At 64.7% G+C, this 57,254-nt stretch carries 50 protein-coding genes and 1 tRNA gene (1 of these 51 running past the window's edge); 18 read left to right on the top strand and 33 right to left on the bottom strand.

Annotated features, from left to right (window positions below; translation table 11 throughout):
* A protein-coding gene (locus IEY43_RS10595; protein WP_188948571.1) for an FtsK/SpoIIIE domain-containing protein crosses the window boundary here: on the top strand, positions 1–1,037 show its 3' portion. 2,689 nt of this gene lie to the left of the window's left edge; 1,037 of the gene's 3,726 nt are visible here — the last part of the coding sequence; the start codon falls outside the window, past its left edge; it ends in the stop codon at positions 1,035–1,037.
* Here the strand turns inward: IEY43_RS10595 and IEY43_RS10590 are convergent, their stop codons facing one another.
* Positions 1,038–1,451, bottom strand: coding sequence for a hypothetical protein (locus tag IEY43_RS10590; protein WP_188948570.1), 414 nt, complete (start codon positions 1,449–1,451; stop codon positions 1,038–1,040). It lies immediately after the preceding gene.
* A 349-nt stretch (positions 1,452–1,800) separates the two neighbouring features.
* Between IEY43_RS10590 and IEY43_RS10585 the strand changes: the two genes are divergently transcribed.
* The gene (locus IEY43_RS10585; protein ID WP_047118688.1) at positions 1,801–2,049 is read left to right on the top strand and encodes a WhiB family transcriptional regulator; all 249 of its coding nucleotides are present in this window, start codon (positions 1,801–1,803) and stop codon (positions 2,047–2,049) included.
* Positions 2,050–2,251: 202 nt separating this feature from the next.
* The gene (locus IEY43_RS10580) at positions 2,252–4,471 is read left to right on the top strand and encodes a Stk1 family PASTA domain-containing Ser/Thr kinase (RefSeq protein ID WP_188948569.1); all 2,220 of its coding nucleotides are present in this window, start codon (positions 2,252–2,254) and stop codon (positions 4,469–4,471) included.
* A 91-nt stretch (positions 4,472–4,562) separates the two neighbouring features.
* Here the strand turns inward: IEY43_RS10580 and IEY43_RS10575 are convergent, their stop codons facing one another.
* Both IEY43_RS10575 and IEY43_RS10570 read right to left on the bottom strand, forming a co-directional pair.
* The gene (locus IEY43_RS10575; RefSeq protein WP_188948568.1) at positions 4,563–5,954 is read right to left on the bottom strand and encodes a class II 3-deoxy-7-phosphoheptulonate synthase; all 1,392 of its coding nucleotides are present in this window, start codon (positions 5,952–5,954) and stop codon (positions 4,563–4,565) included.
* Between the two features lie 105 nt (positions 5,955–6,059).
* Positions 6,060–6,734: a lysophospholipid acyltransferase family protein gene (locus tag IEY43_RS10570; protein ID WP_188948567.1), complete on the bottom strand. Its 675-nt coding sequence runs from the start codon at positions 6,732–6,734 to the stop codon at positions 6,060–6,062.
* Between the two features lie 145 nt (positions 6,735–6,879).
* Between IEY43_RS10570 and IEY43_RS10565 the strand changes: the two genes are divergently transcribed.
* The 3 genes from IEY43_RS10565 to IEY43_RS10555 all read left to right on the top strand — a co-directional run bounded on the left by IEY43_RS10565 (position 6,880) and on the right by IEY43_RS10555 (position 10,005).
* Entirely contained in the window at positions 6,880–7,653 is a 774-nt protein-coding gene (locus IEY43_RS10565; protein WP_188948566.1) for an alpha/beta hydrolase, read from the top strand.
* Positions 7,650–8,084 (top strand): hypothetical protein, encoded by a 435-nt coding sequence (locus IEY43_RS10560; RefSeq protein WP_188948565.1) that lies wholly within the window; start codon positions 7,650–7,652, stop codon positions 8,082–8,084. Before IEY43_RS10565 ends, IEY43_RS10560 begins: the two co-directional genes overlap by 4 nt.
* A 109-nt stretch (positions 8,085–8,193) precedes the next feature.
* On the top strand, positions 8,194–10,005 hold the full coding sequence (locus IEY43_RS10555) for an AMP-dependent synthetase/ligase (RefSeq protein WP_188948564.1): 1,812 nt from the start codon (positions 8,194–8,196) through the stop codon (positions 10,003–10,005).
* On the opposite strand, the gene IEY43_RS10550 is transcribed toward IEY43_RS10555, so the two are convergent.
* Both IEY43_RS10550 and IEY43_RS10545 read right to left on the bottom strand, forming a co-directional pair.
* Positions 9,978–10,520 carry a hypothetical protein gene (locus tag IEY43_RS10550; protein ID WP_188948563.1) on the bottom strand — a complete coding sequence of 181 codons (543 nt, stop codon included), beginning with the start codon at positions 10,518–10,520 and terminating at the stop codon, positions 9,978–9,980. The genes IEY43_RS10555 and IEY43_RS10550 overlap by 28 nt on opposite strands.
* Before the next feature lie 134 nt (positions 10,521–10,654).
* A complete protein-coding gene (locus IEY43_RS10545; RefSeq protein ID WP_188948562.1) occupies positions 10,655–14,107 on the bottom strand; it encodes a pyruvate carboxylase in 3,453 nt (1,150 codons plus the stop codon).
* 362 nt (positions 14,108–14,469) lie between these two features.
* Here IEY43_RS10545 and IEY43_RS10540 point away from each other — a divergent pair, with 362 nt between their 5' ends.
* Positions 14,470–15,285 (top strand): ParA family protein, encoded by an 816-nt coding sequence (locus tag IEY43_RS10540; protein WP_188948561.1) that lies wholly within the window; start codon positions 14,470–14,472, stop codon positions 15,283–15,285.
* 104 nt (positions 15,286–15,389) lie between these two features.
* Here the strand turns inward: IEY43_RS10540 and IEY43_RS10535 are convergent, their stop codons facing one another.
* From IEY43_RS10535 to IEY43_RS10520, 4 genes are all read right to left on the bottom strand, one after another.
* Positions 15,390–15,980, bottom strand: a complete 591-nt coding sequence (locus IEY43_RS10535; protein ID WP_188948560.1) for a MerR family transcriptional regulator — start codon at positions 15,978–15,980, stop codon at positions 15,390–15,392.
* Positions 15,981–16,226: 246 nt separating this feature from the next.
* The gene (locus tag IEY43_RS10530; protein ID WP_188948559.1) at positions 16,227–16,709 is read right to left on the bottom strand and encodes a bifunctional nuclease family protein; all 483 of its coding nucleotides are present in this window, start codon (positions 16,707–16,709) and stop codon (positions 16,227–16,229) included.
* A 41-nt stretch (positions 16,710–16,750) separates the two neighbouring features.
* Positions 16,751–17,518, bottom strand: coding sequence for a transcriptional regulator FtsR (gene ftsR / locus IEY43_RS10525; protein WP_229777358.1), 768 nt, complete (start codon positions 17,516–17,518; stop codon positions 16,751–16,753).
* Between the two features lie 63 nt (positions 17,519–17,581).
* Positions 17,582–18,034 carry an FHA domain-containing protein gene (locus IEY43_RS10520; protein WP_188948558.1) on the bottom strand — a complete coding sequence of 151 codons (453 nt, stop codon included), beginning with the start codon at positions 18,032–18,034 and terminating at the stop codon, positions 17,582–17,584.
* Between the two features lie 240 nt (positions 18,035–18,274).
* Here IEY43_RS10520 and IEY43_RS10515 point away from each other — a divergent pair, with 240 nt between their 5' ends.
* Complete coding sequence (locus IEY43_RS10515; RefSeq protein WP_188948557.1) at positions 18,275–18,634, top strand: DUF488 domain-containing protein; 360 nt, start codon at positions 18,275–18,277, stop codon at positions 18,632–18,634.
* A gap of 193 nt (positions 18,635–18,827) precedes the next feature.
* Here IEY43_RS10515 and IEY43_RS10510 read toward each other — a convergent pair whose 3' ends face one another.
* Both IEY43_RS10510 and IEY43_RS10505 read right to left on the bottom strand, forming a co-directional pair.
* Positions 18,828–20,717 carry an FAD-binding monooxygenase gene (locus IEY43_RS10510; protein ID WP_188948556.1) on the bottom strand — a complete coding sequence of 630 codons (1,890 nt, stop codon included), beginning with the start codon at positions 20,715–20,717 and terminating at the stop codon, positions 18,828–18,830.
* 152 nt (positions 20,718–20,869) lie between these two features.
* Positions 20,870–22,582 (bottom strand): ABC-F family ATP-binding cassette domain-containing protein, encoded by a 1,713-nt coding sequence (locus tag IEY43_RS10505; RefSeq protein WP_188948555.1) that lies wholly within the window; start codon positions 22,580–22,582, stop codon positions 20,870–20,872.
* 233 nt (positions 22,583–22,815) lie between these two features.
* Here IEY43_RS10505 and IEY43_RS10500 point away from each other — a divergent pair, with 233 nt between their 5' ends.
* Positions 22,816–23,271 (top strand): hypothetical protein, encoded by a 456-nt coding sequence (locus IEY43_RS10500; RefSeq protein ID WP_188948554.1) that lies wholly within the window; start codon positions 22,816–22,818, stop codon positions 23,269–23,271.
* A 26-nt stretch (positions 23,272–23,297) separates the two neighbouring features.
* Here the strand turns inward: IEY43_RS10500 and IEY43_RS10495 are convergent, their stop codons facing one another.
* From IEY43_RS10495 to IEY43_RS10445, 11 genes are all read right to left on the bottom strand, one after another.
* Entirely contained in the window at positions 23,298–24,128 is an 831-nt protein-coding gene (locus tag IEY43_RS10495) for a PhzF family phenazine biosynthesis protein (RefSeq protein WP_188948553.1), read from the bottom strand.
* 74 nt (positions 24,129–24,202) lie between these two features.
* A tRNA-Pro gene (locus IEY43_RS10490) sits at positions 24,203–24,279 on the bottom strand.
* A 102-nt stretch (positions 24,280–24,381) separates the two neighbouring features.
* On the bottom strand, positions 24,382–25,914 hold the full coding sequence (gene der / locus IEY43_RS10485; RefSeq protein ID WP_188948552.1) for a ribosome biogenesis GTPase Der: 1,533 nt from the start codon (positions 25,912–25,914) through the stop codon (positions 24,382–24,384).
* A 66-nt stretch (positions 25,915–25,980) separates the two neighbouring features.
* The gene (gene cmk, locus IEY43_RS10480; protein ID WP_229777357.1) at positions 25,981–26,676 is read right to left on the bottom strand and encodes a (d)CMP kinase; all 696 of its coding nucleotides are present in this window, start codon (positions 26,674–26,676) and stop codon (positions 25,981–25,983) included.
* Positions 26,673–27,773, bottom strand: coding sequence for a prephenate dehydrogenase (locus IEY43_RS10475; protein ID WP_188948550.1), 1,101 nt, complete (start codon positions 27,771–27,773; stop codon positions 26,673–26,675). The genes cmk and IEY43_RS10475 overlap by 4 nt, the downstream gene beginning before the upstream one ends.
* Before the next feature lie 3 nt (positions 27,774–27,776).
* Positions 27,777–28,901, bottom strand: a complete 1,125-nt coding sequence (locus IEY43_RS10470) for a pseudouridine synthase (RefSeq protein WP_188948549.1) — start codon at positions 28,899–28,901, stop codon at positions 27,777–27,779.
* A 99-nt stretch (positions 28,902–29,000) separates the two neighbouring features.
* Positions 29,001–29,591 carry an SMC-Scp complex subunit ScpB gene (gene scpB, locus IEY43_RS10465; RefSeq protein WP_188948548.1) on the bottom strand — a complete coding sequence of 197 codons (591 nt, stop codon included), beginning with the start codon at positions 29,589–29,591 and terminating at the stop codon, positions 29,001–29,003.
* Positions 29,584–30,501, bottom strand: coding sequence for a segregation and condensation protein A (locus IEY43_RS10460; RefSeq protein ID WP_188948547.1), 918 nt, complete (start codon positions 30,499–30,501; stop codon positions 29,584–29,586). The genes scpB and IEY43_RS10460 overlap by 8 nt, the downstream gene beginning before the upstream one ends.
* Complete coding sequence (locus tag IEY43_RS10455; RefSeq protein WP_229777363.1) at positions 30,501–31,358, bottom strand: ParA family protein; 858 nt, start codon at positions 31,356–31,358, stop codon at positions 30,501–30,503. The genes IEY43_RS10460 and IEY43_RS10455 overlap by 1 nt, the downstream gene beginning before the upstream one ends.
* 548 nt (positions 31,359–31,906) lie before the next feature.
* The gene (locus tag IEY43_RS10450; RefSeq protein ID WP_188948545.1) at positions 31,907–32,710 is read right to left on the bottom strand and encodes a hypothetical protein; all 804 of its coding nucleotides are present in this window, start codon (positions 32,708–32,710) and stop codon (positions 31,907–31,909) included.
* Between the two features lie 278 nt (positions 32,711–32,988).
* Positions 32,989–34,290, bottom strand: a complete 1,302-nt coding sequence (locus tag IEY43_RS10445; protein WP_188948544.1) for a cation:dicarboxylate symporter family transporter — start codon at positions 34,288–34,290, stop codon at positions 32,989–32,991.
* A 188-nt stretch (positions 34,291–34,478) separates the two neighbouring features.
* Between IEY43_RS10445 and IEY43_RS10440 the strand changes: the two genes are divergently transcribed.
* The 3 genes from IEY43_RS10440 (at position 34,479) to IEY43_RS10430 (ending at position 37,774) form a co-directional block, all read left to right on the top strand.
* Positions 34,479–36,170 carry a sensor histidine kinase gene (locus tag IEY43_RS10440; protein WP_188948543.1) on the top strand — a complete coding sequence of 564 codons (1,692 nt, stop codon included), beginning with the start codon at positions 34,479–34,481 and terminating at the stop codon, positions 36,168–36,170.
* Between the two features lie 46 nt (positions 36,171–36,216).
* Positions 36,217–36,966 (top strand): response regulator, encoded by a 750-nt coding sequence (locus IEY43_RS10435; RefSeq protein ID WP_188948675.1) that lies wholly within the window; start codon positions 36,217–36,219, stop codon positions 36,964–36,966.
* Positions 36,967–37,033: 67 nt separating this feature from the next.
* Complete coding sequence (locus tag IEY43_RS10430; protein ID WP_188948542.1) at positions 37,034–37,774, top strand: VIT1/CCC1 transporter family protein; 741 nt, start codon at positions 37,034–37,036, stop codon at positions 37,772–37,774.
* A gap of 80 nt (positions 37,775–37,854) precedes the next feature.
* Here the strand turns inward: IEY43_RS10430 and IEY43_RS10425 are convergent, their stop codons facing one another.
* Positions 37,855–39,771 carry an AMP-binding protein gene (locus IEY43_RS10425; protein ID WP_188948541.1) on the bottom strand — a complete coding sequence of 639 codons (1,917 nt, stop codon included), beginning with the start codon at positions 39,769–39,771 and terminating at the stop codon, positions 37,855–37,857.
* Positions 39,772–39,958: 187 nt separating this feature from the next.
* On the opposite strand from IEY43_RS10425, the gene IEY43_RS10420 reads away from it, so the two are divergent.
* The 6 genes from IEY43_RS10420 (at position 39,959) to IEY43_RS10395 (ending at position 45,236) form a co-directional block, all read left to right on the top strand.
* A complete protein-coding gene (locus IEY43_RS10420; RefSeq protein ID WP_188948540.1) occupies positions 39,959–40,603 on the top strand; it encodes a GntR family transcriptional regulator in 645 nt (214 codons plus the stop codon).
* Positions 40,604–40,610: 7 nt separating this feature from the next.
* Complete coding sequence (locus IEY43_RS10415; protein ID WP_188948539.1) at positions 40,611–42,128, top strand: MmgE/PrpD family protein; 1,518 nt, start codon at positions 40,611–40,613, stop codon at positions 42,126–42,128.
* A 2-nt stretch (positions 42,129–42,130) separates the two neighbouring features.
* Positions 42,131–43,060, top strand: coding sequence for a methylisocitrate lyase (gene prpB / locus IEY43_RS10410; protein ID WP_053797750.1), 930 nt, complete (start codon positions 42,131–42,133; stop codon positions 43,058–43,060).
* A 113-nt stretch (positions 43,061–43,173) separates the two neighbouring features.
* On the top strand, positions 43,174–44,316 hold the full coding sequence (locus IEY43_RS10405) for a bifunctional 2-methylcitrate synthase/citrate synthase (protein ID WP_188948538.1): 1,143 nt from the start codon (positions 43,174–43,176) through the stop codon (positions 44,314–44,316).
* A 168-nt stretch (positions 44,317–44,484) separates the two neighbouring features.
* The gene (locus tag IEY43_RS10400) at positions 44,485–44,982 is read left to right on the top strand and encodes a DUF2975 domain-containing protein (protein ID WP_188948537.1); all 498 of its coding nucleotides are present in this window, start codon (positions 44,485–44,487) and stop codon (positions 44,980–44,982) included.
* Positions 44,982–45,236: a helix-turn-helix domain-containing protein gene (locus tag IEY43_RS10395; RefSeq protein WP_188948536.1), complete on the top strand. Its 255-nt coding sequence runs from the start codon at positions 44,982–44,984 to the stop codon at positions 45,234–45,236. Before IEY43_RS10400 ends, IEY43_RS10395 begins: the two co-directional genes overlap by 1 nt.
* Here IEY43_RS10395 and IEY43_RS10390 read toward each other — a convergent pair.
* The 10 genes from IEY43_RS10390 to IEY43_RS18550 form a co-directional block, all read right to left on the bottom strand.
* Positions 45,223–45,720 (bottom strand): 8-oxo-dGTP diphosphatase, encoded by a 498-nt coding sequence (locus IEY43_RS10390; protein WP_229777356.1) that lies wholly within the window; start codon positions 45,718–45,720, stop codon positions 45,223–45,225. The two genes, IEY43_RS10395 and IEY43_RS10390, sit on opposite strands and share 14 nt — an antisense overlap.
* Before the next feature lie 26 nt (positions 45,721–45,746).
* Positions 45,747–46,733, bottom strand: coding sequence for a site-specific tyrosine recombinase XerD (xerD, locus tag IEY43_RS10385; RefSeq protein WP_188948535.1), 987 nt, complete (start codon positions 46,731–46,733; stop codon positions 45,747–45,749).
* A complete protein-coding gene (locus IEY43_RS10380; protein WP_188948534.1) occupies positions 46,687–47,349 on the bottom strand; it encodes an NUDIX domain-containing protein in 663 nt (220 codons plus the stop codon). The genes xerD and IEY43_RS10380 overlap by 47 nt, the downstream gene beginning before the upstream one ends.
* Positions 47,350–47,505: 156 nt before the next feature.
* Positions 47,506–49,188: a CTP synthase gene (gene pyrG, locus IEY43_RS10375; protein ID WP_188948533.1), complete on the bottom strand. Its 1,683-nt coding sequence runs from the start codon at positions 49,186–49,188 to the stop codon at positions 47,506–47,508.
* 107 nt (positions 49,189–49,295) lie between these two features.
* Entirely contained in the window at positions 49,296–51,050 is a 1,755-nt protein-coding gene (gene recN / locus IEY43_RS10370) for a DNA repair protein RecN (RefSeq protein ID WP_188948532.1), read from the bottom strand.
* A gap of 125 nt (positions 51,051–51,175) precedes the next feature.
* Positions 51,176–52,204: an NAD kinase gene (locus tag IEY43_RS10365; protein ID WP_188948531.1), complete on the bottom strand. Its 1,029-nt coding sequence runs from the start codon at positions 52,202–52,204 to the stop codon at positions 51,176–51,178.
* A gap of 90 nt (positions 52,205–52,294) precedes the next feature.
* Positions 52,295–53,086 (bottom strand): TlyA family RNA methyltransferase, encoded by a 792-nt coding sequence (locus tag IEY43_RS10360; RefSeq protein ID WP_188948530.1) that lies wholly within the window; start codon positions 53,084–53,086, stop codon positions 52,295–52,297.
* A complete protein-coding gene (locus tag IEY43_RS10355) occupies positions 53,083–53,286 on the bottom strand; it encodes a hypothetical protein (protein ID WP_188948529.1) in 204 nt (67 codons plus the stop codon). The genes IEY43_RS10360 and IEY43_RS10355 overlap by 4 nt, the downstream gene beginning before the upstream one ends.
* A complete protein-coding gene (locus tag IEY43_RS10350) occupies positions 53,283–54,299 on the bottom strand; it encodes an HAD-IIA family hydrolase (RefSeq protein ID WP_188948528.1) in 1,017 nt (338 codons plus the stop codon). Before IEY43_RS10350 ends, IEY43_RS10355 begins: the two co-directional genes overlap by 4 nt.
* 46 nt (positions 54,300–54,345) lie before the next feature.
* Entirely contained in the window at positions 54,346–56,721 is a 2,376-nt protein-coding gene (locus IEY43_RS18550) for a hypothetical protein (protein ID WP_508614598.1), read from the bottom strand.
* Between the last annotated feature and the right edge of the window lie 533 nt (positions 56,722–57,254).

Raw genomic sequence — 57,254 nt, 5'->3', positions numbered from 1 at the left:
TCCCGGACTCCGTCCCGCTGCCGGGGACGCTCACCGTGAACGGGGAAGACCGGTATCTATTCCTGGAAGCGCTCGACGACCTGGAGTCGCTGCCCCGCGATCGCCTCACGCTGGTGCTCGTGCACGGCATCGCCCGATTGCAGTCGCAACTGGATCCCGCAGCCTTCCAACGGTTCGACCAGGTGCTCACGGAGCTTCTGCGGCAAGGTGTATCGGCCTCGGCGCAACTGGTCATGATGGCCGATCGCGACGTGAATCTGCTCAAGGCCACCGGGCTGTGCGCCGAACAATGGTATTTCCCGCTCAACGCCGCCGATTCCCTGCGCATGTCCTGGCCCAAGCTTCCGCCGACCAGCCAGCTGCCCGGGCGCGGGATCCGGTTCAGTCCCGTCGAAGCACCGATGACGATCCAGTTGACAGCCGCGGCCGCCAAGCCGGAGACAGGAGGCGCGGCGGGCGCTGTTTGCCCAACGAGGCAGCCCTGCCGGAACGACGACGCCTCGCAGGCCCTGGCGGTGGGGCGCACTGCGTTCACCCGGCAGGAGTTCGGCTTCGACCAGGCTCCGGCGCCGCTGGTCATATGTCCCGGTCGGCGTGACCGGGAAGAGCTCGCGGCGCTCTTGTCCGAACGTTGGAAAGCATCCCTGGTGGATGGCGCCGCGTCGTGGCTGCGCTGGGTTGAAGCCTGCGAGGCGCACGGAGCGGAAGCCGCCGCGTCTACGATCTGCGTGGTGCTGCACGACACCTCCGACCCCCAGCTGGCCGCGCTGCGCCAGCGAACGGCCGCATTGGGAACGCGGGCCGTGCTGTTCGTGCCGCCTTCGGCCCGGCTCCCCTACGACCTGGGGCTGCCGGGGCTGATGGTTGATGACCGGCAAGCGATTGCGGTGGAGGCCCGTCATCCGCAGGACCTGCTGCCGCTTGCCTGGCGACCGTTGCCCCATACACCTGGGGGCTACGGCGCGGGCGGGACAAGGCAATGGCGCGCGATCGCCGGGATCGCCGGGCAACCACGCGCCATCATCATCGAGCGTTGACTACTGTGCTGGGCGGTCCCCCAGGAATTCGGTGGTCTTCGGCGCGAAAAGCAGCACCACTGTCGCACCGGCGACGATGATCGACACGACCGCTGCGGAGATGACGATCGGCATATCCGACTGGAAAAAGGACACCGACAGGATCAACTGGAACAATTGCCAGACGATGATCGGCGCTCGGGTGTAGGCCCTGCCCCGGAAGAAGTTGATCGCCACCGACCCCTGCCAGCTGGCCAGGAAGAGGCACAGCGCAAGCATGAAAATCCGCCCGCCCATGTTCACCACACCGTCCGAAGTGAGGTGGATGCCGTAGTTGACGGCGTAGGCCAGGACCGCCAGCGCCTCGAACATCACCAGTGCAGCGACGGCAATAACACTGGTCGGACGCGGGATCTTAATCTCTTCGTTGCTCACCCCAACTATTTTCGTTGAGGTGCTTCAGGAACTCAAACGACGGCCCCGGATCAGGCTTGTCGCCCCGGCCACATCCGCGTCAGCTAGCCTAAGCCCATGCTGATTTCCATGTGAGAAAGCACTCAGGCAATACGACATATTTCGCATCATTGACCCTTGTTTACTTTCTCGTAACATGAAAACCTTATGTGGTTGGCAAAACGATGACCCCGTCGTTCATATCCGACGATGCGAAAAGCACTACGGCATTTACACCGTCCCCCGCTGACCTTTTCAAGGCGGGGCGTTTGCGTGTTCAGATCATGAGCCTTTCGTCCCCCCTCAAAAATTTCAAGGAGCATCAATAAGCATGGATTGGCGTAGCCGCGCGGCGTGTCTGGATAAGGACCCGGAACTTTTCTTCCCGGTGGGTAACACCGGTCCGGCCCTCTTGCAGATCGAAGAGGCCAAAAGCGTCTGCCGTCGGTGCGAAGTGACCGAAACCTGCTTACAGTGGGCCATCGAGTCCGGTCAGGACGCTGGCGTGTGGGGTGGAATGAGCGAAGACGAACGTCGCGCTCTGAAGCGCCGCGCTGCACGTGCCCGCCGCGCATCCTAAGAGACCGCTCCCGCGGTAGATCTCGCAACCCGGGAAGCTGCACGAAATCCGCCAGAGGTAGACACCACTGGCGGATTTCGGCTTTAAACCGGAAATTCTCAGGTCGGCTAGGTACATTAAAAGATAGTAATCATGTTCGAAAGGAGCAGTGGGTGAATCACGCCTTTGCGGCGCGCAATCCCAAGTCAGGAGTGCGTGCACCATGAGCCCTGCTCTTGCCGACCCCAACCTGGGTACGACCCTTGACGACCGCTACCGTATCGACCATTTGCTGGCGTTGGGCGGCATGTCTCGGATCTACCGCGCCATGGACAAGCGTCTGCACCGCGCGGTGGTCGTGAAGATCCTGAACGACAACTTCGCCAGCGAATCCACGGTCCGTGAGCGCTTCGAATCCGAGGCGGTCATCGCCGCGAACATCACCCACCCGAATGTGGTCTCGATCCGAGACCACAACGTCACGGACAACATCGTCTATCTGGTGATGGAGTACGTCCGCGGGCGCAACCTGGAGCAGGTGATCTCCGAACGCGGACGGTTCACGCCGCGCCAGATGCTCAGCGTCCTGGAGCAGGTCTGCCACGGGCTGGGCGCCGCCCACTCCGAAGGCATCATCCACCGCGACATGAAGCCCGCGAACGTGCTGCTGGCGGATACCGGCGAAATCAAGGTGACCGACTTCGGGCTGGCCCGCGCCGCCAGCGCCCACACGCAGTCAGCGACCCTGGTGGCCACCCTCTCGCACGTCTCCCCCGAGCTGGTCTCCGGTGCCCCGGCCGATTCGCGCAGCGATATCTACGCTGTCGGCATCATGGTCTACCAGATGCTCACCGGGCGCCTGCCGTATTCGGAAGCCAACGCGGCCGCACTGATGAAGCACCATCTGGACTCCCCCATGCCGCTGCCCTCGGATATCGTGCCAGGACTTGCCAGCGACCTGGACGAACTGGTGCAGTGGTGCACCGAAAAGGATCCTGAGAAGCGGCCGCAGAACGCCGAGCTGTTGCTTGACGAGGTCATCCAGATCCGTTCGACGCTCAGCGACGAACAGCTGGACTTCGACGCGGAAACCCTGGGCGGTGTCGAGGACCTGACTCCGGGTTCCATCTCGCACATGCCCACCACCGTGCAGCAGCGCCTGGACGACTGGCAGCGCGAGCGCGAGGAAGCCCGCGAACGCCGTTGGCAGCTGCAGGGCACCGATACTGCGGGCGGGGCCTATTCGCTGGACGCGCAGCTTGATGCCGAAGCCACCACCGTCATCGCCACCTCGGATGCCACCGAGGTGCTGGATCTGCGAGATGCGCAGGCCACCGTGGTCCATGACCCGGCAGCCGGGGCGGGTTCTCCCGGCGCGGAGGCCACCGCCGCCTATTCGCGCTCCGATATTGAATCCTTCGGTGCGGATGCCGCCATCGAAGGGGATCCAGAACCGGCGGCCCTCTCACCGCGCGGCCAGAAGCGCGCGAACAAGGCGGCGCAGAAGCAGTGGCGCAAGGAGGCCCAGCTGCCGACGCATCGACTGCGCAAGCCCAGGAGCGCGGCGCAGAAAACCGGCGTCGCCGTGGCGTGGGTGCTGATCGTGGCACTGGTGGCGGCCGCCGGCTGGTTCTTCGGCCGCGGCCCGGGAACGGTGATCCGCATTCCGTCGTTGAACGGCCTGCTGCAGGAGCAGGCGGTGTCGCAGATGTCCGAACAGGGCATCCCGGTCCGGCTCGGCTCCGCCTTCGACGACGACATCGCCATCGGGCGCGTTGTGGACTCGCATCCGTCCACCGGCGAGAACATCATGAAGTTCCAGGGCGTCGAGCTGATCGTCTCGCAGGGCCCCGAGCGTTTCGAGATCCCGGATGTGGCCGGCAAGAGCCTCCAGACGGCCACCGAGCTGCTGGCCCAGCGGGAGCTGGCCAAGGTCAAGGAGGTCCGCGAGTACTCCTCCGAGGTGGAGAAGGGCAAGGTCATCTCCTCCTCACCGGCTGCGGGCAAGACCGCCGCGCGCAAGGACACCATCACCTTGGCGGTGTCCAAGGGGCCGGCCCCGGTGCAGGTTCCTGCGCTGCAGGGGCTGAGCCAGGACGCTGCCGCCGCGGCCCTTGAATCCGCGGGCCTGCGCCTGCAGGTGGGCGATCCGGTGCATTCCGGCACCGTGCCATCCGGCATGGTCGCCGCGCAGTCGCCTCAGAACGGCACCGCCGAGGTGGGAAGCACCGTCACGGTCAACCTGTCCCAGGGCCCGGAATTCGTCCGGATCCCCTCGGTGATCGGCTTGGACGTCGCGGAGGCGACCCGGGTGCTCGAAGAGGCGGGGCTCACCGTCAAGGCGCACCACGTGCTCGGCGAATTGTCGCAGACCGTGCGCATGCAGTCGCCGCTGAACCGGAGCGTCGAGCGCGGCAGCGAAATCAGCATCTACGCGTTCTAGCCGGCAAGGCCTGCGCCACGGCAAAAAAGACCTGGCCCACCACCCCTCGAAGGGGTGGTGGGCCAGGTCTTTTCCTTGGGCCGGCTGGCGCCTAGCGGCGTGCGCGGCTCTGCAGTGCCGAGGAGACCAGGAAGGCCATCTCCAGGGACTGGCGGTGGTTCAGGCGTGGGTCGCAGACGGACTCGTAGAGTTCATCGAAGTCCTCTTCGCGAATCGGATCGGCGCCGCCCAGGCACTCGGCCACGTCGTCGCCGGTCATCTCCACGTGCAGGCCGCCCGGGTTGGTACCCAGCGAGTCGTGCACCTCGAAGAATCCGCGGACTTCGTCCATGACGTCGTCGAAGTTGCGGGTCTTGTATCCGTTCTTGCTGGTGACGGTGTTGCCGTGCATCGGGTCGGTGACCCACAGGACCTGCGCGCCGGTGGCGGTGACCTTCTCCACCAGGTTCGGCAGCTTCTCGCGGATGTTCTGAGCTCCCATGCGGGTGATGAACGTCAGGCGGCCAGGCTCGCGGTTCGGATCCAGCTTCTCGATCAGCGCCAGGGTGTCCTCGACCGAGGTGTTCGGGCCGAGCTTCACGCCGATCGGGTTGCGCACGCGGGACAGGAAGTCCACGTGGGCGTGGTCCAGCTGGCGGGTACGCTCGCCGATCCACAGGAAGTGGCCGCTGGTGTCGTACGGCAGGCCGGTGCGCGAGTCGGTGCGCGTCAGCGCACGCTCGTAGTCCAGCAGCAGCGCCTCGTGGGAGGCGAAGAACTCGGTGCGGGTCAGGCCTTCGAAGCCGGCGCCGCAGGCATCCATGAAGCGGATGGCCGAATCGATTTCGCCGGCCAGCTGCTCGTAGGCGGAGTGCGCCGGGTTGGCCATGAAGCCGCGGTTCCAGGAGTGCACGCTGCGCAGGTCGGCGAAGCCGCCCTGGGTGAACGCGCGGATCAGGTTCAGCGTGGCAGAGGAGGTGTTGTAGGCCTGGACCATGCGCTTCGGGTCGTGGGCGCGGGACTCCGGGGTGAAGTCGTAGCCGTTGACGATGTCGCCGCGGAAGGCCGGCAGGGTGACGCCGTCGCGGGTCTCGTCGTTCGAGGAACGCGGCTTGGCGAACTGCCCCGCCATGCGGCCCATCTTGATGACCGGCATCGAGGCGCCGTAGGTCAGCACGACGGCCATCTGCAAGATGGTGCGCACGCGGGCGGAAATCTTGTCCGCGGTGGCGTCGGCGAAGGTCTCGGCGCAGTCCCCGCCCTGAAGCAGGAAGGCCTTGCCCTGGGCCGCCTCGGCCAGGCGTTCGCGCAACACGTCGACCTCGCCGGCAAAGACCAGTGGCGGACGCGAACCCAGTTCAGCAATGGAAGCGCTATAGTCCGGGTGCTCACTCCAGGTGGGCTGTTGGGCAATAGGCAGATCACGCCACAGATCAAGTTGCGGGTCGGTGGCGGGGCCGGCTACGGAGGAGCCTGGCAATGGGGTTCGGTTTACTTCGCTCACCTTGACAAGTCTACGTGTCTTGCGCGCAAAGCACCGCGTGCAATGTAACAACCGGACGTAACACAGGGCATGCGCCCGGCCGCTGGCCCCCGCTTCAGGCCGCGGCTACTTCTTTTTGGCCTTGGCCGGCGCGTAGACGTCCACGTAGCTCTGCCCGGAAAGCACGTTGATGGCCCTGCGGATGTCGTCGGCTACCTGGCGCAGCACTGCGGGGTCCGAGGCCTTCCCGGCGAGGTGGGAGAAGTCCAGCGGCCTGCCGATCTTGATGCCGATGCGGCCCGGGTGCGGCAGGCGCTGCCCGATGGGCTGCACCTTGTCAGTGTTGATCATGGCGATCGGAATCACCGGCACCCCGGATTCCAGGGCGAGCTTGGCGACGCCGAGCTTCGCACGGTAGAGCCGCCCATCGGGAGAGCGGGTGCCTTCGGGATAGATGCCCAGCAGCTTGCCCTCGGCCAGGGCGGTGTTGGCGCTGGCCAGCGAGGCGGCCGATCCGCGTCCGCCCGAGCGGTCCATCGGCAGCTGGTTGATGTTGCGGAAGAACCATGCGACCAGGCGCCCCTTGGGGCCCTTGCCGTTGAAATAGTCGTCCTTGGCCAGGAACACGACCGGCCGTTCGATCATCGCCGGCAGGAACACCGAATCGCTGACCGACAGGTGGTTGGAAGCGAGGATGGCGCCGCCCTCGGCGGGAATATTATTGATGCCCTGGATGTCAATCTTGAAGAAGATACGCAGCAGCGGCTTGACCGCGAAGCGTTTCAGAAAGTCGTACAGCACGATGGGGCGGTTCCTTCTTCTCGTCATCAGGCATTGCGGGCGGACACGCCCGTCGACGTGTTGACTGGCGCGGGTCCGCACCCTTCAATTGTGCACTACGCTCGAATAAGAATGCAGTACAACGTAGCACCTCGAGGGGGACGCGATGAATCACGAAGCACATCCGGGGGCGGCCGGCCAGCCGGAGCGGAAGCCTGCAGTACTGCTGATCCACGGCTTCACCGGGTCCAGAACCGCCATGCTGCCATGGGCCCGGGCGCTCGAGTCCGCCGGGTTCGACACCCTGTGCCCGGTGCTGCCAGGGCATGAAACCTCCTGGCAGGACATGGTCGGCCGGCCCTTCTCCGAATGGATCCAGGCCACCGAACAAGCTTTTGACGAATTGGCCGAATCCCATGACCAGGTGTTCGCCGCCGGCCTGTCGATGGGCGGAGCGCTGGCATTGCACCTGGCCACCCGGCGCAACGTCGCCGGCGTCAGCCTGGTGAATCCGGGGCTGGTCGTGGACAGCCCGCTGGCTCCCTATACGAAGTGGTTGCGGCGTGTGGTGCGTTCGGTCGCTCCGATCAGCAACGACATCGCCAAGCGCGGAGCCGACGAAAAGGCCTACGACCGCACCCCGGTGGCGGCGGTGCACCAGCTCTACCAGCTGTTCGCACAGACCCGCAGACGGCTGGGCCTGGTCACCGCGCCGGTCCAGCTGTTCCGCTCGACCGTGGACAACGTGGTGTCCGATGCTTCGGTGCACGCGCTGACCGACGGGCTGACCCCCGGCACCCTGGTCGAGCACCACCAGCTGCTGCATTCAAAGCACGTGGCCACCCTCGACTACGACGCCGCGCAGATCTTCGAGGAATCGGCTCGATTCTTCCACCATGTGGCCGCGCAGGCCGCGCACTCCCCGAAGGGCAGGTCATGAACCCCGCAGAGAACAAGCCGTCCGGCGCCGACGATCCGCGTTGGGACGAGCTCGTTGAGAATTTCCGGACCCTTGACCAGGGCACTCCCCGCGAGCCGAGCGCCGCCGAGCGCCAGGCGGAACTGCGCCAGCTGTTCTCCACCGGCCCCGGCGCGGTTGCCGGACCACGCGACTACGAGGTCGAGGAGGGCGAGGAGCAGTTCGTCCCCGAGGAACCGGCCGCGCTGGGCTCGGGAAACCCGATGGTTAACCTCGCCTGGACGATGGCCGCGGGCGGACCCATCGGACTGCTGTTATGCGTGATCTTCTTTCGCTCGGCCCCGGCCTTCGTCTACATCGGCATGGTCGCACTCTCCATCATCGGCGTGATTTACCTACTCAGAAGGCTACCGACCGAACGCGATCCGGGAGATGATGGAGCAAGGGTCTGATCGACTTTGAGCCCGAGGAACGCTAGGTTACTGTAGAGTAATAACAATGTGATGCGGATTACCCCGCATTGCCCACCGGGTCACACCGAGTTCAGGAGAAGAGACACAGATGCGCGAATACAGCACGCCGCTACGCATCCACTCGCCGGCAGAGTCGAACATCACCGACCTGCTGCTGCGCCACGCGAATTCAGCTGCTAATCCGGCCCTCTTCTCCAAACCTTCTCCCGGCGGCGCCTGGCAGGATGTCACCGCTTCGCAGTTCGCCGCCGAAGCCGCGGCCATCGCCAAGGGCTTCATTGCCAATGGCATCAACGCCGGTGACCGCATCGCCCTGATGGCCCGGACCCGCTACGAATGGACCCTGGTCGACTTCGCGATCTGGTACGCAGGCTGCGTGACCGTCCCGATCTACGAGACCTCCTCCCCCAGCCAGGTCGCCTGGATCGCCGCGGATTCCGAAACCGTGGCCGTCGTGGTGGAAAGCCCAGCGCACGAAGCCGTGGTCCGCGAGGCGGCGCACCAGGAGCAGCTCGATTGCCTGGACCATGTCTGGCAGTTCGGCGAGGGCCTGGAGCAACTTGCCAAGGACGGCAAGGACGTCAGCGACGAAGAACTGGAGACGCGCCGCAGCTCGGCGACCCTCAAGGACACCGCGACCATCATCTACACCTCGGGGACCACCGGGCGGCCCAAGGGCTGCGAACTGACGCACTCGAACTTCGTGGAGCTGGCGGAGAACGCGGTGGCCGAGCTGCCGGCAGCCGTCTACCCGGGCGCCTCCACCATCATGTTCCTGCCGCTGGCCCACGTCTTCGCGCGCTTCATCTCGGTGGTCAACGTGGCCGCCGGCTGCCGCACCGGCCACACCCCGGACGTGAAGCACCTGCTCGAAGACCTGCAGTCTTTCAAACCGAACTTCATCCTTGCCGTGCCGCGCGTGTTCGAGAAGGTCTACAACTCGGCCATGCTCAAGGCCGAAGACGGCGGCAAATCCAAGATCTTCCATGCAGGCGTGGACGTGGCGGTGAAGTACTCGCGGGCCGAGCAGGACGGCAAGATCCCGCTGGGGCTCAACCTGAAGCACAAGCTCTTCGACGCGCTGCTGTACAAGAAGCTGCGCAATGCCATGGGCGGCAATATCCGCCACGCGGTTTCCGGCGGCGGACCGCTGGGCGAACGCCTGGGCCATTTCTTCAACGGCATCGGCGTGACGGTGCTCGAAGGCTACGGCCTGACCGAGACGACTGCGCCGGTCACCGTGAACACCCTGGACCGCATCAAGATCGGCACCGTGGGCAAGCCGCTGCCGGGCAATGCGGTGCGCATCGCGGACGACGGCGAGATCCTGGCCAAAGGCGTGTGCGTCATGCGCGGCTACCGCAACCGGCCCGATCTGGAAGCCGAAACCTTCACCGACGGCTGGCTGCACACCGGGGACATCGGCGAGCTGGACGCCGACGGCTTCTTGAAAATCACCGGCCGCAAGAAGGAGATCATCGTCACCGCCAGCGGCAAGAACGTCATTCCGGCGATGCTTGAGGACCAGATCCGCGCCGATGCGCTGGTCTCCCAGTGCGTCGTCGTCGGCGAGGGGCGTCCATTCATCTCGGCCCTGGTCACGCTGGATCCCGAGGCGGTGCCCGGCTGGCTGGAGCGCCACCACCTGGACAAGAACCTGTCCATGGACGAGCTGTCCACGCACCCCGAGGTGCTGCTGACCATCCAGAAGATCATCGACAAGGCGAACACCTCGGTCAGCCGGGCGGAATCCATCCGCGCGTTCCGCGTCGTCCCCGAAGATTTCACCGAATCCTCGGGGCACCTGACCCCGTCGATGAAGATCAAGCGCGCCGTGGTGCTCAGCGACTATGACGCGATGATCGAGGACATCTACTCGGCGCCCAAGCCCGTGGCATAGTCCAGCACGGCTCCGGCGAGCTCCCATGAGGAATGGGAGGAAGCGGCCCAGGGAAACCTGAGGCCGCTTTTCCGTGCCTCGGCGGCGAAATTCCGCTCCAGCACCACGCGGGCGAAGGCAGGAACCGGGCGGTGCTTGGGCGGCTGGCCCAGCTGGGCGAAAATGAGGTTTTCAGCCAGGGCCCCACGCCCGTTGGCCAACAGCCATTCGACCAGTTCCATGAGCCGGTCTTCGGTGTCGGCGCCCGCGTCCCCGAGCACTACGAGTACGTCGATTCCGGTGAAGCTGCCGTCCATGACCGCCGCAACCCGCTGCGGCCCGGCGGTGGCCACGCGGGAGGGCAGCTGCAGTTCCGCGAACTGCTCGGCCAGCTGCTGGGCAAGCTCCGCCTGCGGCAGGGCCGGATCCAAGGTGAACAGCAGCACGCCCAGTTCGCTGCGTGCTGCGGCGACCTCTCTGGCCTGCTGCTGGCGCGCGGCAGGCACGCCGCCGGGAGTGTTCCTGCCAGCCTTCATATTCCCTCCTGGGTCGTAACATGCCGGCGCCGGGTGCGGCGCCGTCCCAATGATCGTGCCATAAATACATCGTGGCCCACGACATGCGTCGTGGGCCACGATGTAGGTGCAGCGGATTTACCGTGCCGAAGCGGCTACTTCGATTCGATGACCACCAGCAGGTCCCCGCCCTGAACCTGGCTGGTGCCGTTCAGGGTGATCTGGGTGACGACGCCGGAGGAGTTCGCAGTGATGCCGGCCTCCATCTTCATCGCTTCGATGGTAGCCACCGACTGGCCGGCCTCGATCAGGTCGCCGACCTGGACGTTGACGGTCACGGCACCGGCGAACGGGGCGGCCACGTGGCCGGCGTTGTTCGGATCGGCCTTCGGAGCGGTCTTGACGGTGGACTCCACCGACTCGTCGCGCACCCTGATCTGGCGGGACTGGCCGTTGAGGGTGACCACGACGTTGCGCATGCCCTTCTCATCGGCTTCCGAGACGGAGACCAGCTTGACCAGCAGGCGAACGCCGGTGCCCAGCGAGATCACATGCTCGTGGCCGCGGACCAAGCCGAAGAGGTAGTCGCGGGTATGCAGCACGGACAGGTCGCCGTAGTTCTCCACCGAGGCCGCGAAGTCGCGGGTCGGACCGGCGAACAGCAGGCGGTTGAGCGTTGCGCGGATGGTGTCCGAGTCGCCGGTCAGCGCCGCGGCGTCCTCTGCGCTCAGGTCCTCGATGTGGGCCTTCACGCTGCGGCCCTGCAGCGCCTTGGTGCGGAACGGCTCAGGCCAGCCACCTGGAGGGTTGCCCAGTTCGCCCGAGAGGAACTGGATGACCGAATCCGGGATGTCGTAGTTCTGCGGGTTGGCTTCGAAGTCCGCGGCACGAACGCCGGAGCCGACCAGCTGCAGCGCCAGGTCGCCGACCACCTTGGAGGACGGGGTCACCTTGACCACGTTGCCCAGCATGTCGTTGACCGAAGCGTACATCGACTCAATGGCCTCGAAGCGCTCGCCAAGGCCCAGGGCGATGGCCTGCTGGCGCAGGTTCGAAAGCTGTCCACCGGGGATTTCGTGCTGGTACACGCGTCCGGTCGGCGCCGGAAGCCCGGACTCGAACGGCTTGTACATGGAGCGCACGGCTTCCCAGTACGGTTCCAGCGCGGCGACGGCGTCCAGGGACAGGCCCGGGTCGCGCTCGGTGAACTCCAGCGCGGCCACCAGTGCGGAGGCCGACGGCTGGGAGGTGGTTCCGGCCATGGCGGCGCTGGCCACGTCCACGGCGTCCACGCCGGCGTTGATGGCTGCCATCAGGGTCGCCATCTGCCCGCCGGAGGTGTCGTGGGTGTGCAGGTGCACCGGCAGGTCGAAGCGCTCGCGCAGCGCGGTGACCAGCTTGGCCGCCGCGGCCGGGCGCAGCAGGCCCGCCATGTCCTTGATCGCGATGATGTGCGCGCCGGCGTCGACGATCTGCTGTGCCAGGTCCAGGTAGTAGTCCAGGGTGTACAGCTTCTCGTTGGCATCCAGCAGGTTGCCGGTGTAGCACAGGGCCACCTCGGCCACGGCGGTGCCGGTCTCACGCACTGCCTTGATGGCCGGGGCCATCTGGGACACGTCGTTCAGCGCGTCGAAGATGCGGAAGATGTCGATGCCCGCGGCGGCGGCTTCCTTCACGAAGGCGTCGGTCACCTCGGTCGGGTACGGGGTGTAGCCCACGGTGTTGCGGCCGCGCAACAGCATCTGCAGCGGGATGTTCGGCAGCTCGGCGCGCAGCAGCTCCAGTCGCTTCCACGGATCTTCGCCCAGGAAGCGCAGCGACACGTCGTAGGTCGCACCGCCCCAGACCTCCATGGAGAACAGCTGCGGCACGGTGTGCGCGTAGGCCGGCGCGGCGGCCAGCAGGTCGCGGGTGCGAACGCGGGTGGCCAGCAGCGACTGGTGCGCGTCGCGGAAGGTGGTGTCGGTGATGCCCACGGCGGTGCAATCGCGCAGCGCCTTGGCGAAGCCCTCCGGGCCCAGCTCCAGCAGCTTCTGGCGCCAGCCGTCGGCCGGATGCGCCGTCCGCGACGGCCCGTCGAACGGCGAACGCTCAGGCTCGTCCGACTTGTCGCCCGGGAAGGAAGGCAGCTTCTTGCGCGGGTCGATGCCCTCGATGCGCTCCCCGTTGGGCTGGTTCACGGTCACGTGTGCCAGGTAGTTCAGGGCCTTGGTGCCGCGGTCCTGCGACTCGTTGCCAGTCAGCAGGTCAGGACGCGAGTCGATGAAGTCCGTGGCAACGTCGCCGGCAATGAACTGCGGATCATTGAGCACGTTCTGGATGAACGGGATGTTGGTTGCGACGCCGCGGATGCGGAACTCGGCCAGGGCGCGGCGGGCGCGTGATACTGCGGTGGCGTAGTCGCGGCCGCGGCAGGTCAGCTTCACCAGCATCGAGTCGAAGTGCGGGGAGACCTCGGCGCCGGCGTAGATGGTGCCGCCGTCCAGGCGCACGCCCGAACCGCCTGCGGAGCGGTACACGGTGATAGTTCCGACGTCGGGGCGGAAGCCGTTGGCCGGGTCCTCGGTGGTGATGCGGGACTGCAGCGCCCAGCCGCGCACCTGGATGGTGTCCTGGGTGATGCCCAGGTCGGCCAGCGATTCGCCCGAGGCGATGCGCATCTGCGCCTGCACCAGGTCGATGTCGGTGACTTCCTCGGTCACGGTGTGCTCCACCTGGATGCGCGGGTTCATCTCGATGAACACGTGCTGTCCAGCGCGCTCGCCCACGGTGTCAACCAGGAACTCGACGGTGCCGGCGTTCTGGTAGCCCAGGGCCTCGGCGAACTTCACGGCGTCGCGGAACAGCGCCTGGCGGATGTTCTCGTCCAGGTTCGGGGCCGGGGCGATCTCCACAACCTTCTGGTGGCGGCGCTGCAGCGAGCAGTCACGTTCGTGCAGGTGGACGATGTTGCCGTGCTCGTCAGCGAGGATCTGCACCTCGATGTGGCGAGGGCGGAGCACCGCCTGCTCCAGGAAGACGGTCGAGTCGCCGAAGGCGGTACCGGCTTCGCGCATGGCGGCGCCCAGTGCCTCGGGCAGGTCTTCGCGCTTGTCGACGCGGCGCATGCCGCGTCCGCCGCCGCCTGCAACGGCCTTGACGAAGATCGGGAATCCGATCTTGTCTGCTTCGGCAATGAGCAGCTCAGCATCGTCACTGGGCTCGGAGGAGGCGAGCACTGGAATGCCGGCAGCCTTGGCGGCCTTCAGTGCTGCAACCTTGTTGCCTGCAAGTTCAAGAATTTCGGCCTTCGGGCCAATGAACTTAATGCCGTTCTCGGCAGCGGCGCGGGCCAGGTCGGGGTTTTCCGACATGAAACCGTAGCCCGGGTAAATTGCATCTGCGCCGGCTTCCTTGGCGACGCGGATGATTTCGTCAATGTTCAGGTAGGCGCGGACCGGATGGCCCTCTTCGCCGATCTGGTAGGCCTCATTGGCCTTCTGGCGGTGAACGGAGTTGCGGTCTTCGTGCGGGTAGACTGCAACGGTTTTTGCGCCTAGTTCATAGCCGGCACGGAAAGCGCGGATTGCGATTTCCCCGCGGTTGGCGACCAAGATTTTTTCAAACATAGTGTCCCTACATCGAATCAGCACACATGGATTCAGGCCGGATTTCGGAAGGCAACTCCCGGAACTCCAATGGCCCGAGACCGGTGTGTCGGGTCTCTCAAAAATGCTCGTTCGAGCACGTTCTCCAATCACCCTACACGGACGAGGTCTAGATCACCCAAACATTTCGCAGTGTGGTCAGACCATAGGAAATATGCGCCGGCGCTGAAGTTTTAATCACTTTTAATCACTAAGTTAGGTCAAACCTCGAAAACCGCCGTTGCAAAGTCGGGGAATCGGCACCGGGCACACTATGATGAGGAGAGACTTAAATATTCGGCGGGACGTTCAAGAATCGAACAGCGAAAGGCGTGGTCTGGTCCGTGCACGTAGTGAGCATCAGCAGCCTCAAGGGTGGTGTGGGAAAAACCTCCGTAACACTCGGTCTGGCTTCAGCAGCACTGGCCGCAGGGATTCCGACCCTCGTCATCGACCTCGACCCACATGCCGACGCAAGCACCGGCCTTGGAGTGCGCGCCAATGGCAAGCAGCCCATCGGGCAAATGCTGAAAAACGCCCGGCGCGTGCGTCTGCAGGACAACGTGGTCGCTTCCGCCTGGCAGTCAAAGGCCGCTGAAAAGAAGTCCCGCACCCGGATCCCGGTTCTTGACGTGGCGGTGGGCGATGCCTTCACCGGCATCTACGACCGCCCCGACCTGCGCACCAGGGATCTTCGCCGCCTCACCCAGCTGCTCAGCCGTACCAGCGGCTACCAGCTGGTCCTCATCGACTGCCCGCCATCGCTCAATGGCCTGACCCGCATGGCATGGAGCGCCTCGGATCAGCTGGTCCTCGTGGCCGAGCCGAGCCTGTTCTCCGTGGCCGGCACCGAACGCACCCAGCGTGCCCTGGAGCTGTTCCGCCGAGAGTTCGCCCCGTCGCTGGGCCCGGTCAGCGTTGTCGCCAACCGCGTGCGCAAGGACTCCGCAGAGCACGCCTTCCGCCTGTCCGAAATGCGACAGATGTTCGGTGATTCCATGGTGAAGCCTGAAATCCCCGAGCACCCAGAATGGCAGCAGATCCAGGGAGCCGCGTACTCGGTACACCAGTGGCCCTCCAAGAGCACCGCGCCGATGCTCACCCAGTTCGATGCCCTGCTCAAGGACGTCATGGACAAGGCCGCCCTGCCGAACTCCTAGAAGTCGCTTCGCGGCGCAAGGCTTCAAACACAAAAGGTATGGTCCGAACTTCCCTGAGGAAGTTCGGACCATACCTTTTAATATCTGTTGGGCTGTTGAACCCGTTAGCCGACTTGACGGGCGGCCTTGGCCGCGCGACGTGCTGCCAGCTCATCCCCCGGCTCCTGCCGTTCTGAGTTCTCCGAAGGAAGTTGGGCCAGGGAACCTTCAACCTCGCGCCAGACGCGGCCCACGGCGATGCCGAAGACTCCCTGGCCCTTCTGGACAAGATCGATGACCTCGTCGGCGCTGGTGCACTCGTAGACCGAGGCGCCGTCGCTCATCAGGGTGATTTGCGCGAGATCTTCGACCCCGCGTTCGCGCAGGTGCAGGACCGCGGTACGGATCTGCTGCAGCGATACCCCGGTGTCGAGCAGGCGCTTGACGACCTTGAGGACCAGGATGTCGCGGAAGGAATACAGCCGGTGGCTGCCTGAACCCTTGGCGCCTCGTACCGCTGGCTCGACCAGACCGGTGCGGGCCCAGTAGTCGAGCTGGCGGTAGGTTATTCCCGCGGCTTTGCAGACGATGGGCCCGCGGTACCCCGCGTGCTCGTCCAGCTGCGGCAGGTCATCGGTGAAGAGGAGGCCCTGGGCATTGGATCGCTGAACGCCGCCGTGAGCCCCGTAATGTGGGCCTGTCTGGCTTGTCTCCATCCAATTGCTCCTTGCGTGTAAGCACGTGCCGTTTGCGAGAGTCAGGATATTCGCCGTCCGGCAGGGTGCGAGTGATGAATGAGCACGAGACCGGGTGGGCGGAAAATATCCCTATGCAACGACGGTACGGCCATAATCAACCGGGGTCAAAGACCTTCAAGTTTAACTTTAAGGCGTGTCGGAATTATCCGAATGCCGACCGCAGAAAAGTGGCGCCATGACCGGCAGGAGACGCGTCCTTGCGAGCTAGGAGGAGAAGTCCTCGGGATCGATGGTGTCGAGGAATTCACGGAACTCCCGCATCTGTTCTTCGGGGGCCTCCTCGCTATCGGCGGCCCCTTCGATGATGACCCCGGCTTCCTGCATGACCTCTTCGGTGCACTTGATAGGGCACTGCACACGCACCGCCAGAGCCACTGCATCCGAAGAGCGGGAGTCCACGCGCTTGCCGTTGGAGAGCACGAGCTCGGCGGCGAAGACCGCGTTCTGGACCGATACGATTTCCACCCGGTCCAAGGTGATGCCCAGCGCCTCGAAGACATTGATCATCAGATCGTGGGTCATGGGCCGCGGAGGGGTCAGTCCCTGCTCCGACATTGCGATGGCGGATGCTTCAGGGGCACCGATCCAGAGCGGCAGATAAAGTTCTTTTTCGTGCTGCTTGAGCAGCAGCAGCGGTTGATTCGCCGGCAGTTGAATGCGGATTCCCGCAAACTCCAGATCCAGCATGATAGCCCCCTGAGGGTTGAAAACTCGTCGCTGACTTCAGCTTAGCGATCGATCTGGGAAATAGCACGCTGTACCAGAGCTTCATGCAGCTCCAGGCACTGGCGTGAAATTTCCTGGGCTTCTTCCGCGGCCCGCGCCCTGGCAGAAACCTCGGGCTTGCGCAGCTCGTTGCCCACGATCGATTCGATCAGCGAAAATTCGCGCTCGGCGGCGGTTCTGAACTGGCGCAGGTGTCGTGGTTCAATGCCGTGGTTGGAAAGTTGGACGGCGGACTTGGTGATGCGGATGCCGTTGGAATCGAACAAACCGCCCTGTGGCTCGATCAAGCCGAACTTGATCAGGTCATGGACGAGCGCCTCGCTGGCGCCGGTGATGCCCTGCAGTTCCGCCATGGACACAAACCGGGAGTGGTTTTCCACCGCTTCGGTCAGGTCCTTGCCGACGACAACGGGAGCCACCGGGGCGCCACCCGGCAGTGCTGCCGGTGATTCGCCGCGGTCCACGGCGTCCAGATGGTCCTTGATGACCTTCAAAGGAAGATACTGGTCGCGCTGCACGGAGAGGATGAAACGCAGGCGGCTGACATCGGTCGCGCTGTACTTGCGATAGCCCGCTGAGGTGCGCTGCGGGATGATCAGGCCCTTGTCTTCAAGGAACCGGATCTTCGATGCGGTGACTCGTGGAAATTCGTCCTTGAGCTCCGCCAGCACTTCGCCGATGTTAAGCGCAGCCTGCCGCACGCCTTCGTGACGGATCGCCTCGAGTCGTGGGCTGCTGGCTACGTTGAACATCGGCAAAAGAACTAACACCTCGGTAATTACGTGGTTGCCGGCGCGATCGGCGCCGGCAACGAAACCTCTAACTGGACTAGTTTAAAGGTTAGGCACGCTCTGGTAGAAATTGAGTCGGAACTTTCCGATCTGCACCTGGACGCCGTTGGTCAAGGTAATGGAGTCGATGCGGTCGCCATTAATGTAGGTACCGTTCAACGAACCGATGTCGGTCAGCGTGAAGCCCTTGTCGGTTCGCGCGAACTTGGCATGGCGGCGCGAGACCGTGACATCGTCAAGGAAGATGTCCGCGTTCGGGTGACGGCCGGCGATGCTTTCGTCGGTGTCCAGCAGGAAGCGTGCGCCCTTGTTCGGTCCGGTATGGGCCACGAGCAATGCGGATCCGGCTGGCAACGCGGCTACTGCTCGCTTCTCGTCCTCGCTCAGCGCGTAGATGACGGCGGGTTCGGATGAGCTCTGGAACGAGGGAAGCGAAATATTGGTCGTCTCGGACGCAGACTCGTTGTGCGGGGTTACCGGCCCATTTTCCGACATTTGTGGTCCTCCAGAAAGTTCTGCGTTAAGTTCGTGCAAGACGACCTTGTATTCAACAATAGTTCGATACGCTCTACCAAACTATTTCCAGATTAGCCTACTCAAGAGGTGCGCGATAACAGAAAAGCCGATATTTCCAGCTCCGTCCCTGTTCATTCATGGGATCATGCAAGTATCGGAGACAGTTCGGGGTCCAAAATATCCTCGGGCCCCTTGGCAGGTAGTGAAAGGGTGAGCGTCATGACCGAGATTCTCCTGAAGCGTGCCTATGCGGATCCTTCGGATTCGGACGGCTACAGGATTCTGGTGGATCGGCTCTGGCCTCGTGGTTTGACCAAGCAGCAACTGGAAATCGAGAAGTGGGCCAAGTCGGTGACGCCAAGCTCGGAGCTTCGCAAGGCCTGGCATCACGACCCGGATCGGTTCTCGGAGTTCGCTGAACACTATCGTGAGGAACTGAACCAGAACCCCGCGGTCGACGAATTCCTGGAGTTGCTGGCGCAGCATCCTACGGTGACGTTTGTTTACGGAGCTAAAAGCGAAGAGGTCAATCACGCGGTGGTGCTGCGGGATTATCTTCTTCCGCAACTTCAGTCGTAGCGGCGGGCACGAAGCACACGCCGTCCACGCAGGCCATGTCCGATTCGACGACGTTCTGCAGGTTGAACGAAAATTCTTGGCTCATGTTTCCCCTCGATGGTTGGCCTTCATCAATGGTCAACCTTCGGCGCGGGGTGAAAATTCCTGGACGAGCCGTCGGACGTCGTTTGCCATCCAACGGCCCGCCCATCACCTAGCGTTGCTCGCGCATGACCGGGGTGAAGAAGTCGCGCAGCGCGTCGGTTGCCTGCAACGGCAAGACGTTGGCCACGTACATGTCCGGGCGCACGATGACGATCGCTCCCTCTTCGGAGATGCCGCGCTGGGCGAAGATGTCGTTGCCCTCCAGCGCCGTGTAGACCTTCTGGTAGTCCATCAGGCCGAACTCGCCGCAGGCCGGGCGGAAGACCGCCGGCGCGTCGTTGAGGTTGATGGTGGTGTAGTCCTGGCGGTAGACGACCTTGACGTCGAAAATTGAATCGATGTCGGCACCGGCCGGCGTGAAGCGCAGCAGCGGGGAGTCTTCGGAGCCCAGCAGCCAGTCGGACAGCTGCGCCACTGGCGATGCCGCTCCGGCCGGGGCCTGGTCGGCGAAGACGTAGATCCGGTAGCGGCCGTCGGCGCGGTGGTGGTGACCCAGGTGCACCGGGTTGCTGTCTCCCAAGCGCATGACCTCGGCCGATTTGAAGCGCTTGCCCACCGGATAACCGGTTGCCAGGTGCTGGAATTCGTTCGCCGCGGTCAGTTCCGAGGGCTGGTATTCGGTCATGAAGCCGGCCGGGAATTCCGCGGTGCGCACGTAGAATTCGGCGACGCCCTCCTGGCCTTCGAGCTCTTCGGGGGTCGCAGCCATGAGCGAGGACCACTTCTTGTCGAAGTCGATCAGGTCCTTGGCGATGACCTTGCGTTCGGCGGAATAGGTAGCCAGCAGGCTCTGCGGCGAGCGGCCGGTCAGCACGTAGCCCAGCTTCCAGGCCAGGTTGAACCCGTCCTGCATGGACACGTTCATGCCCTGGCCAGCCTTGGCCGAGTGCGTGTGGCAGGCGTCGCCGGTGATGAAGACCCGGGGATCGCGGGAGCCGATCTCCTCCAGCGGCACGTCGTCAAAGCGGTCGGTGAGGCGGTGGCCCACCTCGTAGACGCTGTGCCAGGCGACGTTTTTCACATCCAGCGTGTACGGCTGCAGGATCGCCTGCGCGCGCTGGATGATCTCTTCCAGCGAGGTCTGGCGCACCTTGCCGTTGTCGTCCTCCGCGACCTCGCCCAGGTCCACGTAGAGGCGGAACAGCTGGCCGCCCTCGCGCGGGATCAGCAGAATGGAGCCGTTGCTTGAATGGATGGCCGACTTGATCCGCACGTCGGGGAAGTCGGTCAGGGCCAGGGTGTCCATGACGCCCCACGCGTGGTTCGCCTTGTCGCCCGACAGGGTGGCGCCGATGGAACGGCGGACCTGGCTGCGGGCGCCGTCCGCGCCGACCACGTACTTGGCGCGCACAACCCGGGTTTGCCCCTGGTTGCCCTCTCCGGTCCCCGCCAGGGTGACCTTGACCGGGTACTCCCCCTCGTCGTCGACGACCAGGGTCTCGAAGTCCCAGCCGTAGTCCGGTTCAATGCGGGCGGACGAGTTCCGGGCGAAGTCGGCGAAATAGTCGATGACGCGGGCCTGGTTCACCACCAGGTGCGGGAATTCGCTCACGCCGGTCGGGTCATCCGGGGTGCGGTCGGTACGGATGATACGCTCCGGGTTCTGCGGGTCCGGGTTCCAGAAGGTGGTTTCGGTGATGCGGTAGGCCTCGGCGGCGATGCTCTCAGCGAAGCCGAAGGCCTGGAAGGTCTCTACCGTGCGCGACTGGATGCCGTCGGCCTGGCCGATCTGCAGGCGATGCGGACGGCGGTCGATGATACGGGTATGCACCTGCGGGAATTGGGAGAGCTGGGCCGCGGTGATGATGCCGGCCGGTCCGGCACCCACAATGAGCACGTCCATGGTGTCTGGCAGGTCGACGGGTCGGTCGATTCCGGTGCCCGCGGCGGGTTTGATGCGCGGGTCTTCCGAGACGTATCCATTGTGATGAAACTGCACTGTTTCTCCCCATTCAGCTGAGTCAAGCAAATTAGTTGTTCAATAATCGAACGATGAGTTCTTTTATCGCACTATAACTGTATCCGAGTGGTGAACCAGCGCACAAGAATGCACTTCACAAAAAGTCGGAGAGCATCGCTCGGGCTCCTGGCTCATCGCTCGAAACGCACCGTACCGTGCACGATGTCGAGCAGCCGGACCCCGCGCTGCCCTGCCTGCTTTTCCCTCCAGCGCCGGTCGTGGGTCACGGTGACAACGGCTCCCGGATACTCCGCCACGGCAGCTTCCAACTGCTCGACGAGATCCGGCGACAGGTGGTTGGTCGGTTCGTCCAGCAACAGCAGGTCGGCCTCCCGGCTCACCGCGATCGCCAGTTCCAGCCGGCGTTGCTGGCCGGCCGACAGCGCACGAGGATGCATGAATAGGTCGCGCGGCGCGAAGAGGCCGAGCTTGACGATTCGCGATACCGCCTCGTCCTGGTAGATCCCCAGCGCAGCGGCGAACGCCTCGATCACGGTGTCCCCGGGCGGCTCGCCCAGTTCCTGCCGCAGCCATCCGACACGCAGACCTTCACGACGGTGGAGCATGCCGCGCTGCACGGGAAGTTCGCCTGCCAGCACCTTCAGCAGCGTGGTTTTGCCCGCGCCGTTGGGCCCTCCAACCAGCCACCGCTCCCCCGCCGCCAGGGTCATCTCGCCGAGCAACAGCCTCGGAGCACCGGGCCGCGCAGCGCCGGCGGAATGCAGCAGTGGCCGCTGCCCGTCCGGAGCGCCGCCGCCGTGCGGCATCCTGAATTCGAGCGGGTCCGCCGGCCTGGGTGCGGGGTGGGATTCGAGTTCTTCGATCCGCGATTTCGCCTGCCGGATCTTGCTGGTCGATCCATGGTTCCTGCTGCGGAGCCTGAAGGCGCCGTGGCCGAAGGCGGCTTTTTCCTGTTTTCGCGGAATGTCCGCCACGCGTGCGGCATTCTTGGAGACCAGGGTCTCGGAGCGTTCCAGATCCTCGCGCCAGCGTTCGAATGCAGCGATGGCGGCAGCGCGCTCGGTTTCCTTGGCCCGCAAGAACCCCCGGTACCCGTCGCCGTAGGCCTTCAGCTTCCGGCCTTCCACCAGAATGATGCGCCGGGCGAAGCGCTCCAGGAAAACGCGGTCGTGGCTGACGAGCACCAGCGCGCCGCGATGCCGTTGGACCGCGGCTTCCAGCCAATGCAGCGCGTCGTCATCGAGGTCGTTGGTCGGCTCGTCGAGCAGCAGCAGCTGCGCACCGGAACTGAGCACGCAGGCCAGGGCCAACCTCGAGCGCTGGCCCCCGGACAGCGAGTTGACCGGGGTGTCGCGGGAAACCAGCCCGAGTCCCAGCTGCTGCAGCGCGCTGTCCAGCCGCGGTCCCACGGAGTATCCGTCGGCCGCCTCGTACAAGTCGGTCACCTGCTCCAGCTGGGCCAGCAGCCGCTGGGCCTTTGCATCGCCAGCCGTTGCAAGCCGCGCCCCGATGGCTTCGATCAGCTGCTCCAGCCGCCGCAACCGGTGGTGATAGGAATCGATGACCTCGGCAATGCTGGCTGTGCCGGGGAACTGCGGATTCTGCGCGGCGTAGGCGATGGCCCCGGGCACGGTGGCAAGCCGCTCGCCGCGATCCGGCGCAAGCGTCCCGGCCAGGACCCGTAGGAGCGTAGATTTTCCCGAACCGTTGTCGCCGAGCACCGCGATCCGGTCGGCGGGCCCGACCACCAGCTCGATGTTGTCCAGGACATCGCGGTCGCCGAAGCTGACGCTCAAATCGACAAGCCGGCAGGTGAATTCCGCGGAGTGAACCGCGTCCTGCTCGGCGGCAGGGGTATTCGAGGGGTCGTGTTTTCGGGTCATGGCCATCCGTTATCTGCTGGCGGTCCGCACTGCAGGCGCAACCGGTACGTTGAAGGGCCCCGCCGCGCTTGAGGCGCGGCGGTGCGGAACTGTCCGTCGCGGAGCTCGGCTCAACGCGGCGGACGTCTTAAAGATGCAACGTACCCATGGATTCAGCCTACTCGCGGCCGCGGGCGCGGGCAATGACGTCGTGCGCCAACTAGAATCATGAGTGCAGCAATCCAGGAGGTCCCATGCGCAAGCTTGCAGTGCCCAGCGCCCTGTTGCTCGCCTGCGCCCTGGTCGGCTGCGCGCCGCTGGAGTTCGAGCAAAGCCCGCCCACGGCCCCGGCGGTGTCCCCGAGCCAACAACCAGAACTGGACAGGAAACGCAGCGAGGCCGTTGAAGGCCAGCATTGGGCGGACGAGTTGATGGAGGCCTATTGGCTGCGCGATGATTCCGCGGCGCAGCTGTGGATGTCGGGAACCGCCGAACGCCGGATCATCAGCTGGGGCGCCTCGAAGCCCGGCAAGCTGCAGCTGAGCGTCAACGGCTCGGAGCCCACCACGGATCGGGACCTGAAGTATTTTGCGTTGCGGCTGCTCGAAGAATTCGATGATCCGTCGCTGAAGTCCGTGTCGGTGTCCGTGCTGGGCAGCAAGGTCAGCGTGGTGGCGCGCGCCGAGGAGCTGGACACCAGCCAGACCTGATGCCTGCAGGGTTCCCACCGCGGTGCTCAGAGATCGATATGGCCGTCGATCAACACGTGGGTTGCGCCGCCGGTCCACAAGACCCCGTGATCCTGCTGGAATTCAACCCGCCCACGACGTCCCAGCACGGTGCCCTGGCGGTTGCAGAACGGGGCTTCGGCCAGCTGGCGCGCGAGAAGCCATTCGGCCGCGGCGGCGTTCAGGCTTCCGGTGACAGGGTCTTCGCGCAGGACGCCGTCCGCGAAGTTCAGCGCCCGGACTTCGAAGCCGCCCGAAGCCAGCGGCCCCAGCACCCCGATCTTCCACACGCCGTGATGCAGCGACGCATCCGGCGCCAGCGCCAGTACCGCGTCGGCACTGTCCAGCAGCACCGCGCGCCACCCCGGGCCGTTGTCGGCCCAGAAGGCGGCGGCGATCGCCGCGGAGTCGATGCCCAAAAGCTCGCTGATCTGCCGGACCTGGGCAGCGTCGAGCGCCTCGGAGCGCAGCAGCGCGGGGCTTTGGAAAGACAGCAGGTCCCCCTGCACCCGCACGGGAACCAGGCCCGCCTGGCATTCGGCGAGCACCTCGGCAGGGTTCTGCGGGCTCCCGCCGGATGCCAGCCAGGCTCTGACGGTGCCCAGGATGGGGTGGCCGGCGAAGGGGAATTCCTGCTGACCGGCGAAGATCCTGAAGCGGAAATCCGCGCGCCCGTCGCTCGGCGGCAGCACGAAGGTGACCTCGGAGAGGTTTGACCAGCTGGAGTAGTCCCGCATCTGCGCGGCGTCCAGCCCGTCGCCGTCCAGCACGACCCCCAGCGGGTTGCCCTTGTACGGGTCCTGGCTGAACACGTCGACCTGCATGAACCTGCGGCGCATCGTTCTCCCCTCGGTTGGCTGCCGGTTTCCGGGTGCGAAAAACCCCGGCGAGATGCTCGCCGGGGTTGATCTTGTGGTCGGGCTAGCGGGATTCGAACCCACGGCCTCCTGACCCCCAGTCAGGCGCGCTACCAAGCTGCGCCATAGCCCGATGCCTTCGCAGCCGTTATCCCCAAGTCGTGAGAACCAAGGGTGCCGTCTGCGAAAAGCTCCTAGATAAGCCTACACCAAGTCGGGTGGACTTTTCGAACCGTTACCGGTTGCGGCCGCGGCGTTCGCGGATTCGCATCGACACTTCAATCGGGCTGCCGTCGAAACCGAAGGTCTCGCGCAGCCGGCGGGTGATGAAGCGGCGGTAGCCCGGGTCCAGGAATCCGGTGGTGAACAGCACGAACTTCGGCGGGCGGGCCGAGGCCTGGGTGCCGAACAGGATGCGGGGCTGCTTGCCGCCGCGCACCGGGTGCGGGTGGGCCGCGACGAGCTCGCCCAGGAAGGCGTTGAGCTTGCCGGTCGGGATGCGCTTGTCCCAGGATTCCAGCGCGGTGTGCAGCGCCGGGACCATCTTGTCCTTGTGCCAGCCGGTCAAGGCCGACATGTTCACGCGCGGCGCCCAGTCGATGTGGGCCAGGTCACGTTCGATTTCCTGCTCCAGGTAGTAGCGGCGGTCCTCGTCCACCTCGTCCCACTTGTTGAAGACCACAACCAGCGCGCGGCCGGCTTCGATGGTCAGCTGAATGATGCGCACGTCCTGTTCGGACACGGTTTCGTTCGCGGCCAGCAGCACCACGGCGACCTCGGCCTTTTCCAGGGCCGACTGGGTGCGCAGCGAGGCGTAGTAGTCCGAGCCGACGGCCATGTGCTGGCGGCGGCGGATGCCTGCGGTGTCCACGAAGCGCCAGACTTCCCCGCCCAGCTCGACCAGTTCATCAACCGGGTCGCGGGTGGTGCCGGCGTAGTCGTCGACGACCACGCGTTCGGAGCCTGCCAGCTTGTTCAGCAGCGAGCTCTTGCCCACGTTCGGGCGGCCGATCAGCGCAATGCGGCGCGGGCCGCCGGAGGGGATGACTCCCCCGTGGGCCGAGTGGGTCGGCAGCTTCTCCATGACAGCGTCCAGCAGGTCGGCGGTGCCGCGGCCGTGCAGCGCGGACACCGGCCAGGGCTGGCCGAAGCCCAGGCCCCAGAGCACGGCGGCTTCGGCTTCCTGGTTGAAATCGTCGACCTTGTTGGCCACGAGGAAGACCGGCTTGCCCTTGCGGCGCAGCATCTTCACCACTGCCTCGTCGGTGGCGGTGGCTCCCACGTGGGAGTCGACCACAAACAGGATGGCATCCGCGACGTCGGCGGCGATCTCCGCCTGCTCGGCCACGGAGGCGTGGATGCCCTTGGCATCGTGCTCCCAGCCGCCGGTGTCAACGATGGTGAACGGGCGGCCCAACCATTGCGCGGAGTAGGACACGCGGTCGCGGGTCACCCCCGGGGTGTCCTCGACGACCGCCTCGCGGCGGCCGATGATGCGGTTGACCAGGGTGGACTTGCCCACGTTGGGGCGTCCGATGACGGCGAGCACCGGCGGGATGACAACGTCCTTGTCATCCTCGTCGTACTCGTCCAGGCCCGCGAGCAGCGCGGCGTCCTCGTCGTCCAGGTCGTAGTCGTCCAGGCCCGACAGCAGGGCCTTGGTGCGAATCGCGGCGTCTTCTTCGCTCAGTTCGGCAAGGCGCTCGGCGATATCGTCGTCTCCAACGGGAACGTATTCCTCGTCGTGGGTGGAGTTGTTCTCGCTCATGATTTTCCCTTCACAGCGATCGGTAATCTTCATCGGCTCTCGCCGAGGATGGGCACCAGCTCGTGGCTAGTTGGTGGTGGCCGTGTCGACGGCGTCGAGCACGGCGGCAATGGTCTGTTCGAAATCCAGGTCCGAGGAATCCACGGTCATCACGCCGTCCGCGGCCTGGGTGAAGTTCACTACGGTTGAATCCTTGGCGTCGCGCGCCAGCACCTGGGTAGCCAGCTGCGCGTCGTTCTGGGTGCCGCCCAGCTGCAGTCCGCGGCGGCGCAGGCGGGCCTCCTCGGAGGCGGTGAGCAGGATGCGCGCGTCGGCATCCGGGGCCACCACGGTGGTGATGTCGCGGCCCTCGGCCACGATGCGGGTGTTGGCAGCGATGATCTCCTGCTGGCGGCGCACCAGTTCGGCGCGCGCGTCCAGGTTGGTGGCCACGGCGGAAACCTGCTCGGAGATGCGCGGTTCGCGGATGGCCTCGGTCACGTCGGTCTCCCCGATGACCACCAGTTCGGCGTCCGGGTCCACCGAGATGCTCAGTTTCGCGTCGCGCACTGCCTGGGCCACCGCGGCGGCGTCATCCAGGTCGGTGCCGTCGGCGAGCACCGAATAGGTGATCGCGCGGTACATGGCACCGGTATCCAGGTAGGCGGCGCCGAGCTTGCGGGCCACGGCCTTGGACACCGAGGACTTGCCCGAACCGCTGGGGCCGTCGATGGCGATGACAAGCCTTGCGTCCGCTCGGCCCTGGTTGTTCTCGATGCTCACTGGGCAACCTTCCATCCGTTGAAAATCAATGCGTTGATCAGTTCGTCGCGGCGCCCCGGCAGCACCGAGACGTCTACCAGGCCCACCTGGTGGCCCGCGGAGTGTTCCATGCGCAGGTCCTCGATATTGATCCCGGCTTCGCCGATCTGCGCCAGCAGCGCGGCGATCTGCCCGGGCTTGTCATCCACTACCACGGTGACCAGGGCAAAGGCCTGCGGCGGGGCACCGTGCTTGCCCGGGATGCGGGCGCGGCCGGCGTTGCCTTCGGTCATCAGCTGGGACAGGTCCAGCAGCGACCCGGGCTCATCCGGATGCTGCAGGGTGTTGATCAGCCGGTCCAGGTCTTCCTTCATGCCGGTCAGGATCGGAATCAGCGCCGTGGCGTTGTGGGCGAAGATCTGGATCCACAGCTTCTCGTCGCTGGCCGCGATGCGCGTGGTGTCGCGCAGCCCGTTGCCGGCCAGGGCCAGCTGGTGGCCCTGTGCGTTCAGCAGCCGGGAGGCGATCATGGAGCTGGCGGCCTGCGGGAAGTGGCTGATCAGCGCCACCGACTCGTCGTGCTCGGTCACCGACATGCGGTGCATGGTGGCACCCAGGTCGATGGCCAGCGATTCGGCAACCATGACGCGGTCCGGCTGGGCGTTCTCATGCGCGCAGATGACCCACGGCATGGCGGTGAACAGCTCGCCGCGCGCGGCGGCCGGGCCGGACTTCTCGCGTCCGGCCATCGGGTGGGTGCCCACGTAGCGCGAGGTTTCCGCTTCGCCCAGGCGGCCGTCGGCCAGCACCGCGTCGAGGATCGAGCCCTTGACGCTGGCGATGTCAACCACGGTGGCGTTCGGGTAGGCCAGCAGGGCGTCGCCGACCAGGTGGGCGGTGACGTCTGGCGGGGCGCCGATGACCACGAGCTCCGGGGCGATCTTCTCCCCGTGCAGCACCACGCCGGCGCCGATGTCCTGGGCAACGCCCTGGGCGGTCGGCGAAATGTCCTGCAGGTAGACGCTCACGCCCTTGGCGCGCAGCCCCAGGCCCACGGAAGTGCCCAGCAGTCCGGTGCCGACGACCAGCACCGGCCCGGCGAGGTGAGAGGTGGCCATGGACTACATCCCTACCATTTTCATCAGGTGGCCCACTTCCTGGTTGCCCAGGGAACGGATGATGCCCTGCTTCTGGTCGCCGAGCTGGATCGGGCCGATGGCGACGCGCACCAGGCGCTCGACCGGGTGGCCCACGGCGTCGAACATGCGGCGCACGATGCGGTTGCGGCCCGAATGCAGGGTCACTTCCACCATGACGTGCTTCGGGGACTGGTCGATCAGCTTGAAGTCGTCGACCTTGATCCAGCCGTCATCCAGCTTGATGCCTTCGCGCAGCTGCTTACCAACGGAGCGCGGCAGCGGGCCGGGGACCTGCACCAGATAGGACTTGGGGACCTCGTACTTCGGGTGCTGCAGGCGGTTGGCCAGCTCCCCGTCGTTGGTCAGGATCAGCAGGCCCTCGGTCTTGTAGTCGAGGCGGCCGACGTGGAACAGGCGCTGTGAGTGGTGCTCGTTCTTGAAGTAGTCCGCGATGGTGCGGCGGCCCTCGGGGTCGTCCATGGTGCACATGACGTGCTTGGGCTTGTTGAAGACGTAGTAGCGGGCCGCCTTGTTCAGCTGGATGCGCATGCCGTCCACGTGGATGGAGTCCTTCGCAGGATCCACGCGGGTGCCCAGTTCGACGACCAGGCTGCCGTTGACCTCCACGCGGCCTTCGAGGATCATCTCCTCGCAGACGCGGCGCGAAGCGACCCCGGCATTGGCCATGGCCTTCTGCAGGCGGATGCCGTCCTGCAGCTCACCGTGTTCCATGCGGGCTGCCTGGTTCTCGGCGCGGGCCTGGGCGCGGGCGCGCTGGGTCGGGCGGGCGTAGTTGCTCGGCACCGAATTGCCGAAGCGCTCCTTGGAGAAGGCGCGCTCTGAGTTCTTGCGCGCCGCCGAGGTGTTGCGCTTGGCCGAGCCGCCTGCTGGCTTGGCTCCGCCGGATTTGGCTCCCGCGGACTTGCCGTAGGGCTTGGAGTCGGCCGGTTTGCCGTAGGGCTTGGCCGAGCCGGAGCCCGGGCGCCCGCCGGTTTTGCCGCCGGTGCCGGGCTTGCCGCCCTGGCCCGAACGGGAGCCTGAAGGCTTGCCGCCGAAGTTCGAATTGTTGCCGCGTGGATTGCGGCCGGAGGAGGATCCCCTGCTCATGCTAAGACTTGTCCCTTGCTATTACGTATTCGCGCGCATGCGGCCGGTGGGCCCCATGCGTCGTTGGTCCTGTCGGGCAATGCTGCACAGCTGCATTGCCTAGTCGTCGTAGGTTGCCGAATCGAGCGATTCGAGATCGGCCACCCCGGGCAGATACGGGGACAGCGCAGGCAGCTCTTCAAGCGAGCCCAGTCCCAGTCGTTCCAGGAAGTATTCGGTCGTTTGGTAGAGCGTCGCTCCACCGTCGCCCATCTCCGGATACTCCGTGATCAATCCGCGGGTGAGCAGCGTGCGCACCACCGAATCGACGTTGACACCTCGAATCGCCGAAATACGTCCACGCGAGACCGGCTGTCGGTAAGCGATGACAGCCAGGGTTTCTAGGGCGGCCTGTGACAGGCGTGCTGTTTGCCCGTCGAGCACATAACTGGAGACGAAATCGGCGTAATCGGCCCGCGAATAGAAGCGCCACCCGGAGGCGACGCGACGGAGTTCAAATCCGCGCGGGCGATCCCTACTATCATACTCGCTCGCCAGGCTCTCCAAGGCGGCGGCAATCCGGGGTACCGGCACCTCGAAGATTTCGGCCAAACGCGCCGAGGATACGGGGGTATCGGCGACCATCAGCACCGCTTCGAGCCCCGATTCCAGGCCTCCGGGGAGCTGGTCAATGGGTGCAATCTCACTCATGATCCACCTCACCCTTCCCCTCGTAGTCGTCCAGCACCGCGTCGGCGTCGAAGTCCGATTCCCCGGCCAGGCTGATCTGCAGCGGGCCGAGCGGATCGTGCTGCTCGAAGCTGATGACCTTCTGCCTGAACATCTCCAACAATGCCAGAAACCGCACGACAACCACCAGATGCTCGGCGGCATCGGCGACCAGCGCGGTGAAGTCCATGGCGCCGTGGGCCGCCAGAAGCTCCGCGATGGCCTCGGCCTCGGCGGCGATGGTGACGTTCGCCCCGTGCAGGTGGTCCAATCCGACCTCGGTGATCGGCTCGGGTTTCGGAGCGAGCACGCCGGCGGCGATCTTGGCGAAGCGTTCGGGGCCGATCGAGAAAATCAGCTCGGGCAGCAGCGCGGCGAATTCCGGCTCCAGCGCCACTTCGCGCGGACGGCGCGAGCCTTCGGTTTCGTAGCGTTCCCCGAGGAAGGCGGCGGCGTGCTTGAACGCCTTGTACTGCAGCAGCCGGGCGAACAGCAGGTCCCGGGCTTCAAGCAGCTCGAAGTCCTCCTCGTCGGCCATTTCCCCGCGCGGCAGCAAGCGGGCGGCCTTCAGGTCGAGCAGCGTGGAAGCGACGACCAGAAATTCGGTGGTTTCATCCAGGACCTTCATCCCGTCGCTGCCTGCTTCGAGGCTGCGCTGCTGCAGCTCGCGCAGGTAGGCGATGAATTCGTCCGTCACCTCGGCGAGCGCCACCTCGGTGATGTCCAATTCGCGCTTGGTGATCAGGTGCAGCAGGACGTCGAAAGGCCCGTTGAAATTGGCCAGAGCAAGGCGAAAACCGCCAGCCGGCTTCCCCTGGCCCGTTTCGGGGCTTGAATCGGGGGCGCCGGTGGCGGTTTGTCCGCGTTGGTCCTCGCTGAGCATGGTGCTCATTACGGGGCACCACCACGCCAGATCAGCTCGCGGGCCAGGTTGCGGTAGGCCTCGGCACCCGGGTGGTTGGCGGCATAGGAGGTAATCGGCTCTGCGGCCACGTTCGCGTCTGCGAACTTGATGGTGCGCTTGATGACGGTTTCGAAGAGCTTGTCGCCGAAGGCCTCGTCCAGGCGGGTGATGACCTCGCGGCTGTGCAGGGTGCGGGCGTCGTACATGGTGGCGAGCACGCCATCCAGCTCCAGCACCTGGTTCAGCCGGTCCTTGACCTTGTCGATGGTCTCCATCAGCAGCGCCACAGCGCGCAGGGCGAAGAATTCGGCGGTCAGCGGGATGATGACGCCGTGGGCGGCGGTCAACGCGTTAATGGTCAGCAGGCCCAACGACGGCTGGCAGTCGATGAGCACCACATCGTAGTCGTCGATGACATGGCGCAACGCGCGTTCGAGCACCTGCTCGCGGGCAACCTCGTTGACCAGCTGCACTTCGGCGGCGGACAGGTCGATGTTTGCCGGGAGCAGGTCGATGTTCTCCACGTCGGTGTGGCGAATCGCGTCGGTGATCTTGACGTTGCGATCCATCAGCACGTTGTAGACGGTGACGTCCATTTCATGCGGGTTGGTGCCGAAGCCGGCGGACAAGGCGCCCTGCGGATCAAAATCCACCAGCAGCACCTTGCGGCCGTATTCGGCGAGCGCCGCGGCCAGGTTGATGGTCGAGGTGGTCTTGCCTACCCCGCCCTTCTGGTTCACCATGGCGATGACGCGGGCCGGGCCATGGGACGGCAGGGCGGCGGGTACGGGGAATTCCGAGAGTGGTTTGCCGGTGGGGCCCACCGGGCGGGGCTCCTTGAGCATCCCGGCGCCGCGGACCTTGCTTGCCTGTTCCTCGCTCACGATGGGTCAACCACACTTCCCGTTATTTCTGACAAAAAACTTTGAGCTTTTGGCTCATTTAAAGGTTATCGGGCGGGACGGACATTCGGGGTATTTTCAACTTTTTCACGGCGAGCCTTTACCTTGAACCTTAACTCAAATGTTGTATGGACGCTGGGTATTTTCTCCGATCGGCCGCAAAGTGCCGGCGGGGGCTACGCACCGTCAGCAGGCAGCGGCCCGCCCGGCTCCTTCGGCAAGGCTGATCCGGCGCAGAGGAGCATGCTTCCAGCAGGCACCGTCGAAGCAGAAGTGATGCTCGCAGCGTGCAGATTCGTGGGCGCTGTCGAGCTTGATGCCGATGGTCCACCACGCAGCGTGGTGTTTTCTGTGCTTTGCCAAGCGCAGCTGGACGACGGCCGGAGGGCAACAGTTCCGGATGATCGCGGCTGGCCAACCAGTTGTTCTCGGCCACCCCGGTCGCGCAGATCGAGAAAACGGCGCGGATGGGCGTTGGCCCGGATGAGCGGCTATCCGGGCAGTCCCCGGAGCACGCAGTGCGCGGCTATTGGTTGCCAGCCCGCGAAATCCTTTCCGGCCAGCACGTCATGGTGCCGTTCGATGAGCTGCAGAGCCTCCCCCATGGCGTTGTGCTCGGCTTGCGGCTGCGGGAGATGCTTTCCGCGGCCGGCGTTTACTGGCTTCAGGTCAGCGCAGTGAACCTTGATGCCGGCTGGCAACCGGCAGACCGCTCTTGCCGGCTTCCGGCGGAGCCCGATCGAAACTGCCACCGACAGGAATCCCCGTTCCGGCCGCGGTACGGGCAGTCCGGGGGCGTAGGCGGCGCCGGTCCACCACAGTCCGGACAGCAGGGTGGACAGGGCTCCGAAGGCCAGCGCCGGCGGAAGGCTGCGTCCGGCCGGATGGCGGCCCGGACTCCTCGGACCCCCGAGCCACCGGGTGATCGCGGCGGTGATCACTGCGGCCGGTACCGCCTTGGCCGCCACGTACCCGGCAGCCCAGCCGGCCACCGCGAGGTTCCCGGACATTGCCAATGCGGCAGCCGCCTGGGCCAGCAGCACGGCAAGGGTGAGTCCGGCGGCAAGAAGCCAGAACCTTTCGCCGGCACGATGCGCGACCCACCACGCCATCGCCCCCATCACCGGGACAAACACCAGATACGGCGCGAAGCTCCACCAACCTGCCGAGGAGGAAGGCAGGGCACCGGAGTATCCGACCAGGGCCATAAGGCCCGTGGGGTCCGCCACGGCTTGTATCAGCGCGAGAAGCAATAACGTTGCGACAGCGACAACCGGGCGCCGTACCTGTGCCATACATCCCCCATTGCCAGATGAGCCTCACGAACCGCAGGTGTTCCGTATAGCTTTGGGCAGGAATACGCACACGTCAATACGGAATGCCGCGCGCTCCTTGAATCGCGTAGTTGATGCGTGCGTGGCCGCCGTTCCTGCCACGAACGGCAATTCGGCCGGCCCTGGCCGCGACGGAGGCTCCCGGGACGGGCATCTTGCCGGGGCAGTTAACGAAAAACATCCGCACTCCCGCTGGGTACGGGAGTGCGGATGTCGTCACGGCTTCGGCCTGGTGGTGGCTAGTGCATGCTTTCTTCCATGAGCGCCTCGTCGAATGGACGCTCGCCGGCGAGCACGGCCTTGGCCTGGTCCAAGTCGACCTCGTGGGTCCACTTGCCGATCAACAAGGTGGCCACCGCGTTGCCGGTGAAGTTGGTCAAGGCGCGCGCCTCGGACATGAACTTGTCGATGCCCACGATCACGCCCATGCCGCCGAGCAGCTCCGGACGGTGCGCCTGCAGCCCCGCGGCTAGGGTGGCCAAGCCCGCGCCGGTCACGCCGGCGGCGCCCTTCGAAGCGATGATCATGAAGACCAGCAGGCCGATCTGCTCACCGAGGTTCATCGGCATGCCCATTGCAGTCGAGACGAACAGCGCGGACATGGTCAGGTAGATGGCGGTGCCGTCAAGGTTGAACGAGTAGCCGGTCGGAACGGTGATGCCGACAACCGGCTTCGAGACGCCCACGTGCTCCATCTTGGCGATCAGCCGCGGCAGCGCCGACTCGGAGGAGGAGGTCGAGAAGATCAGCAGGTATTCGCGGGCCAGGTACTTCAGCAGCAGGAAGATGTTCAGGCCGGTGACGAGGCGCAGCATGGTGCCCAGTACGAACACGATGAAGATGATGCAGGTCAGGTAGAACGCGCCCATGAGGATGGCCATGGAACCGATCGCGGCCCAGCCGGTGGCGCCCACGACGGCGGCGATGGCGCCGAAGGCACCGATCGGCGCAACCCACATGATCATCATCATGATGCGGAAGACGACCTTCTGGATGGCCTGGATGCCGTTGAGCACCGGCTCGCCGCTCTTGCCCATGCCCTGCAGCGCGAAACCGACCAGCAGTGCGACCACGAGGGTCGGCAGCACCGGAAGGGAGCCGGGGATCAGCGACATGAAGAAGTCGACGCTGGCATTGGAGCTGGCAGGCTTCGACGGGTCGTACGGCTGAAGGTCCAGGCCCTCGCCCGGGTGGATGATGTTGCCGACGATCAGGCCCAGGGCCAGTGCGAAGGTGGACATGCTGATGAAGTACAGCAGCGCCAGGCCGCCGACCTTGCCAACGGTCGCCGCCTTGGCAATGGAACCGATGCCCAGCACGATGGTGCAGAAGATCACCGGGGCGATGATCATCTTGATCAGGGCGACGAAGCCGTCGCCCAGCGGCTTGAGCGCCTTGCCCAGATCCGGGGCGACCAACCCGATGATCGCGCCGAGCACCACCGCGGCGATCACCGAGATGTACAGCCAGTGTGTCCGGTCCTTCTTCTTTACCTGCTGCGGCGCATCGGTTGCCGCCGAATCGTGCTCGGTGATAGCCATGGGGGTGACCTGTCCTGTGAGTGAGAACCGCTCCGGCGTCGTTGCCGGACGGCATTCCGTAGAATCGTTAAGTCCATGGTGTGCGCGCTGGTGATTTTCATCTCTGTTGAGTTCATATTGGTCACGCACCCGTACATCCCTGCCGCAGCGCAGACCGGCGGCGCTACACGCCGCGGAAAGGCCCCGAGATGACCGATCACTTCGCGGATCGTCCGGCCGTTCAGGCGCCGCCGCGCGAGCCTGCCCCGCTGACCCGCGACGGCTGGTCCTTCGCCGTGCTGATCTTCGCCGCCCAGATGCTCGTGGTGCTGCTGGTGGTGGCCGGGCTGGCAATTGCCACGTACCAGCAGCAAAACCGCGTCATCCTCGACGACCGCCAATCCACGGTGGCCGCCGTGACGATCACACTGGCCAACGACCCTTTCGTCAGCGAATCCCTGACCGGGCCGGATGCCACCGCGCTGCTGCAGCCCTACGCGAACAAGATCCTGGCCCATGCGCAGTCCCTGGACTTCATCACGATCATGACCCCCGACGGCATCCGCGTGACGCACCCGAACCCGCAGGAGATCGGCCAGAAGTACATCGGATCCACGACCCAGGCGCTGAACGGCGAGATCTTCAACGAGCAGGCCGTGGGCACGCTGGGCAATTCCGTGCGCACCATCGCTCCCGTCTACCACGACGGCACCGTGGTGGGTTTGGTCTCCTCGGGCTACACGCTGCAGAATCTGCAGCTGCAGTACCGCAGCGAGCTGCCGCAGATCCTGCTGGTCTCGGCGCTGGCCCTGCTGCTGGCAGGATTCTCCGCCTGGTTCTTCTCCCGCTATGTCAACCAGGCCACCCTGGGATTCGGTCCGCACGGCCTGCGCCGGCTTTACGCGTTCTACTTCTCCGCGCTGCATTCGGTGCGCGAGGGCCTGGTGCTGCTGGACCGCAGGCACCGCATCGTGCTGTACAACCAGGAGGCGGCCCGGCTGCTGGACCTGCCCGAGGAAGTGCCCGGCGAGGGCCTGAATCCGCAGCAGGTGCAGATGCCCGAAACCCTGCGCGCCCTTATGACCACGGGGCGCAGCTGCAAGGATGAGATCCACCTCGGCGCCCACACGGTGCTGTCCGTTTCCCAGGGCCCGGCCCGGCTGACCAACGCCAACTTGCCGCGCATGGGCGGGCCGTGGCGCGGCTGGTTCGGGATCCAGCCGCTGACCGGGCAGATGCTCACCCTGCGCGACCTGACCGAGGTGCAGGAGCTGGCCGGGGAGCTGCAGTCGCTGAAGACCTTCTCCACCGCGCTGCGCGCCCAGACCCACGAGCACGCCAACCGGCTGCACACCATCGCCACCCTCATCGAGAGCGGCAAGGCCGACCAGGCGTTGGCCTTTGCGGTGGACGACCGGCAGCATTCCCAGCAGCTGACCGACGCGATCGTGCACAGCATCGACGACGCCTACCTCTCCAGCCTGCTGGTGGCCAAGGCCGCGCAGGCCCACGAACGCGGGATCAAGCTGGATATCAGCGCCCAGGGCTTCATCCCCACCGACGCGTTCCAGGCGACCGACATCGTCACCATCGTGGGCAACCTGCTGGACAACGCGCTGGAGGTCTCGGTGGGCACCGAGGACGCCACGGTCTGGGTGGAGGTCACCGCGCTGGGCGACGAGCTGATCATCGCGGTGGCCGACTCCGGGCCCGGCATCGAGCCGGAATTCCTGGAGAACCTGCTGCGCTTCGGGGTCAGCACCAAATCCGGGGTGCAGCCGCGGGGGCTGGGGCTCGCGCTGGTCCAGCAGGCGGTCCTGCGCCTGGATGGCACAATGAATGTGGACAATGATGCCGGGGCGATCTTCACCGTGACCCTGCCGTTCAGGCCGCGGACCTAGGCAGGTGGAGATGGCACACAGAATTCGGGAGGAGCCGATGGGCCAGATGCACGCCGAGAACACCCCCGACGCCGCGACCCCGCCTGCGCTGCGGGTCCTGGTGGTCGACGACGAACCCGACACGGCGGCGGCCCACGCGGTCTACGTGAACCGCATTGAAGGCTTCACCGCCGCCGCGGTGGCCGGCAACGGGCAGCAGGCGCTGGCCTTGCTCGCCGCCGCCCAGCAGGACGGGGCACCCTTCGACCTGGTGCTGCTGGACATGACGCTGCCGGACCTGCACGGCATCGACGTGGCCAAGCGCATGCGCGGGCGCGGACTGACCACCGACATCATCGCCATCACCGCGGTGCGGGACCTGGCGGTCGTGCGCTCGGCGGTGGCCACCGGCATCACGCAGTACCTGATCAAGCCGTTCACCTTCGCGGTCTTTGCCGAGAAGCTGGAGAACCACCGCCGGTTCATCGCCTCGATGCGCTCCACCGGGCCGGATGCAAGCCAGGCCGCGCTGGATACCGCTTTTTCTGCGCTGCGCACGGCGAGCGCCTCCACGACCCTGCCCAAGGGGTTGATCCCCGAAACCCTGGCCCAGATCAGCGAGCACCTGAACGCCAGCCCGGGTACGGCGTTCTCCGCCACCGAGTTGGCCGAACAGCTGGGCATGTCGCGAGTCACCGCCCGCCGCTACCTGGAGCACCTGGCCGAGTCCCGGGCCGCGGTGAAGCAGCCCCGGCACGGCACCCGAGGCCGGCCGGAATACGAGTACCGGGCGGCCTCCCCCGCGGCCGGCAGGTAATCAGAAGCAAACTTAACCAAGCCAAACCATCCTTGTCAGCACGCCATCAAGCGCGCATGATGGCACTATGAGCGAGGAAAACCAGGACATTATTTCCGCCGTGCAGCACCCGGGCGAAGCACACGTCGAGGACAACGTGGGCCAGCGGCTTAACTGGCTGCGGGCCGGGGTGCTCGGCGCCAACGACGGCATCGTTTCGGTGGCCGGCGTCGTGGTCGGTGTCGCCGCGGCGTCTCCCGGAAATCTGGCGGCCATCGCCACTGCCGGCATCGCAGCCCTGGTGGCAGGCGCGTTTTCCATGGCCGGCGGCGAATACGTCTCGGTCAGCACCCAGCGGGACACCGAGCGCGCCCTGATTGCCAAGGAAAAGCGCGAGCTGCGCGAGCAGCCCGAGGAGGAACTCGAAGAACTCGCCGGCCTGTACCGGCAGCGCGGGCTGTCCGCGGAACTGGCGAAACAGGTCGCACAGGAACTGACCGCCCATGACGCGCTGGCGGCGCACGCGGAAGTGGAGCTGGGCATCGATCCGGACGAGCTGACCAGCCCCTGGCATGCGGCCCTGTCGTCGTTCATCGCCTTCACCGTCGGAGCGCTGATCCCGCTGGCCATGATCCTGCTGCCTGTCGGCAGCGAAATCCTCAACACCGCGCTGGCAGTGGTGCTGGGCTTGCTGCTGACCGGATGGATCAGCGCACGGCTGGGCGGCGCCCCGCTGCCGCCGGCGATCCTGCGCAACGTGCTGATGGGTTCGGCGACCATGGCCGCCACCTACCTGATCGGGCTGCTGTTCGGCGTCGCGGTCAGCTAAATACCGCGCACAACGAGAAAACCCGTGCCCGGCCAGCGATGTTTCGCAGGCCGGGCACGGGTTTTCGAGCCGGTTCCGGTTTAGGCTTCCGGACGCAGCAACGGCATCAGTTCGTCAAGCACCGCGGTGTCCTCGATGGTCGAGGGCACCGTGTAGTCCTTGCCGTCGGCAATCTGGCGCATGGTCTTGCGCAGGATCTTGCCCGAACGGGTCTTGGGCAGCGCAGCCACCACGGTGACCTCGCGGAAGTCGGCCACCGGGCCGATGTGCTGGCGCACCAGGGCCACGATCTCCTTCTTCAGCGCTTCCTCGTCCGCTTCAACCCCGGACTTCAGCACCACGTAGCCGCTGGCACGCTGGCCCTTGAGCGCATCGGCCAGGCCGATCACCGCGCATTCGGCGACGGCAGGGTGGCTCGCCAGCACCTGCTCCATGGCACCGGTGGACAGGCGGTGGCCGGACACGTTGATCACGTCGTCGGTGCGGCCCATCACGAACAGGTAGCCGTCCTCGTCGAGGAAGCCGGAGTCGCCGGTGAGGTAGAAGCCGTCGATCTGGCTCAGGTAGGTGTCGATGAAACGCTGGTCGTTGCCCCACAGGGTCACCAGTGCGCCCGGCGGCAGCGGCAGGCGGACCACGATGTTGCCCTCCTCGCCCGCGGCCACTTCCTCGCCCAGGGCGTCGCGGATCTGCACATCGAAGCCCGGCACCGGGGTGGTGGGGCTGCCGGCCTTGGCGGGCAGCGGCTCCAGGCCCAGCGGGTTCGAGGCGATCGGCCAACCGGTTTCGGTCTGCCACCAGTTGTCCACCACCGGGATGTTCAGCAGCTCGGAGGTGAAGTGGTAGGTATCCGGATCCAGGCGCTCGCCGGCCACGAACAGCGCCCGCAGGCTGGACAGGTCGTGGGAGGTCATCATCTCGCCGCTCGGGTCGGCCTTGCGCACCGCACGCAGCGCGGTGGGCGCGGTGAACATGGTGGTGACCTTGTGGTCCTCGATGATGCGGCCGAACACGCCGGCATCCGGGGTGCCCACCGGCTTGCCCTCGTAGAGCACCGTGGTGGCGCCGGCGATCAGCGGCGCGTAGACGATGTACGAGTGCCCCACGACCCAGCCCACATCCGAAGCGGTGAACATGGTGTCCCCCGGGTGCACGTCGTAGATGGCGTTCATGGAGAACTGCAGCGCGGTGGCGTAGCCGCCGGTGTCGCGCACCACGCCCTTGGGTGCGCCGGTGGTGCCGGAGGTGTAGAGCACGTACAGCGGGTGCGTGGACGGCACCGAGACCGGTGCGGCCGGCTGCGCGGTTTCGGCCAGCTGGCCCCAGTCAAGCCAGTTGATGTCCTGCCCGTTGATCGGCTTGCCCTGGTATTCGTCCAGGGAGTGCGCGAACCCGTCGCGGTGCGCGACGATGACATCCTTCACCGCCGGCTCGGCCAGGCTCAGCGCCTCGGCCACCGCCGGCAGGTACTCGATGCGGCGCGAAGGCTCGATGCCGCCGGTCGCGGCCACGATCGCCACCGGAGCGCAGTCGGTGATGCGCGCGGCCAGTTCCTTGGGCGCGAAGCCGCCGAAGACCACCGAGTGCACGGCTCCGATACGGGCGCAGGCGAGCATGGAGATCAAGGCCTGCGGCACCATCGGCATGTAGATCAGCACACGGTCCCCGGTCTTCACCCCGCGTCCCGCGAGCACGCCGGCGAAGATCTCGACTTCATGCAGCAGCTGGGCGTAGGTGTAGGTCTGGGTGGTTCCCAGCATGGCGGAATCGTAGATCAGCGCAGCCTGGTCGCCGCGGCCGGCGGCCACGTGGCGATCCAGCGCATTGACCGACAGGTTCAGCATGCCGTCGGGGAACCAGTTGTACAACGGTTTGCGCGAAGCATCGACCGCCGATGTCGGCGCCGAATCCCATTGGATATCTTTGGCAGCCTCAAGCCAGAATGTCTCCGGATCGGTGCTCGCCTGGTCAAAGGCCTGGCGGTAGGTCTGCGCCATGGTGTTCTCCTCCGGCGTCGGGCGTCGCTGCCCGGCGTCCTGTTAAATGTCTGGACTCGTCCTCGTATATATAAGCCTATGACTACAGTCACACAATCACAACATCCGTGTATACATATTTCGTACTTTTCTAAAATATTTTCCGCCCTTTGCCCCATTTGACTCGGTTTGTGTATACACTCGAAGCATGAGAGCAAGTGACAAGGTCTACGAGAGCCTGCGCACCGACATCGTCGAGTGGCGCTTGCACCCGGGAACCGTGCTTGCCGAGGTTGAACAGTCGGAACGACTAGGAGTTTCCCGCACTCCGGTGCGTGAAGCACTGGCCCGATTGGTGGCCGACGGACTGGCGGTCCCGCAGCGGGGCCGTGGAGTGGTGGTTTCAGAAGTCAGCGAAGACCATCTGGAAGACCTCTTCGTCCTGCGCCGCGCGCTGGAAATCACCAGCGCCCGGCAGGCCGCCTTGTCGGAGAACCGCACTCAGTTCGCAGCCCTGGCCGAGGATTTCGACCAGGCAGTGCACCTGGCGGATCTCTCCGGAGCCCGAGACGACTACTACCAACTGGTCGCACGGCTCGACGAGATGGTCGACGACGCGGCCAACAACCCGTATCTGGCCACCGCGCTGCGCACCCTGCGAGTGCACCTGCAGCGGGTACGCAGGCTGGCCAAGGACAATTCCGACAGGCTGCGCGACTCGGCCCGCGAACACGCGGCCATTGCCTGGGCGATTGCCGAGGGGAACGCCGAGGTGGCGGCCGCCGCCACCACTGTTCACCTCCACAAATCTTTTACACACATCAAGACATACACAGTTGGATCCGAAAGGTAGCATCTCCATGATCAACCACCCAGTACGCGTATACCGCTCCGAGGAAAACCTGGCCCGCGAAGACCAGCTGGCCCATAAGATCGCCACCGTTGCCGCCGATCCGGTCGAGGTAACCAGCGAAGTCACCGAGATGATCATCAACCGCATCATCGACAACGCCTCGGTGGCCATCGCCTCGCTGAACCGCGGCCCGATCGTCGCAGCCCGCTCCCAGGCACTGACCCATGCGCCGTCCACCGGCGGCCAGGGCGCCTCGGTATTCGGCATTTCCGAGAAGGTTTCCCCTGAGTGGGCAGCCTGGGCCAACGGCGTGGCAGTGCGCGAGCTCGACTACCACGACACCTTCCTGGCCGCCGAGTACTCCCACCCGGGCGACAACATCCCGCCGATCCTGGCCGTGGCACAGCACACCGGCGCTTCGGGCAAGGACCTGATCCGCGGCATCGCCACCGGCTACGAGATTCAGGTCGACCTGGTCAAGGCCATCTGCCTGCACAAGCACAAGATCGACCACGTTGCCCACCTCGGCCCGTCGGCCGCCGCCGGAATCGGCACCCTGCTGGGCCTGGACGTCGAGACCATTTTCCAGGCCGTTGGCCAGGGCCTGCACACCACCACCGCCACCCGTCAGTCGCGCAAGGGCGAAATCTCCACTTGGAAGGCGCACGCCCCGGCCTTCGCAGGCAAGATGGCTGTTGAGGCCGCCGACCGCGCCATGCGCGGCCAGACCTCCCCTGTCCCGATCTACGAAGGCGAAGACGGCGTCATCGCCTGGATGCTGGACGGCAAGGACGCAGCCTACGAAGTGCCGCTGCCAGAGGCCGGCGAAGCCAAGCGCGCCATCCTGGACACCTACACCAAGGAGCACTCGGCCGAGTACCAGGCACAGGCCTGGATCGACCTGGCCCGCAAGCTGCACGGCGAGCACCCGGAAGCCGCCGATCCGAAGAACGTGAAGTCGGTGCTGATCAAGACCAGCCACCACACCCACTACGTCATCGGCTCCGGCGCGAACGACCCGCAGAAGTACGATCCGACCGCTTCGCGCGAGACCCTGGACCACTCGATCCCGTACATCTTCACCGTTGCACTGCAGGACGGCGCATGGCACCACGTGGATTCCTACTCCCCTGAGCGTGCCGGCCGCGCCGACACCGTGGAGCTGTGGAACAAGGTGACCACCGAGGAAGACGCCGAGTGGACCCGCCGCTACCACTCGCTGGACATCTCGGAGAAGGCCTTCGGCGGTTCGGTGGAAATCACCCTGAACGACGGCACCGTGATCACCGACGAGATCGCCGTAGCCGACGCTCACCCGCTGGGCGCACGTCCGTTCGCCCGCGAGCAGTACATCAACAAGTTCCGCACCCTGGCCGCAGGCCTGGTCGACGAGGCGGAGATCAACCGCTTCATCGCCGCCGCGGAAAACCTGGAGAACCTGGCCGCCGGCGAGCTGGATCAGCTGAACATCCAGGCCGCCGCCGGTGTGATCGACGCGAACAACGCACCTAAGGGACTGTTCTAATCATGTTGTATTCAACCAAGACCCCAGCCGCAAAGCGCGTCGCGCTGCGCGAAATGCTGACCCCGGGAGCTGCCCGCCAGTTCCCAGGCGCCTTCAACCCGCTCTCGGCCAAGCTGATCAGCGAGAAGAACTTCGACGGCGTCTACATCTCCGGCGCGGTGCTGGCCAATGACCTGGGCCTCCCGGACATCGGCCTGACCTCGCTGACCGAGGTTGCCACCCGCGCCGGGCAGATCGCCCGCATGACCGACCTCCCATCGATCGTGGATGCCGACACCGGCTTCGGCGAGCCGATGAACGTGGCGCGCACCATCCAGGAGCTGGAATACGCCGGCCTGGCCGGCTGCCACATCGAGGACCAGTTCAACCCGAAGCGCTGCGGGCACCTGGATGGCAAGAACGTGGTGGATACCGAAACCATGCTCAAGCGCATCGCAGCCGCCGCTGACGCACGCATCGATGAGAACTTCCTGATCATGGCCCGCACGGACATCCGTGCGGTCGAGGGCCTGGCTTCGGCCGTGGACCGCGCCAAGGCCATGGTGGATGCCGGTGCGGACGCGATCTTCCCCGAGGCCATGAAGAACGTGGCCGAGTTCGAAGCAATCTGCAACGCGGTGGACGTGCCGGTGCTGGCCAACATGACCGAGTTCGGCAAGTCCGAACTGTTCAACCGCCAGGAACTGGCCGATGCAGGCGTCGCCTTGATCATCTACCCGGTGACCCTGCTGCGCAGCGCCATGGGCGCGGCTGAGCGGGTGCTGGACGCGATCAGCGAAGACGGCACGCAGCAGCGTGAAGTGGATAACATGTTAACCAGGTCACGACTGTACGAACTGGTGGACTACGAAGCATACAACCGGTTCGACACCGGAATCTTCAACTTCCAGGTCCCAACCCTGGACATTGATTCCAACAGCGCGAATCTCTAAACAGGAGCCACACCACACTGTGGCAGCGTCCGGTGGCGCGGGCCGTCGATAACTTCGACGGCCCGCGCTACCGGCCTAAAAGTCTTGAAAGACAATTCAGGAGGAGTACGACCATGAGCACGAGCACCGAAGACATCAAGAAGGGCCTGGCTGGAGTCGTCGTCGACTACACCGCCGTATCCAAGGTCAACCCGGAGACCAATTCCCTGCTCTACCGCGGTTACCCGGTACAGGATCTGGCGGCGTCCAAGTCCTTCGAAGAGGTTGCCCTGCTGCTGTGGAATGGCGAACTGCCTTCCCAGAGCGAACTGATCGAATTCACCGCATTCGAGCGTGCCAACCGCACCTTGGATCCAGCGGTCAAGGCAGCCATCGACCTGCTGCCGGCCGACTGCCACCCGATGGATGTGGGCCGCACCGCGGTCTCCGTGATCGGAGCCAACCACTCGCAGTCGGAGAACTCCTCCGTCGAGGCCGAGCTGCTGAAGTCCAAGGAACTGTTCGCAGCCTTCCCGGCTGTCGTGGCCTACGACCAGCGCCGCCGCCGCGGCCTGGACGTCGTCCCGCCGCGCGACGACCTGGATTACGCCGCCAACTTCCTGTGGATGACTTTCGGCGAAGAAGCCGCACCAGAGGTTGTCGACGCCTTCCGCGTGTCGATGGTGCTCTACGCAGAGCACTCGTTCAACGCGTCGACCTTCACCGCCCGCGTCATCACCTCGACCCTGTCGGACCTGCATTCGGCCGTCACCGGTGCCATCGGCGCCCTGAAGGGCCCGCTGCACGGCGGCGCCAACGAGGCTGTCATGCACACCTTCACCGAGATCGGCATCGACAAGGACGAGTCCCGCGAGGATGCGGCCAAGCGCGCCAAGGCCTGGATGGAAGAGGCCCTGGCCGCCAAGAAGAAGGTCATGGGCTTCGGCCACCGCGTCTACAAGCACGGTGATTCCCGCGTCCCGACCATGAAGGCCGCACTGGACCGTATGATCGAGCACTACGGCCGCCACGAAATGCTGGGCCTGTACGACGGCCTGGAAGCAGCCATGGACGAAGCCAAGTCGATCAAGCCGAACCTGGATTACCCGGCCGGCCCGACCTACCACCTGATGGGCTTCGACACCGAGATGTTCACCCCGATCTTCATCGCGGCACGCATCACCGGCTGGACGGCACACATCATGGAGCAGCGCGCCTCGAACGCCCTGATCCGCCCGCTGTCGGCCTACAACGGCCCGGAGCAGCGCGCACTGTAAGCAGCCGCGCTGAGCCGCCGGCCCGGACATCATGTCCGGGCCGGCGGTTTTTTGCGTCCGAGGCAAGTACCGCGGGAGGAACGGACCCAATCAGAATTGTCGAATCACCTGCCAAGAGTTATCGTTTAACGATAGATACCATCTGCTAAACGATAAGTGAGGTCAACCGTGAGCCGAATCAGCATTATGGCGCTCAGGGTGATTTTGTCCGTGGTCCTTGCCGGGACGCTCTTCGTCCAAGTGGGCATGGTTCCGATGATTGCGGTGAATGAGGTGGCACGCCCCGGGGCGCCTGAAGTGCCTGCGGTCGCGCTGCTTGCCTATCTGGTCCTCGCGGGGATCGTCATTGAGATCTGCGCGGTCTGCGTCTGGAAACTGGCCACCCGCGCGGCCCGAAGCACGGTTTTCGACCCGGCGTCGTTCAAATACGTCTCGCCGATTATCGTGTCCGTCGCCGCGGGCTCGCTGGCTACCTTCGCCCTAGCCGCCCTGCTGGCGCCCGGCGAGGATATCGCCCCCGGGATGGTCCTGCTCATCGGCGGCTTCGGAATCCTGCTGGCCGGAATTTCCGTGATCGTCTACGTCCTGCGCCAACTGCTCATCCAGGCCACGCGGACCGAGGCGCAGGCCGCCGCGCTGCGCACCGAACTCGGCGGTGTCATCTGATGGGGATCAGGGTAGACATCGACGTCATGCTTGCCCGGCGGAAGATGGCGGTCGGAGAGCTGGCCGAACGCATCGGAATCACTCCGGCCAATCTCGCGGTGCTGAAGAACGGGCGGGCCAAGGCAGTCCGCTTCACCACGTTGCAGTCGCTGTGCGAAGTCCTGGACTGCCAGCCCGGGGACCTGCTGGTCTACGAGCCCGAGAACCCCCAGGCCGAGGCCGGGCAGGACGCCACGCCGGCTACCAGGAGCTGATCCGCACCGTCGTAACGCCGAGGTTGTCCTGAGCCATGATGACAGTTGCAGTGAACATTTCCCCGCCGATGATGCGCGGAAGCCAGTGCTCCGCGTCCTGCCACATTTGCTCGACCGGCAGGTCGGCCACCGGATACCAGTGCGGCTCCAGTTCCCCGCTGGCCGCCGGTTCGCCGTCGTAGCTGGTGGCCAGGAACACCTGGCAATCCATGTCCGAAGCGGGCCGCGCCGGAAAACGAAACAGTATCGTGGCCCTGTGGTCCGCGCATTCCGCAGCCACCCGCAGCGAGGTCTCTTCTTCCAGCTCACGGACCGCTGCTGACGCCGCCTGCTCCCCCGGCTCGATCTTGCCCCCGGGCGCCACCATGTTGCCGGCGCCGAAGCCGGTCAGCTTGCGGCCAAGCAGCACCTGCCGGGTTTCCCCCTGCCCGCGCAGGACCAGCATCAGCGCCACCGGCTGGGGCTGGGTCTTGTCCACACTCATGATGGTTCTTCTCCTTGCGCGTTCGACTAATTCACGCGCGGGTGCGCCAACTGGTAGGCCTCGCGCAGTGAATCGACGCTGACCTTCGTGTAGATCTGGGTTGTGGTCACCGATGCGTGGCCCAGCAGCTCCTGCACCACGCGCACGTCCGCACCGCCTTCCAGCAGGTGGGTAGCGAATGAGTGGCGCAGGGTATGCGGCGAGACTTCCGTGGCGATGCCCGCCCGCTGCGCGGCCTTGGACAGGATCATCCAGACCGACTGCCGGGAAAGCCGGCCGCCGCGCTGGTTCAGGAACAATGCAGGGGTACCTTTGCCCTTGGCCGCCAATCCGGGGCGGGAGCGGACCAGGTAGTCGCTGACTGCGCGCTGCGCATAGGCGCCCACCGGGACTACACGCTCCTTGGACCCCTTGCCGAACAGCCTGACCACCGCGTCATCGGCGAAATGCAGGTCGTCCACGTCCAGCGCGACAACTTCCGAAATGCGCGCTCCGGTGGAGTACAGGAATTCAAGGATTGCCCGGTCTCGCAGCCCCGCCGGGGTGTCCAGCGAAATTGATTCAAGTATTCTCGTGACCTCGGCAATGGAGATGGCCTTGGGCAGCGACTGCCCCACGGCGGGAGGCTGAACGTCGCGCGCCGGATTGGGTTCGCAGATGCCTTCCAGTTCCCAGTACTTGTGCAGTTGCCGCACCGCAACCGTATGCCGCGCGACCGACCGGGCGCCGAGCGCCTGGTGTGCCTCATCGCCACGTGCCAGCTGCTGCAGGTAGCCATTGACGTGTGCCTCGGTAATGGCTGCAGGTGTTCCCACGCCGGCTGCTTCCAGCGTTTCCAAATAGCGGGTCAGGTCCCGTCGATACGAGGACAGCGTATTCTCGGCCAATCCGCGTTCAATGGCCAGGTGCTGCAGATAGCGGCGCAAGCCGGGGGCAAACGAGGAACCCAGTGCGGGTTCGGCTGTCCTACTGATGGCGAAGCCCCGGATGCACGGTGAAGGGCTCGTCTGCATGGCGCAGCGTGGCATAGCCCGCAGCGCGGGCCGCATTGGCTGCCAACAGCCCGATGACCGCCGTGGGGTTGTGGATCTTGCCGGCCAGCACCTGGGCGACGGCTTCATCCAGCGGCACCCATTCGGTGATCAGTTCGGCTTCCTCTTCGGTGCGGGTGTGGCGCCGGTCCTCGGGGACCAGCGCGACTCCGCGGGCCAGGTAGATGCGCACGGCTTCCGAGGATGAGCCCGGACTCAGGAACACGTCAGTCAGGATCGACCAGTGCTGCGCGGTGCGGTCTGCTTCTTCCCACAGCTCGCGCTTGGCCGCTTCCAACGGTGGTTCTCCCGCGACATCCAACAGTCCTGCCGGCAGCTCCCACAAACGCATCCCCACTGGATGCCGGTACTGGTTGATCATGAGCACGCGTTCATCGTCGTCGATCACCAGCACGGTGACCGCCCCGGGATGGGCGATGTAGTCGCGTTCGATGATGACGCCTTCGTCGGACAGCTCCACGGAATCATGCAGCACATTCCAGATGCGGCCCTCATAGACGGTTTCTCGGGCGACCAGCGTGCGTTCGGAAAATTCGTCGGAGATCTGCTGGCTCTGCACGCTGTGGTCCTTGCTCATGGAACTTGGTTCTCCTGTACCGGGCGGCGGGCCCGAAAAATCGGTTGGCTCTATCTCCAGCTTAAACGCAGACGCACCGGTCAGGAATGACCGGCGCGTCTGGGTTCAGCGATGACGTTCCCTGCGGGGTGCCGTCAACGGCTGGGTTCTAGCTGATTAGGCGTCTCGCTGAGCGATTGCCGCTTCCACCAGACCCGCAAAGAGCGGGTGCGGACGGGTTGGGCGGCTGGAGAGCTCAGGGTGGGCCTGGGTGGAAACGTAGTAAGGATGTACGTCCTTCGGCAGTTCCACGTACTCGACCAAGCTGTTGTCCGGCGAGGTGCCGGAGAAGACCAGACCGGCTTCCTCCAGCTGTGCGCGGTAGGCGTTGTTGACCTCGTAACGGTGGCGGTGGCGCTCTGCAACCTCGGTCTTGCCGTAGGTCTCCGCAACAACGGAGCCTTCCAGCAGCTTCGCGTCGTACAGGCCGAGGCGCATGGTGCCACCCAGGTCGCCCTTGCCCTCAACGATGTCCAGCTGCTCTTCCATGGTTGCGATAACCGGGGTGGAGGATTCTGGATCGAACTCGGTCGAGGAGGCATCCGGCAGGCCAGCCATGTTACGAGCGTACTCGATCACCATGGACTGCAGGCCCAGGCACAGGCCCAGGGTCGGCAGCTTGTTTTCGCGGGCGAACTTCAGTGCGCCGAGCTTGCCTTCAAGGCCGCGGATACCGAAGCCACCTGGGACGCAGATTGCTTCCGCGCCGGCCAGGGCCTTCTTGGCACCGGCTTCGGTGGCGCACTCATCCGAGGGGACCCACCGGATATTGACCTTGGCCTGGTTGGCGAAGCCACCGGCCTTCAATGCCTCGGTGACGGACAGGTAGGCGTCCGGCAGGTCGATGTACTTGCCGACCAACGCAATGGTCAGTTCGGTCTTCGGGTTGTGCACCACATCCAACAGGCGGTCCCAGTCTTCCCAGTCCACGTCGCGGAACTTCAGGTCAAGGGTCTGCACAATGTAGGCGTCAAGGCCCTGGGAATGGATAACCTTCGGGATGTCGTAGATGCTCGGGGCATCGGCGCAGTTGATGACTGCTTCGGTGTCCACGTCGCAGGTGCGGCCGAGCTTGGCACGCATCTCGTCCGGGATCTCGCGATCCGAGCGGATGACCAAGGAATCAGGCTGAATGCCGATCGAGCGCAGGGCCGCGACCGAGTGCTGGGTAGGCTTGGTCTTCAGTTCCTGGCTTGGGCCGATGTACGGAACCAGGGAGACATGGACGAAGAAAGCGTTCTTGCGGCCGATGTCCTGACGCACCTGACGTGCCGCCTCCAGGAATGGCTGGGACTCGATATCGCCGACGGTGCCGCCGATTTCGGTGATGATGACATCGGGAGCCGACTTGCCTTCACCGGGCTCGGTGGCGGCCAAGCGCATGCGGCGCTTGATCTCGTCCGTGATATGAGGGATGACCTGTACGGTGTCGCCAAGGTACTCGCCGCGGCGTTCGCGCTCAAGGACTGTGGAGTAAACCTGACCGGTAGTCACGTTGGCGCTGCCCGGGAGGTTCTCATCCAGGAAACGCTCGTAGTGTCCGATATCCAGATCAGTTTCGGCGCCGTCATCGGTTACGAAGACTTCGCCGTGCTGGAAGGGGTTCATAGTACCTGGATCGACGTTCAGGTACGGATCGAGCTTCTGCATGGTCACAGAAAGACCACGAGCTCGAAGAAGATGTCCAAGGCTGGATGCCGTCAATCCCTTACCCAGGGAAGAGGCCACACCGCCGGTGACGAAGATATGCTTTGTCGTTTCAGACGACCGAGAATCACGAGTTTTATTACGCTGCACCACGGGATTTCATCCTATCACCATTCTTTTACCAAGCATCCACACTCACTGTAGTGCACGGGTTCGCGAAGCCCTAGTTTGCTTCGAGGTTTACCCTTCCACCCTGAAAATCAGGGCTTCTTCGATTCGCTGGCGGTGAGCGAACACACTAATTTTTGCGCATCCGCCAGCAATTCCTCGGCATGGGCCTGGGCCGTATCGGATTCCTCCTGGCCGGCAAGCATGCGCGCCAGCTCACGGATGCGGGCCGGTTCATCCAGCGCCACCACGTCGCTTGCAGTGAACCCCGCCCCGGCGTTGGATTTCGCATCCGAGTTCTTGATAACGCGGATGTGCCGGTCAGCGTAGGCGGCTACCTGCGGCAGGTGGGTCACGACAATGACCTGGACATGCCGGGCCAGCATGGCCAAGCGTTCGCCGATGCTGACTGCGGCCTTTCCGCCGACTCCCTGGTCAACCTCGTCGAAGACGAACGTCGGCACAGGATCCACCGCAGCCAGTACCACTTCGATGGCCAGCATGACGCGGGAGAGCTCGCCGCCACTGGCACCTTTGCCCAGCGGACGCGGTGAGGCGCCGGCGTGCGGCGCGAGCAGCATGGAGATCGAGTCCTGGCCGAAGGCTCCCGGTTCATCCAGCTCGTTGACCTCGATGACGAGCTTGGCGTCAGGCATGGCCAGCGCGGTCAGCTCCGCCGAGACACGGGTTGACAGCTTCTTGGCGGCTTTGCGGCGGGCATCGGATAGATCGGAGGCAAGCGCTGCGACCTTCTGCTCCAGGGCGACGACTTCTTCCTGCAAGACCTCGATGCGTGAGTCATCCCCGCCCAGGGATTCAAGGCGCTTGCGCGCAGTCTCCGCCCAGGAGATGACCTCGTCGATGCTCGGCGCGTACTTGCGCAATAACTTGCCCAAGTCTGCGCGACGTGCCTCAACTTGAGCCAGCAGCTCGGGCCCTTCTTCGTCCAGATCAGCAACATAGCCGGACAGGTCGCTTGAAAGTTCCGAGGCCAGAATTCCAAGTTCGGCGGCGCGTTCGGCAAATCCGGAAAGTACCGGGTCGTCCCCGCTGGCTTGGGCCAGAACCCCTCTGGCCGTTTCCACGAGTGTGGTAATGCCCGGGTTCTCAAAGTCTTCGGAGTCGATGACAGCTTGGGCCTGCAGGCTGGCATTGCGCAGCGACTCGATGTTGCCAAGCTTCATGGACTGTTCGCGCAGCGAGTCGTCCTCTCCGGGTTGCGGATCCAGCGAGTCGATCTCATCCAGCGCCAAGCGAAGGTTCTCGGCTTCCCGCACACGGTTACGCGAATCCTGCGTCAGCGAGGCCAGCTCCTTGGTGGCTGCACGCCATTGGCGATAGCTGCGCTGGTAGCTGCCGAGGATGCGGGCCACGCCGCTGCCTGCAAACCGGTCGAGCGCGTCGCGCTGGGCGCCAGGCTCCTTCAAACGGATTTGGTCGGACTGGCCGTGCACGGCGACAAGTTCCTGCCCCAGTTCAGCCAGCAAGCCGACGGGTGCGCTGCGGCCGCCGACGGTAGCCCGCGAGCGGCCCTGCGCGGACAGCGACCGCGTAAGCAGCAGCTCGCTGCACTGTCCAGCCGGTTCGATGAATGCGCCGGCCTGGGCGGCTGCATCGAGTACATGATGGTCCGGATCCAGGTGGATCACGGCCTCCGCCAAGGCGTGGTCGGCCCCGGTGCGGACGGCGCCGGCATCTGCGCGGCGTCCCAGCAGCAGCGAGAGCGCGGTGATCACCATGGTCTTGCCGGCACCGGTTTCGCCGGTGACAACAGTCAGCCCGGGGCCGAGCGGCAGGGTGGCATTGGTGATGACGCCCAGGTTGGAGATCGAGATTTCCTGAATCATGGCCTGCTCCCGAAAGTCGAGTTCAAGTTCAAACGTGCACGATTAGTATATGTGTTCTAAACGCACTTTCGTAGCTAGATTCGAAGATGTGGGAAACTCGAGGCGGATTCTGCTGCGCGGAACGCCTACGGGCGCGGCTCCTCGCCCCCGCCTACCATGGGGATTCCCGGCTCGTCCTTGTGGTGCGGTTCCACGCTCTGAAGTCCCGGGCCGATCACCGGCAATGCGGTGGTTGCAGCCCGGCGCAGATCGTCCTTGGCTGGACCGCGCCAGCCGGTAATCGGCAATTCGAACTTGTTGACCAGGCGCTCGGAGAACGGTGTGGTATTCAATCTGGCCAGACGCACCGGCGTGTCGCTGCGTGTGACTTCGATTCTGGCACCCGGCGGCAGGTCAATGGTGCGGCGGCCGTCGCACCATAGGACTGCTCCTGCATCCGTGCGGGTCAGCATTTCCACTGCCATCACCGAATCGGGCGATACGACCAGGGGCTTGGCGAAGAGTGCATGGGCGGATATCGGAACCATGATCAGCGCAGCTACGTCAGGCCAGACCACGGGACCGCCAGCGGAGAAGGAGTAGGCCGTCGAACCAGTAGGCGTGGCCATGACTACGCCATCGCAGCCGAACGTGGAGATCGGGCGGCCGTCCACCTCGATGACCACCTCGACCATACGTTCGCGATTGGCTTTTTCCACCGCGGCCTCGTTCAGCGCCCAGGTTTCAGCAAGGCAGATATTGTCCTGCCAGACCTTGACCTCGATGGCCATGCGCTCCTCGACGGTGTAGGACTTCTCAACCAGCGCCTTGACGGTTGCCGCCAATTCGGTGCGCTCGGCTTCCGCCAGGAATCCTACGTGGCCCAGGTTTACGCCGACCAGCGGCAAAGGCGCGGCGCGGACCAATTCCGCGGCGCGCAGCACCGACCCGTCGCCGCCGAGCACCACGCCCAGCTCGATGTCTTCTACGGCGCAGTCGTCATGGAGGATTTCAACTCCTGGAACAGGTTCTCCGACGGCGCGAATCACCGCTTCCTGGTCCTTGGCGCGCATCACCGGTACGGTGCCGGCTTCGGCAAGCAATGCGCAGGTTTCCAGTGCTGCAGTGATCGCTTCTTTTCGGCCGGTGTGGGCGAAGACTAGGATCTTGCGCAAGGCGGCGTGCCCCTCTCAACAGTGATGAGTGATTGGCTCTGCGTAGGCAGCTGCAATCCGGAGGTAGTCCGAAAACGCTGCATTTCTTATCTAAGAATAGTCAACGGCATGGATCATTGCGGATTTCTCGGCGTCATCCTGCGACTTCGCAGCCGCGCTGAGCCACAGGAAGAACTCCAGATTGCCGTCTTGGCCGGCCAGCGGGCTACGTGCCAAACCCCGCAGGGCCAGACCGGCTTCGGCGGCCTTGGCAACGACGGATTCCACCGCGCCTCGGCGCAGCTGGGGGCTGGAGACTACGCCGGTGCGGTTCAGGTGTTCGCGCCCGACCTCAAACTGGGGTTTGACCATCAGTACCAGTGAGCCGCCGGGACGCGTCACGCCGGCCAGTGCTTCCAGCACAAGTCGTAGCGAAATAAAGGACAAGTCTGCTACCACCAAGTCGACATCTCCACCGATATCTTCCGGTGTCAGGTATCTGACGTTCAGCCCCTCATGAACTGAAACGCGGGGGTCAAAGCGGATTTCGTCGACGAGCTGGTCGTGTCCGACATCTGCGGCGACCACATGACCGGCTCCACGTCGCAGCAAGACGTCTGTAAATCCTCCGGTGGAAGCCCCTGCATCCAGACAACGCAAACCTTCAGGAGAAATAGTGGTAAATACATCCAGTGCGCCAGCAAGCTTGTGCCCGGCCCGGGAGACATATTGCTCCCCTTCAATCTCGGTAAGTGCCACAGTAGCTGTGGCGGAGACCTTCTTGGATGCCTTGGAGACTTCCTGCCCGTCCACAAGCACCCGGCCTGCCTCGATGAGCTTGGCTGCTTCGGTACGCGAACGTGCCAAGCCGCGCACCACTAATTCCTGATCCAGACGGCTCATGCACCAAACTCCGAACGGTTCAGCTCCTGCTGCAACCCGCCGAGCAGCTGCTCGTAGATGCCGGCATGCTCGGTGATGTCGTGGTCTGCCAAGGACGAGAGCGCGGCTTCCAGAGCCTGGTCATCGAACTGGGGAGCTCCGCCATGCGGCGTACCGGGAATCCCGGGGCGTGGCACAGGGGTGGAGGAAAAATCGTTCACTGCTTTTCACCGTTCTTGCGGCGCAGCATTTGAAGGCCACGCGAGGTGAACTCGATCTCCGGGGATTCGTGGGTGCTCTGGCGCGGATGGGCAAGCCACCAAGCATGGCAGGCCGCGCGCCAGGCGTTGAGATCCGATTCGTTGCCGTCCACAGCGATCTTGCCGTTGGCGATACGGGCTACTGCGTCCCCCACCTGCACGCCGTAGCCGAGCACCTTGATGGTCGGGTAAGGACGGTAGATGTCGGCCAGTGTGGCAATCAGGTAGTTCGGACGCTGCTCCACAGGCGCGCCAAGAGCGGTGGCGGGTGTGTCGACACCCGTGAGCACCATGGCGGTGGAGAACCCAGCATGGAAGCCGCCGAGGATATCGGTGTCCAAGCGATCCCCGAGCACGAGCGGACGCTTGGAATCCAGGCGGTCCGCAGCACGGGAGAAGAGGTAGGACTCGGGTTTGCCAGCCACCCGAGGAGTCACCCCGGTGGCCAGCTTCACCGCATGGACCAGCGATCCGTTGCCCGGGGCGATACCCTCGGCGCGCGGGATTGTCAGGTCAGTATTCGTGGCGACCCATTTGGCGCCGTTCTGGATTGCATAGGACGCCTCGGCCAGGTCATTCCAGGAGACTTCGGGATCGAATCCCTGGATGACCGCTACCGGTTCATCCTTATGGGACTCGACCACTTCCAGGCCCCGCACCGCGATGCATTCTCGCAGGTACGGGGACCCAACCACCAACACCTTGCTGCCTGGATTCAACTCGCGGGCCAGCATCTCGGCCCCGGCGTCTGCCGAGCCGAAGACCTGTTCCGCGCTGGTCTTCACGCCCAGCTGGCGCAGGTGCGCCGCGACCGACATGGGCGAACGTCCAGCGTTGTTCGTGATAAACGCGTGTGCCACGTTCACCTCGGCCAGGGCGTTCAGCGATTCCACTGCATCGGGAATGGCATTCGGACCGGCATACACGACGCCATCCAGGTCGGAGAGGACAGAATCAAATCCGGAGATCAGCATGGGGAGGTGGTTCCTACTTCATCAAATGACTGGTACTACTGCGAGTCTACTTTGCGGCTTCCTCGTCGGAGTTCTCCGAGACCTCACTGAAGATGTGATCAGCGTCAACCTCGACCAGTCCGTCTTCCTCGTCGACGCCGTTCTGTTCGGCGGAGGTGTCGGTTTCCTTTTCCGCGCCGGCCTCATCCTGTGCAAGTTCATCGGACGGGGCTTCCAGTTCAGCAGCTTCGTCGGACTCGGCTGCTGCCTCGGATTCGGCGGCACCCTCGGAATCCACCAGATCGCGGGCGCGAGGTGCCTCTTCTTCTTCCTCGTCCATCTCTGGAGCCAGGTCGATGATGAAGGACTCGGTCTCTTCCTCGATGCCGAGGGCGCGTTCTGCCACTGAAACCTGCTTTTCCCAGCGGGCTGCTTCCTCGGTGCGGCCTGCGGCTGCAAGCAGCTCGGCGTAGACCGCGAACAAGCGCGGGCTAAAGGAGAAGGCGCGGTTGAAGTTCAGCTGTTCCAGGGACTCCAGCGCCGCCAGCGCCTCGTCCAGCTTGCCCAGGTCGGAGAAGCAGCCCGCAAGGACAATCTGCATCTCGACCTTGACCGATGGCTCCAGGTTTGCGGACTCATCGGACTGGGCCAGCTCGATGGCCTTCTCCACACGGCCCAGGCCGCGTAGCGAATCAGCAATCAGCGGGAGGTTGTAGTCCGAACCGGAAATACGGCGGTGGGTACGCAGCTCTCGCAGCGAATCAGCGTACTTGCCGGCGTGGTAAGCGGCGATGCCCACGGCCTCGCGCACCACTGCCACGCGTCCACCACGGCGCGATGCAGCCAGGGTGTGCTCGTAGGCCAGCTCTGGATCTTCTTCCAGCAGACGGCCTGCCATCACCAGGTGCTTCGCAACCCAGCTGGCAGAGCGCTCTTCCAGGTAACGCAGCTGGGCGCGGGCAACGCGGTCCAGCTCCTTGCCGGTGACGTCTTCATCGATCTCCGGGGACTGCGAACGGTCTGCACGATTGGAAATGCGCAGATCGCCAGGGTTGTGCGCCTTAGGCTCCTGTGCGTGGGGATCTTCGAACTTCTTCTCGCCACGAGGCTTGAAGTCGCGGTCGTTGCGCTTGAAGTCGCCGCCACGGTTGTCATCGCGACGCTTGAAATCACCACCGCGGTTGTCACCGCGGAAACCACCACGATCATCGTTGCGCTTGAAGTCGCCGCCACGGTTGTCATCGCGACGCTTGAAGTCACCACCGCGGTTGTCGTCGTTGCGCTTGAAGCCGCCACCGCGGTTGTCATCGCGGCGCTCACCGCGGAAACCACCACGATCATCGTTGCGCTTGAAGTCGCCGCCACGGTTGTCATCGCGACGCTTGAAATCACCACCGCGGTTGTCATCGCGGCGCTCACCGCGGAAACCACCACGATCATCGTTGCGCTTGAAGTCGCCGCCACGGTTGTCATCGCGACGCTTGAAATCACCACCGCGGTTCTCGCCGCGGAAACCGCCACGGTTGTCGTCATTGCGCTTGAAATCGCTGCCGCGGTTGTCATCGTTACGGCGGAAGCCACCGCGATCATCGTTGCGGTCATCACGGCGCTTGAAGTCGCCACCGCGGTTATCGCCGCGGAAACCACCGCGGTTGTCGTCGTTGCGCTTGAAGCCACCGCCACGGTTGTCATCGTTGCGGCGGAAGCCACCGCGATCTTCATTACGATCGCCGCGGAAACCGCCACGGTTGTCGTCATTGCGCTTGAAGCCGCCGCCACGGTTATCATCGCGACGCTCACCACGGAAACCACCACGATCATCGTTCCGCTTGAAATCACCGCCACGGTTGTCGTCGCGACGCTTGAAGTCACCACCGCGGTTGTCGTCGTTGCGCTTGAAGCCACCGCCACGGTTGTCGTCGTTGCGCTTGAAGCCTCCACCACGGTTATCATCGCGGCGCTCACCACGGAAACCACCACGATCATCGTTCCGCTTGAAGTCACCACCGCGGTTGTCATCGTTACGGCGGAAGCCACCGCGATCATCGTTGCGGTCATCGCGACGCTTGAAATCGCCACCACGGTTATCACTGCGGAAACCACCGCGGTTATCGTCGTTGCGCTTGAAGCCACCGCCACGGTTGTCATCGCGGCGCTCACCGCGGAAACCACCACGATCATCGTTGCGCTTGAAGTCGCCACCGCGGTTATCGTCGTTGCGCTTAAAGCCGCCGCCACGGTTGTCATCGCGGCGCTCACCGCGGAAACCACCACGATCATCGTTGCGCTTGAAACCACTGTTGTTGTCGTCGCGACGCTTGAAGTCGCCACCACGGTTATCATCGCCGCGCTTGAATCCATCGCTGGAATTGTTGCGGTTTGAATCTGAGTTCCGGAAGCCACCCTGTCCATTGTTGGAACTACGGCGGAAATCGTTAGACATTTAATGTCTCCTTCAGCGGATATCTCAATACCGCAACCTTCGTGTTCGCGTCAGCGAAGCACTTCACTATTTACAAATCACCATGCATCAAATGCATGAACGTCTTGTTCAATCCTACGGGAGTAAGCGCTTCTACCATAGGGATTAGACTCCAATGTGTGCAGACACTCATATGACGAGAAGTAGCTTCTAATCCAGTACGGACACTTCCTAGGGTCTTGTGCAGCTGGCGAGCTCATCGCTTGCCAGTCTTGGAATGTCCTTTCCCCTTTTAAGCAGGAAAAAGGGGGAGCCACCACACCCCCGCACCCTCACGCCCGGCCACGATGCCGGCCAGCAGGCAATCCTGCCGAGAAAACACGCCGCCGCCACCAGGCAGCCTTTTTAAACAGGAAAAAAGGGGAAGCCACCACTCCCCCTGCAGCAACCCCGGTTAAACAGCGAAAGCCCCGACACACAGTGTCGGAGCCTCCACCACTTCAAGTTAAGTCCGGCGGTGACCTACTCTCCCACACCCTCACGAGTGCAGTACC

Origin of the sequence: Glutamicibacter protophormiae, assembly GCF_014647495.1 — a bacterium.
Lineage (GTDB): Bacteria > Actinomycetota > Actinomycetes > Actinomycetales > Micrococcaceae > Glutamicibacter > Glutamicibacter protophormiae.
The sequence above is the reverse complement of the archived record's forward strand: the minus strand, read 5'-3'. Positions and strand labels throughout refer to the sequence as shown.

Bases quoted from the DNA above. Each gene is read 5' to 3' on its own strand.
- IEY43_RS10450 (WP_188948545.1), bottom strand. From the start codon at position 32,710: ATGGCACAGGTACGGCGCCCGGTTGTCGCTGTCGCAACGTTATTGCTT.
- IEY43_RS10445 (WP_188948544.1), bottom strand. From the start codon at position 34,290: ATGGCTATCACCGAGCACGATTCGGCGGCAACCGATGCGCCGCAGCAG.
- prpB (WP_053797750.1), top strand. From the start codon at position 42,131: ATGTTGTATTCAACCAAGACCCCAGCCGCAAAGCGCGTCGCGCTGCGC.
- IEY43_RS10390 (WP_229777356.1), bottom strand. From the start codon at position 45,720: ATGAGTGTGGACAAGACCCAGCCCCAGCCGGTGGCGCTGATGCTGGTC.
- IEY43_RS10500 (WP_188948554.1), top strand. From the start codon at position 22,816: ATGCGCAAGCTTGCAGTGCCCAGCGCCCTGTTGCTCGCCTGCGCCCTG.
- IEY43_RS10555 (WP_188948564.1), top strand. From the start codon at position 8,194: ATGCGCGAATACAGCACGCCGCTACGCATCCACTCGCCGGCAGAGTCG.
- recN (WP_188948532.1), bottom strand. From the start codon at position 51,050: ATGATTCAGGAAATCTCGATCTCCAACCTGGGCGTCATCACCAATGCC.
- IEY43_RS10515 (WP_188948557.1), top strand. From the start codon at position 18,275: ATGACCGAGATTCTCCTGAAGCGTGCCTATGCGGATCCTTCGGATTCG.
- IEY43_RS10545 (WP_188948562.1), bottom strand. From the start codon at position 14,107: ATGTTTGAAAAAATCTTGGTCGCCAACCGCGGGGAAATCGCAATCCGC.
- IEY43_RS10380 (WP_188948534.1), bottom strand. From the start codon at position 47,349: ATGAGCAAGGACCACAGCGTGCAGAGCCAGCAGATCTCCGACGAATTT.
- IEY43_RS10475 (WP_188948550.1), bottom strand. From the start codon at position 27,773: ATGGCCACCTCTCACCTCGCCGGGCCGGTGCTGGTCGTCGGCACCGGA.
- IEY43_RS10460 (WP_188948547.1), bottom strand. From the start codon at position 30,501: ATGAGCACCATGCTCAGCGAGGACCAACGCGGACAAACCGCCACCGGC.
- IEY43_RS10430 (WP_188948542.1), top strand. From the start codon at position 37,034: ATGAGCGAGGAAAACCAGGACATTATTTCCGCCGTGCAGCACCCGGGC.
- IEY43_RS10505 (WP_188948555.1), bottom strand. From the start codon at position 22,582: ATGACCCGAAAACACGACCCCTCGAATACCCCTGCCGCCGAGCAGGAC.
- IEY43_RS10395 (WP_188948536.1), top strand. From the start codon at position 44,982: ATGGGGATCAGGGTAGACATCGACGTCATGCTTGCCCGGCGGAAGATG.
- IEY43_RS10350 (WP_188948528.1), bottom strand. From the start codon at position 54,299: ATGCTGATCTCCGGATTTGATTCTGTCCTCTCCGACCTGGATGGCGTC.
- IEY43_RS10420 (WP_188948540.1), top strand. From the start codon at position 39,959: ATGAGAGCAAGTGACAAGGTCTACGAGAGCCTGCGCACCGACATCGTC.
- IEY43_RS10495 (WP_188948553.1), bottom strand. From the start codon at position 24,128: ATGCGCCGCAGGTTCATGCAGGTCGACGTGTTCAGCCAGGACCCGTAC.
- IEY43_RS10435 (WP_188948675.1), top strand. From the start codon at position 36,217: ATGCACGCCGAGAACACCCCCGACGCCGCGACCCCGCCTGCGCTGCGG.
- xerD (WP_188948535.1), bottom strand. From the start codon at position 46,733: ATGCAGACGAGCCCTTCACCGTGCATCCGGGGCTTCGCCATCAGTAGG.
- scpB (WP_188948548.1), bottom strand. From the start codon at position 29,591: ATGAGTGAGATTGCACCCATTGACCAGCTCCCCGGAGGCCTGGAATCG.
- IEY43_RS10440 (WP_188948543.1), top strand. From the start codon at position 34,479: ATGACCGATCACTTCGCGGATCGTCCGGCCGTTCAGGCGCCGCCGCGC.
- IEY43_RS10425 (WP_188948541.1), bottom strand. From the start codon at position 39,771: ATGGCGCAGACCTACCGCCAGGCCTTTGACCAGGCGAGCACCGATCCG.
- IEY43_RS10470 (WP_188948549.1), bottom strand. From the start codon at position 28,901: ATGAGCAGGGGATCCTCCTCCGGCCGCAATCCACGCGGCAACAATTCG.
- IEY43_RS10585 (WP_047118688.1), top strand. From the start codon at position 1,801: ATGGATTGGCGTAGCCGCGCGGCGTGTCTGGATAAGGACCCGGAACTT.
- IEY43_RS10520 (WP_188948558.1), bottom strand. From the start codon at position 18,034: ATGTCGGAAAATGGGCCGGTAACCCCGCACAACGAGTCTGCGTCCGAG.
- IEY43_RS10360 (WP_188948530.1), bottom strand. From the start codon at position 53,086: ATGAGCCGTCTGGATCAGGAATTAGTGGTGCGCGGCTTGGCACGTTCG.
- der (WP_188948552.1), bottom strand. From the start codon at position 25,914: ATGAGCGAGAACAACTCCACCCACGACGAGGAATACGTTCCCGTTGGA.
- IEY43_RS10405 (WP_188948538.1), top strand. From the start codon at position 43,174: ATGAGCACGAGCACCGAAGACATCAAGAAGGGCCTGGCTGGAGTCGTC.
- IEY43_RS10565 (WP_188948566.1), top strand. From the start codon at position 6,880: ATGAATCACGAAGCACATCCGGGGGCGGCCGGCCAGCCGGAGCGGAAG.
- IEY43_RS10580 (WP_188948569.1), top strand. From the start codon at position 2,252: ATGAGCCCTGCTCTTGCCGACCCCAACCTGGGTACGACCCTTGACGAC.
- IEY43_RS10550 (WP_188948563.1), bottom strand. From the start codon at position 10,520: ATGAAGGCTGGCAGGAACACTCCCGGCGGCGTGCCTGCCGCGCGCCAG.
- IEY43_RS10560 (WP_188948565.1), top strand. From the start codon at position 7,650: ATGAACCCCGCAGAGAACAAGCCGTCCGGCGCCGACGATCCGCGTTGG.
- IEY43_RS10530 (WP_188948559.1), bottom strand. From the start codon at position 16,709: ATGCTGGATCTGGAGTTTGCGGGAATCCGCATTCAACTGCCGGCGAAT.
- IEY43_RS10415 (WP_188948539.1), top strand. From the start codon at position 40,611: ATGATCAACCACCCAGTACGCGTATACCGCTCCGAGGAAAACCTGGCC.
- IEY43_RS18550 (WP_508614598.1), bottom strand. From the start codon at position 56,721: ATGTCTAACGATTTCCGCCGTAGTTCCAACAATGGACAGGGTGGCTTC.
- IEY43_RS10455 (WP_229777363.1), bottom strand. From the start codon at position 31,358: ATGCTCAAGGAGCCCCGCCCGGTGGGCCCCACCGGCAAACCACTCTCG.
- IEY43_RS10535 (WP_188948560.1), bottom strand. From the start codon at position 15,980: ATGGAGACAAGCCAGACAGGCCCACATTACGGGGCTCACGGCGGCGTT.